This window comes from Streptomyces sp. GL_141 (assembly GCF_057834385.1).
This window is the reverse complement of sequence record NZ_JBYQMI010000002.1, coordinates 56,490-114,160: the sequence shown is the minus strand read 5'-3', so window position 1 is coordinate 114,160 and position 57,671 is coordinate 56,490. Positions and strand designations below refer to the sequence as shown.

General features: G+C 69.2%; 43 protein-coding genes and 2 pseudogenes (1 of these 45 only partly in view). 29 read left to right on the top strand and 16 right to left on the bottom strand.

Going from position 1 to position 57,671, the window contains the following annotated elements:
* The 3 genes in view from AC3IX6_RS39730 to AC3IX6_RS39720 are tightly spaced (each overlapping or abutting the next) and all read left to right on the top strand, a layout consistent with a single transcriptional unit that may run on beyond the window.
* Positions 1-352 carry the 3' end of a type I-E CRISPR-associated protein Cas7/Cse4/CasC gene (locus AC3IX6_RS39730; protein WP_489371762.1) on the top strand. The gene continues 1,022 nt to the left of window position 1, outside the view, so only the last 352 of its 1,374 coding nucleotides appear in the window; its start codon lies beyond the left edge, outside the window; it ends in the stop codon at positions 350-352.
* Complete coding sequence (gene cas5e, locus AC3IX6_RS39725; RefSeq protein ID WP_489371761.1) at positions 349-1,197, top strand: type I-E CRISPR-associated protein Cas5/CasD; 849 nt, start codon at positions 349-351, stop codon at positions 1,195-1,197. Before AC3IX6_RS39730 ends, cas5e begins: the two co-directional genes overlap by 4 nt.
* Positions 1,179-1,931, top strand: a complete 753-nt coding sequence (locus AC3IX6_RS39720; RefSeq protein ID WP_489371760.1) for a type I-E CRISPR-associated protein Cas6/Cse3/CasE — start codon at positions 1,179-1,181, stop codon at positions 1,929-1,931. Before cas5e ends, AC3IX6_RS39720 begins: the two co-directional genes overlap by 19 nt.
* 272 nt (positions 1,932-2,203) lie before the next feature.
* Here the strand turns inward: AC3IX6_RS39720 and AC3IX6_RS39715 are convergent, their stop codons facing one another.
* Entirely contained in the window at positions 2,204-2,395 is a 192-nt protein-coding gene (locus AC3IX6_RS39715; RefSeq protein ID WP_489371759.1) for a hypothetical protein, read from the bottom strand.
* A 136-nt stretch (positions 2,396-2,531) separates the two neighbouring features.
* On the opposite strand from AC3IX6_RS39715, the gene AC3IX6_RS39710 reads away from it, so the two are divergent.
* From AC3IX6_RS39710 to AC3IX6_RS39665, 10 genes and pseudogenes are all read left to right on the top strand, one after another.
* Positions 2,532-6,359 carry a hypothetical protein gene (locus AC3IX6_RS39710; protein WP_489371758.1) on the top strand — a complete coding sequence of 1,276 codons (3,828 nt, stop codon included), beginning with the start codon at positions 2,532-2,534 and terminating at the stop codon, positions 6,357-6,359.
* A 505-nt stretch (positions 6,360-6,864) separates the two neighbouring features.
* Entirely contained in the window at positions 6,865-9,963 is a 3,099-nt protein-coding gene (locus tag AC3IX6_RS39705) for an FG-GAP-like repeat-containing protein (protein ID WP_489371757.1), read from the top strand.
* Between the two features lie 226 nt (positions 9,964-10,189).
* Positions 10,190-12,520: a helix-turn-helix domain-containing protein gene (locus tag AC3IX6_RS39700; RefSeq protein WP_489371756.1), complete on the top strand. Its 2,331-nt coding sequence runs from the start codon at positions 10,190-10,192 to the stop codon at positions 12,518-12,520.
* Between the two features lie 217 nt (positions 12,521-12,737).
* Positions 12,738-13,181, top strand: coding sequence for a WXG100 family type VII secretion target (locus AC3IX6_RS39695; protein WP_489371755.1), 444 nt, complete (start codon positions 12,738-12,740; stop codon positions 13,179-13,181).
* A 34-nt stretch (positions 13,182-13,215) separates the two neighbouring features.
* Positions 13,216-13,521, top strand: coding sequence for a WXG100 family type VII secretion target (locus AC3IX6_RS39690; protein ID WP_489371754.1), 306 nt, complete (start codon positions 13,216-13,218; stop codon positions 13,519-13,521).
* Complete coding sequence (locus tag AC3IX6_RS39685) at positions 13,521-15,224, top strand: RNase A-like domain-containing protein (protein ID WP_489371753.1); 1,704 nt, start codon at positions 13,521-13,523, stop codon at positions 15,222-15,224. Before AC3IX6_RS39690 ends, AC3IX6_RS39685 begins: the two co-directional genes overlap by 1 nt.
* An 11-nt stretch (positions 15,225-15,235) precedes the next feature.
* On the top strand, positions 15,236-15,808 hold the full coding sequence (locus AC3IX6_RS39680) for a hypothetical protein (protein ID WP_489371752.1): 573 nt from the start codon (positions 15,236-15,238) through the stop codon (positions 15,806-15,808).
* Between the two features lie 20 nt (positions 15,809-15,828).
* Complete coding sequence (locus AC3IX6_RS39675) at positions 15,829-16,404, top strand: hypothetical protein (RefSeq protein WP_489371751.1); 576 nt, start codon at positions 15,829-15,831, stop codon at positions 16,402-16,404.
* A 24-nt stretch (positions 16,405-16,428) separates the two neighbouring features.
* Positions 16,429-16,743 (top strand): annotated as a pseudogene (locus AC3IX6_RS39670) (RNase A-like domain-containing protein); the annotation flags it as partial.
* 14 nt (positions 16,744-16,757) lie between these two features.
* Complete coding sequence (locus AC3IX6_RS39665) at positions 16,758-17,432, top strand: contact-dependent growth inhibition system immunity protein (RefSeq protein WP_489371750.1); 675 nt, start codon at positions 16,758-16,760, stop codon at positions 17,430-17,432.
* 418 nt (positions 17,433-17,850) lie between these two features.
* Here AC3IX6_RS39665 and AC3IX6_RS39660 read toward each other — a convergent pair whose 3' ends face one another.
* Positions 17,851-18,624, bottom strand: a complete 774-nt coding sequence (locus AC3IX6_RS39660) for a dienelactone hydrolase family protein (protein WP_489371749.1) — start codon at positions 18,622-18,624, stop codon at positions 17,851-17,853.
* Positions 18,625-19,313: 689 nt separating this feature from the next.
* Between AC3IX6_RS39660 and AC3IX6_RS39655 the strand changes: the two genes are divergently transcribed.
* Complete coding sequence (locus AC3IX6_RS39655; protein WP_489371748.1) at positions 19,314-22,250, top strand: hypothetical protein; 2,937 nt, start codon at positions 19,314-19,316, stop codon at positions 22,248-22,250.
* A 316-nt stretch (positions 22,251-22,566) separates the two neighbouring features.
* Here the strand turns inward: AC3IX6_RS39655 and AC3IX6_RS39650 are convergent, their stop codons facing one another.
* Positions 22,567-22,695: a hypothetical protein gene (locus AC3IX6_RS39650; RefSeq protein ID WP_489371747.1), complete on the bottom strand. Its 129-nt coding sequence runs from the start codon at positions 22,693-22,695 to the stop codon at positions 22,567-22,569.
* Positions 22,696-22,944: 249 nt separating this feature from the next.
* On the opposite strand from AC3IX6_RS39650, the gene AC3IX6_RS39645 reads away from it, so the two are divergent.
* Both AC3IX6_RS39645 and AC3IX6_RS39640 read left to right on the top strand, forming a co-directional pair.
* Positions 22,945-24,360, top strand: a complete 1,416-nt coding sequence (locus AC3IX6_RS39645) for a hypothetical protein (RefSeq protein ID WP_489371746.1) — start codon at positions 22,945-22,947, stop codon at positions 24,358-24,360.
* 145 nt (positions 24,361-24,505) lie between these two features.
* Positions 24,506-25,324 carry a hypothetical protein gene (locus AC3IX6_RS39640; protein WP_489371745.1) on the top strand — a complete coding sequence of 273 codons (819 nt, stop codon included), beginning with the start codon at positions 24,506-24,508 and terminating at the stop codon, positions 25,322-25,324.
* A 153-nt stretch (positions 25,325-25,477) separates the two neighbouring features.
* Here the strand turns inward: AC3IX6_RS39640 and AC3IX6_RS39635 are convergent.
* Positions 25,478-25,771: pseudogene (locus AC3IX6_RS39635) on the bottom strand (integrase core domain-containing protein); the annotation flags it as partial.
* Positions 25,772-25,775: 4 nt separating this feature from the next.
* Entirely contained in the window at positions 25,776-27,194 is a 1,419-nt protein-coding gene (locus AC3IX6_RS39630) for an IS30 family transposase (RefSeq protein WP_489368065.1), read from the bottom strand.
* 116 nt (positions 27,195-27,310) lie between these two features.
* Between AC3IX6_RS39630 and AC3IX6_RS39625 the strand changes: the two genes are divergently transcribed.
* Positions 27,311-27,856: a GIY-YIG nuclease family protein gene (locus AC3IX6_RS39625; RefSeq protein WP_489371744.1), complete on the top strand. Its 546-nt coding sequence runs from the start codon at positions 27,311-27,313 to the stop codon at positions 27,854-27,856.
* Positions 27,857-28,023: 167 nt separating this feature from the next.
* Complete coding sequence (gene mihF, locus AC3IX6_RS39620) at positions 28,024-28,344, top strand: integration host factor, actinobacterial type (protein ID WP_489371743.1); 321 nt, start codon at positions 28,024-28,026, stop codon at positions 28,342-28,344.
* A 19-nt stretch (positions 28,345-28,363) separates the two neighbouring features.
* Here mihF and AC3IX6_RS39615 read toward each other — a convergent pair whose 3' ends face one another.
* The 3 genes from AC3IX6_RS39615 to AC3IX6_RS39605 all read right to left on the bottom strand — a co-directional run bounded on the left by AC3IX6_RS39615 (position 28,364) and on the right by AC3IX6_RS39605 (position 30,100).
* On the bottom strand, positions 28,364-28,774 hold the full coding sequence (locus AC3IX6_RS39615) for a restriction endonuclease (protein WP_489371742.1): 411 nt from the start codon (positions 28,772-28,774) through the stop codon (positions 28,364-28,366).
* A complete protein-coding gene (locus AC3IX6_RS39610) occupies positions 28,771-29,013 on the bottom strand; it encodes a hypothetical protein (protein WP_489371741.1) in 243 nt (80 codons plus the stop codon). The genes AC3IX6_RS39615 and AC3IX6_RS39610 overlap by 4 nt, the downstream gene beginning before the upstream one ends.
* Before the next feature lie 481 nt (positions 29,014-29,494).
* Positions 29,495-30,100: a hypothetical protein gene (locus AC3IX6_RS39605; protein WP_489371740.1), complete on the bottom strand. Its 606-nt coding sequence runs from the start codon at positions 30,098-30,100 to the stop codon at positions 29,495-29,497.
* A 691-nt stretch (positions 30,101-30,791) separates the two neighbouring features.
* Between AC3IX6_RS39605 and AC3IX6_RS39600 the strand changes: the two genes are divergently transcribed.
* The 6 genes from AC3IX6_RS39600 (at position 30,792) to AC3IX6_RS39575 (ending at position 38,085) form a co-directional block, all read left to right on the top strand.
* Entirely contained in the window at positions 30,792-31,325 is a 534-nt protein-coding gene (locus tag AC3IX6_RS39600) for a hypothetical protein (protein WP_489371739.1), read from the top strand.
* 176 nt (positions 31,326-31,501) lie between these two features.
* Complete coding sequence (locus tag AC3IX6_RS39595; RefSeq protein ID WP_489371738.1) at positions 31,502-31,699, top strand: hypothetical protein; 198 nt, start codon at positions 31,502-31,504, stop codon at positions 31,697-31,699.
* Between the two features lie 579 nt (positions 31,700-32,278).
* Positions 32,279-33,541 (top strand): site-specific integrase, encoded by a 1,263-nt coding sequence (locus tag AC3IX6_RS39590; RefSeq protein WP_489371737.1) that lies wholly within the window; start codon positions 32,279-32,281, stop codon positions 33,539-33,541.
* Positions 33,542-33,769: 228 nt separating this feature from the next.
* Positions 33,770-36,796 carry an FG-GAP repeat domain-containing protein gene (locus tag AC3IX6_RS39585; protein WP_489371736.1) on the top strand — a complete coding sequence of 1,009 codons (3,027 nt, stop codon included), beginning with the start codon at positions 33,770-33,772 and terminating at the stop codon, positions 36,794-36,796.
* Between the two features lie 300 nt (positions 36,797-37,096).
* Complete coding sequence (locus AC3IX6_RS39580; RefSeq protein ID WP_489371838.1) at positions 37,097-37,435, top strand: Y-family DNA polymerase; 339 nt, start codon at positions 37,097-37,099, stop codon at positions 37,433-37,435.
* Entirely contained in the window at positions 37,420-38,085 is a 666-nt protein-coding gene (locus AC3IX6_RS39575) for a DNA polymerase Y family protein (protein ID WP_489371837.1), read from the top strand. Before AC3IX6_RS39580 ends, AC3IX6_RS39575 begins: the two co-directional genes overlap by 16 nt.
* Positions 38,086-38,094: 9 nt before the next feature.
* Here AC3IX6_RS39575 and AC3IX6_RS39570 read toward each other — a convergent pair whose 3' ends face one another.
* From AC3IX6_RS39570 to AC3IX6_RS39560, 3 genes are all read right to left on the bottom strand, one after another.
* Positions 38,095-38,622 (bottom strand): hypothetical protein, encoded by a 528-nt coding sequence (locus tag AC3IX6_RS39570; RefSeq protein ID WP_489371735.1) that lies wholly within the window; start codon positions 38,620-38,622, stop codon positions 38,095-38,097.
* A gap of 640 nt (positions 38,623-39,262) precedes the next feature.
* Complete coding sequence (locus AC3IX6_RS39565) at positions 39,263-39,610, bottom strand: hypothetical protein (RefSeq protein WP_489371734.1); 348 nt, start codon at positions 39,608-39,610, stop codon at positions 39,263-39,265.
* 97 nt (positions 39,611-39,707) lie between these two features.
* Positions 39,708-46,616 (bottom strand): polymorphic toxin-type HINT domain-containing protein, encoded by a 6,909-nt coding sequence (locus tag AC3IX6_RS39560; protein WP_489371733.1) that lies wholly within the window; start codon positions 46,614-46,616, stop codon positions 39,708-39,710.
* 271 nt (positions 46,617-46,887) lie between these two features.
* On the opposite strand from AC3IX6_RS39560, the gene AC3IX6_RS39555 reads away from it, so the two are divergent.
* Positions 46,888-50,196 (top strand): FG-GAP repeat domain-containing protein, encoded by a 3,309-nt coding sequence (locus tag AC3IX6_RS39555; RefSeq protein ID WP_489371833.1) that lies wholly within the window; start codon positions 46,888-46,890, stop codon positions 50,194-50,196.
* A 227-nt stretch (positions 50,197-50,423) separates the two neighbouring features.
* On the opposite strand, the gene AC3IX6_RS39550 is transcribed toward AC3IX6_RS39555, so the two are convergent.
* The 3 genes from AC3IX6_RS39550 to AC3IX6_RS39540 all read right to left on the bottom strand — a co-directional run bounded on the left by AC3IX6_RS39550 (position 50,424) and on the right by AC3IX6_RS39540 (position 52,491).
* The gene (locus AC3IX6_RS39550; RefSeq protein WP_489371832.1) at positions 50,424-50,696 is read right to left on the bottom strand and encodes a LexA family protein; all 273 of its coding nucleotides are present in this window, start codon (positions 50,694-50,696) and stop codon (positions 50,424-50,426) included.
* Complete coding sequence (locus AC3IX6_RS39545; protein ID WP_489371831.1) at positions 50,693-50,929, bottom strand: hypothetical protein; 237 nt, start codon at positions 50,927-50,929, stop codon at positions 50,693-50,695. Before AC3IX6_RS39545 ends, AC3IX6_RS39550 begins: the two co-directional genes overlap by 4 nt.
* 239 nt (positions 50,930-51,168) lie before the next feature.
* Positions 51,169-52,491: a HEAT repeat domain-containing protein gene (locus tag AC3IX6_RS39540; RefSeq protein ID WP_489371830.1), complete on the bottom strand. Its 1,323-nt coding sequence runs from the start codon at positions 52,489-52,491 to the stop codon at positions 51,169-51,171.
* 351 nt (positions 52,492-52,842) lie between these two features.
* Here AC3IX6_RS39540 and AC3IX6_RS39535 point away from each other — a divergent pair, with 351 nt between their 5' ends.
* Entirely contained in the window at positions 52,843-53,253 is a 411-nt protein-coding gene (locus AC3IX6_RS39535) for a hypothetical protein (protein ID WP_489371829.1), read from the top strand.
* Positions 53,254-53,404: 151 nt separating this feature from the next.
* Here AC3IX6_RS39535 and AC3IX6_RS39530 read toward each other — a convergent pair whose 3' ends face one another.
* Together AC3IX6_RS39530 and AC3IX6_RS39525 are read right to left on the bottom strand one after the other, a co-directional pair.
* Positions 53,405-53,743, bottom strand: a complete 339-nt coding sequence (locus AC3IX6_RS39530) for a lysine transporter LysE (RefSeq protein WP_489371828.1) — start codon at positions 53,741-53,743, stop codon at positions 53,405-53,407.
* A 346-nt stretch (positions 53,744-54,089) separates the two neighbouring features.
* The gene (locus AC3IX6_RS39525) at positions 54,090-54,737 is read right to left on the bottom strand and encodes a YwqG family protein (RefSeq protein WP_489371827.1); all 648 of its coding nucleotides are present in this window, start codon (positions 54,735-54,737) and stop codon (positions 54,090-54,092) included.
* A gap of 243 nt (positions 54,738-54,980) precedes the next feature.
* Here AC3IX6_RS39525 and AC3IX6_RS39520 point away from each other — a divergent pair, with 243 nt between their 5' ends.
* From AC3IX6_RS39520 to AC3IX6_RS39510, 3 genes are all read left to right on the top strand, one after another.
* Complete coding sequence (locus AC3IX6_RS39520) at positions 54,981-55,391, top strand: hypothetical protein (protein ID WP_489371826.1); 411 nt, start codon at positions 54,981-54,983, stop codon at positions 55,389-55,391.
* A gap of 1 nt (position 55,392) precedes the next feature.
* On the top strand, positions 55,393-57,009 hold the full coding sequence (locus tag AC3IX6_RS39515) for a hypothetical protein (protein ID WP_489371825.1): 1,617 nt from the start codon (positions 55,393-55,395) through the stop codon (positions 57,007-57,009).
* A 136-nt stretch (positions 57,010-57,145) separates the two neighbouring features.
* Positions 57,146-57,301, top strand: coding sequence for a hypothetical protein (locus AC3IX6_RS39510; RefSeq protein ID WP_489371824.1), 156 nt, complete (start codon positions 57,146-57,148; stop codon positions 57,299-57,301).
* The last annotated feature ends 370 nt before the right edge of the window (positions 57,302-57,671 follow it).

Below are 57,671 nucleotides of genomic sequence, written 5' to 3'. Positions count from 1 at the left end.
GTTCGTCACCGCCTTCGTCGACGCGTTCCCCGAGGCGAAGAAGAACTCGACCGCCTCCACCGGCTCGCTGCCCGCCCTCGTCCTCGCCTTCGAGGGCGAACGCCCGTACAACTACGCGGCAGCCTTCCAGGCCCCCATCGACGAGAACCCCCTGGACAAGGGCGGCGAGGGACCGGCCGGGCCGGCCGCGGTCAAGCGGCTGCTGAAGCACCACGCCTTCGTCAGCACGCGCCGCCCCGACATCGCCGCGGGCCGCGTCCTCACCTACGACCCCCAGATCGACGAGCTCCTGGGCACACTGAAATCCCCCGGCGCGGAGCCCGTCACCTCCGCCAAGGGGCTGACGGCGTGACGCACGTCCTACTCGTACGGCTCGCCGCCCCCCTGCAGTCCTGGGGGGCGGTGTCCCGCTTCGCCGCCCACCGCGACACCCACAGCCGGCCCACCAAGTCGGCGGTGATCGGCCTGTGCGCGGCGGCCCTCGGCCGGGACCGCAAGGACCCGGTGGACGACCTCGCCGGGCTCGTCTTCGGCGTGCGCGCCGACCACCCGGGGATCCCGGTACGCGACTACCACTCCGTCGGCGCGGGGAAGTACCCGCTGCGTCCGCGGGACGTCATCACCGACCACCGGCGGGCCGCAGCGGTGGCCAAGAGCATGGAGACCGCCGAAGGGCCCGACTTCGGCCACCATGAACTGGCCGGGTGGTACGGGGCGCCGAAGAAGATCGCCGCCGATCCTGTCTCCGGTGTGCTGGTCTCGGGGGAGCTCTCCCGTACGGCGCTGATCACGGAGCGCTGGTACCTGTCGGACGCGGCCTTCGTCGTGGGGCTCCAGTACGAGGACCGGGCTCTGCTGGAGGAGATCGCGTACGCCCTGGAGCACCCGAAGCAACTGCTCTGGCTCGGCCGGAAGTCCTGCCCGCCCTCCGGCACGCTGGCCGCCGGCATCCTGCCCGGCACGCTCGCCGAGGCCTTCGCGGCCAAGCGGCTGCTGCCGGGCCCGGAGGGCCCCGACACTTCTGGCCGGCGGCCTTGGGCCTGGCTCCAGGCGGCCTCGGGTGCGCGGGGGGCTTCGCAGGTCAACGACCAGCCCGTCAGCTTCGACCCGGCCCGCCGGGCCCATGCCACGCGCTGGGAGACCCGTACGCGCGTCACCATCGCTCCGAACGCCACCGAATGGGACATCATCCCTTGAACACCGCACACTCCGGGACGCGTGCCGCCACGACGGCGCGCTTCGTCGCCACCCACTCCGTCCTGTCCCTCAACGCCCGTCACCCGCTCGTCGCCAAGTCGCTGGTCGACGCCCAGGAGATGCACCGCACCGTGATGAGCGGATTCCGCGGCTGGGTCGAGGACGGCGACCCCGACGCCCGTTCCCAGATGGGCGTCCTGTCGACCTGGTCGGTGGACCTGAAGGCGGCGGCGCTCGTGCTGGTCGTGCAGTCCAGGATCCCGGGGGACTGGGCCCGGATACCACGAGCGGCCTTCACCACGGCGCCGCACATCATCACGGTGGACCGCACCTTCAAGGCGGGCGAGGTCGTGGGCTTCCGTACGGTGGTCAACCCGACCCACAGCCGGCCCCCGGCCAACCCCACGGGGGAGAAGACCCGCGGTGCGCGAACCGCGCACACCACACCGGAACACGTGAAGCGCTGGTTCGTACGCCGCCTCCAGGCCGACGGCGACCCGGCGACGGCGGAGGACGGGGTGGTCCGCATCGGAGCCACCGCCGACCCGGACAGCCTCGGCATCCGCATGCTGCCGACCCTCTCCAGCGCCCACCGCCGCAAGCCGGTCCGCATCGGCCGCGCCGAGATCCGCGGCTCCCTGACGGTCACCGACCCGGAAACCCTGGCCGCAGCCCTCTCCAACGGCCTCGGGCACGCCCGCGCGTACAGCTGCGGGCTGATTCTGACCCGTTGAGGGAGACGCCTTCCGGGGGCCGACTTTTGTCCGCGGACAAAAGTCGGCCCCCGGAAAAGGGTTGAAATGGGGCCAGAAGGCTGCTGTTGCCCCATGGGAACATCCCCGCGCACGCAGGGCCTTGACTGGGTCTGCTCGTAACGAGAGCCATCCCCGCGATCGCGGGGGGAGTACTGCGGATCAGAGGTTAACTCCCGCCGGAGCGGGAGACCAGCACGCGCCACCATGACCGAGATCCAGCCAACTCGGCGGACACGGTTCTTCGAGCGGAGTCACTTCCGCCCGTCCCGCCGCATCAGGATCGTCAGCGTCGCGCGGGCGTCGCGGCGGCGCTGGGGGTTGCGGGAGAGCACGGAGGACGCGGCCACCGTGACGACGGCGCTGGTGAAGGCGAGGCCGGTGGCCGCGGTCAGGGTGGCGGCGTCCTGGAACACGGACTGCAGGGCGGACAGCAGAACGGACATGGGGGATTCCTTCGGCTCGTGCCCGGCAGGTCCTCTGCCCGGCGTGGTTCCACAGGTATCCACCGTCCGAAGGTCTTCCGGCGATGTCCGAAGAGCTTGAGTGAATGCATTCGCGCAGGTCAGGGAGGGGACAAAAATGGTTCCGGAGAAGTCCTCCGCCGAAGGCGGTGAGACCGGTGGCCAGGGGGCCTGCTTCTCGGCGGAGTTGGGGGCGCTCCACGCCGCCGCCGGCGGCGGCAAGACGTTCACGCTCAAAGACCTTGTGGATCTGGGTGCGCGCCATGGCTTCAAGGTGGCTGACTCGACCCTCAACACCTGGTTCACCGGGCCTTCGGTTCCCACCCGGGAGCGTCACGTCCGCTACGTGCTGAACCTGTTGATCCCCTTCCTGGAAAGCCGGGCGGCCCAGCGCGTCAAGGACCACCGGACAACGGGAACGGACACCTGGGGCGCCCGGCTCTCAGCGGCGCAGGCCATCAGGAAGGGCGGGCAGGGCGGCCGGGGCCTTCGTGTCGGCGCCGCATCGCGCGGCCGCCTGTTCGGCATGCCGTCCCAAGCCCTCCAGGACGTCCTGCCGTACGAGTTCGTCGGCCGCGACGCGGAGCTCGACGAGCTGTCGGCCTTCGCCGCGGCCCCCGACGGCGGCCCCGCGTACGGGTGGTGGCAGGCGGACGCCTGGGCGGGGAAGACCGCCCTGCTCGCCTGGTTCGCCACGCGCCGCCTCCCCGCCGGCGTCGATGCCGTGCACCACTTCATCGCCCGTCGTCTGGGCACCAACCACAGGGAAGACTTCCTCCTGGCGGTCGGCGAGCAGCTCGCTTTGGTGGCCGGACGGAAGCTACGGGCCTCGGAGCGCGGCCGGCCGGAGGCCCTGCTCTCCCTCTGCGAAGAGGCTGCGAAGGCCAGTGCCGGCCGCCACCGGCGCCTGCTGCTGATCGTCGACGGCCTCGACGAGGACGCGGACGCCGCCCCGGGCGGGATGAGCATCGCCGCGCTCCTGCCTAAGGGTCCCCCGTACGGGATGCGCGTCCTCGTGTCCGGGCGCGCCCACCCGCAGGTCCCGCAGGACGTGGCCGAAGGCCACCCGCTACGGGATCCCGCCATCGTGCGCCGTCTGACTGCATCGCCCGCCGCCCACGTCATCCGTGACACGGCCCTGCAGGAGCTGGACGCCCTGCTGGAGGACCGGCTCGTCGGCTCACCGCTCCTCGGCCTGCTCGTCGTCGCGCAAGGCGCCCTCACCGGCGCCGACATGGCCGAGCTGGCCGGGGTCAGGCCGCACGACGTGGGGAAGAGGCTCCGCAGCGTCGTCGGCCGCAACATGGCACCCACCGATACCGATGACCTCCTGCTGGGCGCAGCACCGGCTCAGGACGATGCCACCCGGCAGACGTTCGTCCTGGCACACGAGGAGCTGTACCGGGCCGCCGAGGAAGCCCTCGGCAAGAGGGAACTGGCCGAGCAGGAAGCATGCCTGCACGCCTGGGCCGACGACTACCGTGACCGGGGCTGGCCCGAAGACACCCCGAACTACCTGCTCACCGGGTACGCGCGACTCGTACGGCACGGCGCGGATGCCGACCGGCTCGCAGACCTCGTACTCGACCCGCGGCGTCAGGTACGCCTCGTCCAGCGCTCCGGACCCGACGTGGCTCTCGCCGACCTCGCCCTGGTGAGCGCGCCCGATGCCGCTGCCACGCCAACGGGCCTGGTGACCGCGGCGGGGGTGGCCATGTCGCGGGAATGGCTCCTCCCGCACACCCGGCCCCTGCCCCGATCGGTCGCGCGGACGGTCGCCCGGCTCGGTGACGTACGGCGGGCCAGGGCGCTGGCGGCCACGCCCCCACACGCGTCGGCGAAGGCGCTGCACTTCGCCGACATCGCCCGCGTGCTGGCGGTGACGGGACACAAGGAGGCCGGCGATACGGCGCGGGAAGCGGGGGAGTGGGCGCGTACGGCCCTCCGCGCGGCCGGACCCTTCGGATACGCGGGCGGCGAGACGGGATGGGGGACGGAGGCGGAGGCGGCTGCCGGCCAGGCGGCGCTCGCCCTGATGGCCACGGACCAGGTGGAAGCGGGCCTGGGCTTGCTCCGCGCCACCCGCGGATCGAGCACGACTCGGTACGAGACCTGGGCGGAGGCGGCCCGCATGCTTGCACCGGACCACGCGGAGTCCGCGGCGGCACTGCTGGACGAGCTGGAGGAGGAGGCCGCGGACCTGGCGGCCGGGGAGCCGGGGGACGGGAGTGCCGTAGCCGTTCAGATCTGGGAAACGATCGCGGCCGTGGACTCCGACCGGGCGGACCGGCTCCACGCCCGCATCCTGGAGCACGCCCGCGCGGTGTGGGAGGCGGGCCCGACGCTGGAGAACGTCTCCGTACTGGCCGGCGCGGCCTCGGCATTGGCGTGCGACCGGCCGGAGGAGGCCAGGAGCCTCACGGACCTGGCCCACCGGCACGTCGAAGCGGTGCTCCTCGCCCGCACGGAACCGCTTTCGCCGACGGACGCCTTCCACCTGGAGTTCGGCTTCCGTCACACGCTCGCCCGGCTCGCCCGGGCACTTGCCGACACCGGGATGCCCGAGGACCAGGTCGGCCGCTTTCTGGAGCCGCTGGACCAGTCCCTCCCCGGCGGGCCGGGAGACCGCTCCGAACACGCCGACGGCGCGGACGACGGCGTGGACGACGAGGGAGACGACGGGGTGGACGACGCCGAACGGCTGGCCGGCGAGGCCTTCGAGTTGGCGAAGCTCGGCAACGGCCGCGATGCGAAGAGCCGCCTGGACCAGGCCCTCGCCTTGCTGCCGACGGCAGTTCAGGGCAGCACGGGCCGCATCGCACCCCGGTGGGTCCCCGCCCTGGCGGCAGGACTCGTACGGCTCGATGCCGCAGACGACGTCGAGCCCCTGCTCGCCCCGTGGCAGGACCCGGCCGGCCGGGCACGGGCGTACGCCGCCATGTCCCTGGCCTACGCGGACCTCGACCGCATCGGTGATGCGCGGCGGTACGCGCACCGGTCGGCGGCCCAAGCCGCCGACATGCCTGCCCTCGACGGTGCCTGGGCGTACGTCGCGCAGGCCATGGCCTGCGCGGGGGAGGCGGAAGCCGCGGAAGACCTCCTCCGCCGGCACGCCGTTCCCACGGACCGCAGAAGGAAGGCGGAATGGCGGCGGGCGGACCGGCTGGCCCGCATCGCCGTGGCCGCGGGGCTCGCGGACCGCGAGCCGCAGAGGTCGGGCAAGCTGCTCCTCCCGCTCCTCGAGGACTTGTACGCCGGCATGAGGTCGCCCCAGGGGATGTTCACCCTGCTGGGCCGCTTCGCCGACCTCCTTCCGGCCGTGGCTGCGGTCGATGGCGAGCTCCCGTACGGCCCGCTCCTCCACGAGGTGAAGGACGCGGGTCTCGACTACGCGGACCGGAAGGATCCGAGGACCTGGCAGCCCGAAACGGTCCTGGTCCACGCCCTCTTGCGCATCGGCGCGGACGAGGACACCGGCCGGCAGCTGGACTGGCTGGCCCGCGACCTGGCGAACCGTGGACCCGAGCACTTCCCCACGGCCGCCCTCGCGGTGGTCCACGCGGCGCAGGGCGGCGTCGACACTGCTCGCGGGGTGGCCACGCGGCTCAGAGACCCCCTGCACCGTGCGGCCGCGCTCACCGCGGTGGCGGGCCTCCTCGCCCGCGTTCCGGTCCGCCCGCTCCCCGCGGACGACCCCGCCGCGCCACTGGACTCCTTCACCCGGACCATCGAGCACCTGGCCCTGGATGTCACGCCGGACGTACGGGCCGACGAGCAGGCGGCCAGGCGGTTCCTCCACCTGAGCCTGACCACCGCGGGCTGGTACCACGCCCTGCCGATCCTGGCCCAGGTAGAGCCCGAAGCGGTCGCCCGCGCCAGACACGTCGCAGTCGTCCACTCCCGTGCTGTGGGAGGCGTGGAGCAGGGCGGCGGCATACGCCTCTAACCCCACCCGACACGGAGGTCCGCAGCTGAGCCGAGCCCCTATCCGCAGGGGTGGGGGTGTGGTGACTCGCCCTAACGGGAGGTCATCCCCGCACAAGCAGAGAGGAAGGTGCCGGAAGGTAAGGATGCGAACACCTAAGACGGTTCGATCCCGCGACGGTCGTCGTGTGTGCGCCCGGCAGAATTGTCCCGGGCCCTACTTGTGCCGGTGGTCGTGCCTGGTGGCGGAGGCGGCACGGGTGATCCACTCGCCTCAGGAGTGTGCCCTCGGGCGGGCCGCCGCAGAGAGGCGATGCCCACCTGTGTCGAGGGCCCCGCTGAAAGGTCCTTCGTTGCTGCCGGATGCACAACCCATACCCCTGCCGCCCCCTGCCACTTCCCGGGCCAGGGCCCGGGCCGGGGGACGCCGCAGCGTCGTCCTCACCTGTGTCCTCGCGCTCCTCGCGGGCCTGGCCGCCGTCCTCACCGTCGCGTCGCCGGCCACGGCGCTGCCGAATGAGGAACGGATGGCCAGCTGGAACATGCAGCGCAAGCCGCTCAACTGGGACTACGTCAGGACCCTGGCGCGCGGCAACTCCCTCGTCGCCCTCCAAGAGGTGCCCTTCACCCGGCCGAACGGGGTATACGTGCCGCACCCGCCCGGCGGATTCACCCGGACCGGGCGCACCTGGGGCCTGGGCCCCGGCGTCGTCGAGTTCTCCGGGAACATCAACACCGGCGGGGACGCCGACGGCGTGCGCTATCTGTACCTGCGCGAGAGCGTGAACCTCCCCCTCGCCATCATGTCCGCCCGGCGGGCCGACGAGGTGCTGTCGCTCGGTCACCCCGGAACGGGCCGGGAGCCTCTTGTGGCCCGCTTCGACAGTGCGCGCCGCGCGTACGCGTCCGTCCACTCCTATGCCACGGGCGGGGGCGACGGCGCGGAACTGGTGCGCTACGTGGACGCGTACACCCGGCAGTTCGGCGGGAGAACCTGGAACTGGCACGTCCTGGGGGACTTCAACCGGTCCCCCGAATCCCTCCGGCAGGCCCTGCCGCCGGAGGGGTTCACCGTGGTCAGCCAGAACGAGCAGACCCAGACGCCGGGCGGCGGCATCCTCGACTACATGGTCACCTCCTTGGCGCAGCACACGTACGTGCCGGCCCGTGGGCTGCGGGGGATCAGCGACCAGAGCGACCACTGGGCGGTGACCTTCGCCCCTCCGGGAGCGGACGGCACCAACGAAGGCTTCACCTACCGGATCACCGCGGAGGACGACGGGTTGCGGGAGGCCATTAGCGCACCGCCTGCCGGCAGCGGCCGGGACCGGCCCTTCTCGGCGACCCTGGCGCACGACATGAACCAGATCTGGCAGGCGCAGAGGCCCACCTACCACGAGGACGGCGAGCGGTACTGGCAGCTCAGGAACCTGGCCTCCCCCGCCGGGAGCCCCAAGTGCCTGTCCTGGGAGGAGCAGTACGGCATGGTGCTGGTGCGGGACTGCGAGGCCGAGCCCACCATCAGTCAGCTGTGGCGCCACGACGGTGATCTCCTGCTCAACGTGCAGGGCAGGGCACTCTCCGACTCCGGCCACTTCCACCACCTGGGAGTGATATCGATGCCGACCGGCCCGGACAGCACCATCTCCTGGACGATGGAGCCGGTGGACATGCGGTACTGGGACAACTCCGGTTTTCCCTTCGTCGGCGACGCCCACCCGCTGTTCCTGGTCAACCAGACCACCTATCACTCCATCCGCGACGACGCCGCCACGGACGTGGTCGTGGAGGGGCACCTGCGGGATCACTTGGCGGGCCCCGCGGACGAGCAGTGGATCATCAGGCCTTCCGGTGTCGCGGGCGGCATGCAGGTGGTGAACCGGCAGACCGCCGAATGCCTCACGGCGATGTCCCAGGTGTGGCCGGGTCCGGTCGTGGTGCGCACGATGCCGTGTGCGAGCACGGAGATCCGGCAGGCGTGGGAGTACGTCAACGGCCGGATCGCCAACCTGGTCGGGCGGGTGCTGGGGCATGCCCCCAACACCACGGATCCCACCCACGCGCCGCTGACCACCTCCCTCGACAACACCACCCGGTTCACCCTGATCCACGCCGGCGAGGGCGTGCCCGGTAGCAGCAGGCTGTCGGTCATGCCGCTGGGCGACTCGATCACGCTCGGTGTGGGGAGCAGCGCCCGGACGGGCTACCGGCCCGCCCTGGCGAAGATGCTCGCGGCGGACGCTCCGGACGTGCAGTTCGTCGGTTCGATGCAGGACGCGGACGGCACCCGGCACGAGGGTCACTCCGGTTGGCGCATCGACCAGATCTCGGCGAACATCGAGCACTGGATGGAGCAGGGCAAGCCCAACCTGGTGCTCCTGCACATCGGCACCAACGACATGAACCGTGACTACGAGGTGGCCACCGCGCCCCAGCGTCTGGGCCGGCTCATCGACCAGATCCACGGCTCTTCGCCCAACACGGCGATCGTGGTGGCCTCCCTGGTGCCGGCTGCCGACAGAACGGTGCAGGCCCGGGTGGACGCCTACAACCGGGCCATCCCCGGGATCGTCGCCGACCGGGTGGGGCGCGGTTACCGCATCACCCAGATCAGCATGGACACCCTGACGGCCGCAGACCTCGACGACACTCTCCACCCGAACAACAACGGCTACCTGAAGATGGCCGCCGCCTTCCACGGCGGAGTCGTCACCGCCGCCCAGAACAAGTGGATCGACGAGACCGTCACCGTCAAGCCCGCCCCGCCGGGCACCGGCGGGGCCGCCGCAGCCGGCGACTACCGGGTGGACGTCAACGGCGACGGCCGCTCGGACTACCTGGTGGTGGAGGGCAACGGCGCCGTGCGCGCCTGGACCAACGCCACCGGCGCGGAAGGCAAGGTCAAGTGGTCCGACCAGGGCGTCATCGCCTCCGGCTCCGCCCAGTGGACCGGTGACCAGGTGCGCTTCGCCGACGTGGGCGGCGACGCCCGCGCCGACTACCTCGTACTGAGCCAGAACGGCGCGGTGCGGGCGTTCCTCAACGAGGGCGGCGACGGCAAGGGCGGCTGGAAGGACATCGGCACCATCGCCACCGGGTCCACCTCGTGGAGCGCCACCCAGGTGCGCTTCGCCGACGTCGGCGGCGACACCCGGGCCGACTACCTCGTCCTGGACGCCAACGGTGCGGTGCGGGCCCTGCTCAACACCACGGCCGCCGACGGCAAGATCAAGTGGTCCGATCAGGGCGTCATCGCCACCGGCTCGGCCCGCTGGACCGCCGAGGACATCCGGTTCGCCGACATCGGCGGCGACGGCCGCGCCGATTACCTCGTGGTCGAGGACAACGGCGCCGTCCAGGCGTACGTGAACACCACGGCCGCCGACGGCAAGATCAAGTGGTCCGATCAGGGCGTCATCGCCACCGGCTCCACCGGCTGGTCGGGTGCCCAGGTCCGTTTCGGTGACGTCAGCGGCGACGGTCGGGCCGACTACCTCGTCCTGGCGGACAACGGCGCCCTGACCGCGTACGAGAACGCCATCGGCACCGGAACCACCATCGAGTGGAAGAGCCTCGGAGTCGTCGCGACGGGAACCGGCAGTCCCGGCAGCCGCGTCCGCATCTGAAGGGCCGGCAGGATGAGCGGGGCATCACCGTCCGTGGCGCGAAAGGCTCCGCGGACGGCGGCTGCTCGTCCTGCCGACGGTGCATCACCGTTCACCCGATACCAGGGCAACACGGTTAAAGAAGGGTGGATCAGGTGGTTTCACCGGCAGAAGGTGCCTCTTGCATACTTCTGCCGGATGGTTCCGCCGTTCCGGCCGGACCGCACTGACCAGGGGATTCACGGGCATGGGCACCGGGACAGCGGCCACCGGCGGATTCGGTGAGCGCCTGCACGACCTGCGCACGGGCGCCGGGCTCAGCCAGGAGGAGCTGGCCAGCACCGCCGGCGTGAGCGTACGGGCGCTGTCGAACATGGAACGCGGCCGGTCCCGCGGGCCGCAACGCCGCACCGTGCAGGCTCTGGCCGAGGCACTGCGCCTGGACGCCGCCGGCACTGCGGAACTGGAACGGGCCGCGAGCCTGGGCCGCCCCCGCCCCAGTTCGGCGGCCGGGCGGAGTACGGGGCCGGACGTGAAGCCGTCCCCGCACCACACGCTCGCGCTGCCCCGCGACCTGTACGACTTCACCGCCCGCGGCCCCGCCCTGGCCCGGCTGCTGGCGCTGGCCGAGGACCCTTCTCCTGCCCGACCGCCGGTAGCCGTCGTCTGCGGTCAGCCCGGTCTGGGCAAGACCGCCTTCGCCGTGCACGCCGCCCACGCCCTCGCGCCGTCCTTCCCCGATGGGCAGTTCGCCGTCGACCTGAGCGGCATGGACCCGCAGCCGACCCTCCCGCGTGACGCCCTCGCCCGGCTGCTGCGCGCTCTCGGAGTGGCCGACAGCGCCGTACCGGCCGACACCGACGACCGGTCCGGTCTGCTCCGCTCCATACTCCGTGACCGGCGGGTCCTGCTCCTCCTGGACAACGCGGCGGACGAGGACCAGGTTCGCCCGCTGCTGCCCGGAGACGGCTCCTCGCTCACCCTCGTCACCAGCCGCCACACCCTCGCAGGCCTCGAAGACGTCCACCACACCGAACTGGCACTGCTGCGCCGCGAGGAAGCCGTCGAACTGCTCACCCGCATCATCGGCCCCGAACGGGTCACGCAGGAGAGCCAGGCGGCCCGCGACCTCGCGGAGCTGTGCGGGTACCTCCCCCTGGCCGTACGCATCGTCGGCCAGCGCCTCGCCTCCAGGCCCGGCGAGCGCCTCGCCAAACTCGTCACGCAACTCGCCGAACAGGAAAGCCGCCTGGACACGCTGCGCGCCGGTTCCCTCGAGGTCCGGACCGCCTTCGCCCTGTCCTACCGGCAACTGAGCCCCCGGGCCCGCACCGTCTTCCGCCGCGCCTCACTCGCCGACGGCCCCGACTTCAGCCCCGAGACGGCGGCCCTGCTCGCCGGTCTGCCGGTCCGTCAGGCCGCGCGATGCGCGCAGGACCTCACCGACGCCGGGCTGCTCCAACCGCACCCCAACGCCGACCGGTACCGCTTCCACGACCTCCTCGCGCTGTTCGCCGCCGAACAGCTGGCCGAGGAGGACCAGCCCGCGGACGTCTTCGCGGCCCGGGACCGGGCCGACCGATGGACCCTTCGCCGGGCAACCGCCGCCGCCCTGCGCTTCGACGTCGATCACCAGGGCTCGCCCGACAGCGACCTGGACCCGGACCCGGCCACTGCGCCCGTCGACAACGAGCGGGCCCAGGTCTGGCTGGAGGCCGAGCGGGCCCAGTGGCTCGCGGCCCTTGAGCGGGCGCAGGCGGCCGGCCGCCACCAGGAGGTCATCGACGCCGCCGAGGCGATGCACTGGTTCTCCGACCGCACCCTGCACTGGGAGCTGTGGACGGACGTTTTCGGGCGGGCCGTCGAATCCGCCCGCGCCCTGGGCAGCAGGCGCGACGAGGCCGTCCACCTGAACTACCTCGCCTGGGCCTACAACCAATGCGTCCACGACCACACCGCCGCGCTGACGACCGCACGAGCCGCTCTGGGCGTGGCGCGCGAGGTGGGCGACCAGCTCCAAGTGGGCTGGGCGCTGGGCTACGAGGCCGGAGCGCTCCACCGCCTCGGTCGCACCGAGGAATCCATCGCCCGGCTCCGTGAATCGGCCTCCCACCTTGCCGACCTGACCGATGCACCCGGACGCCTCGCCGAACTCACCATTCTGAACGGGCTGGGACATCAACTGGTCCAGGGCGGCCGCGCAGACGAGGCCCTGACCATCCACCGCCGCAGCGAAACCATCTGCCTCGTCGGCATACCGGGCGCGCCCCGCGAACTGATCGGCCTCTACCTGGCCTCGGCCCGCCAGCACATCGGCAACACGCTGGCGGCCCTGCAGCGGTGGAGCGAGGCGGAGGCCCCCCTGCGCTACGCACTGGCCCACTTCGAGGCGGCACGGATGCCCGCCTGGAGCGAACCCTGCCGGCTCGACCTGGGTCTCGTCCTGCGCCACCTCGCCCGCCACGACGAGGCGCACGAGACGCTGACGGCCGCCCACGACGCCCTGGTCCGCCTGAACAGCCCCCGCCAGATCCAAGCCGCCACCGCACTGGAGGCCCTCCACGGGCCCACCACGTAGGCTCCCGCCCCCGGCACGATCGTTGTCGATGGTGGGGGAGATGAGGGGCGCCCGGCAGAGTCGATGGGCGGGCGGTGCCGTGCCCCTGCCCCACGTGGGGAAAGCGGTTCCCCTGGCGAGGGCGGTTATGAGCCGGTGAGGCGGTCCCGCTCCTTTCGGCGTTTGCTACGGTCGAACAAATGACCATGCGATCGCACTCCCGGACGGAGGGGACACCGTGAATGCAGCTTCTGATGCTGCGGGTTCGGGCGGTGCGGCCGGCGCCGCCGCGGCGGATCTCGCCGTCCAGGGCGACAAGCTCAAGACGCTCGCGGGCGACCTCGACACGATGCAGGAAGTCCTGAAGAAGCAGCTCCTGCGCATGGACGAGATCGTGGACGGCATCGAAGCCGGCTGGCGCGGACCGGCCTCGGAGGCGTACCGGGCCAAGCACCGGGCCGCTGCCGAGGACGCCGCCCGCATCCGGCAGACCATGAAGCTCCTGGCCAGTGCGGTTCGCATGAGCAAGGGCGGGTTCACGGCGCAGGAGCTCGAGATCCTGGACGGTTTCAGGCGCGTCCGGTCCGAGGCGGACATCCAGGCGGAGACCGACGAGCTCTCCACGCCCGGCGCGTTGCCCGCGCCGCAGACAGGACCGGGCAGCCGCCTGGACGCCCTGTAGGACAGGGCCACAGCCACCACACCCGGGGGGACTCATGTCGTCGAGCGACGACTGTATATCGGTCGACTTCGCGACGCTCCAGCGCGCGGCCGGGGACCTCGAGGAGATCCTCAAGACGCTCAACGAACAGCTCGACGCGCTCTACCGGCGCGTCGAGAAGGCCGTTCTGACCTGGGACGGTGAGGCCCGGCAGGCCTTCATCGACCAGCTCGACATCTGGGACCGCTCCGCTCAGGACCTTGCAGCCACCCAGGCCTGGCTGCACGACATCGTCGTCAACGGGCACCTCACCTACGCCTCCGCCCACCGGGCCGTACTGCGCGGCTGGGGAGCCGCCTGATGGCCACCCCTCCCTCTCCCTCCGCCAACGGGGGCTTCGACGTCCAGCCAGTACACGTCCACCACGCGGCCGACCTGGTGAAAGGGGCCCAGTTCGCGCATGCCGAGCGGGCGGCCGTCCTCGTAGACGTCCTGAACAAGTACAACCAGTCCGCCGGGACCGGCCGGGGCGCGGACGCGTTCGCGGACGCCTACGCGGAACTAGCCGCGAAGTTCCTCGAAGCGTGGGGTCGCAGCGTGGTCAGCGCCGGCGGCGCGGCCGTCGGCCTCAACCACACCGCCAACCACTACGTACTCGCCGAATGGGAAGCCGGCGGCCGCAAGGGGGCGACGCCGGCCCACAAGCCCGAGCCGGTGGTCATCAACAAGCCGCCGCGCTACGGACCCGTCAACCCCGTCAAATGGACGGGCACCGGCGAGGACGTCGACTCCTGGTGGATCTCCGGCGTCCTGGGCGAGTTCCCCGACCTCCTCGCGGACGTCATCCGGCCCGCCATCGAACACGGCCTGCGCCTCGGCAAGGTCCACGAGATCACCCCGCGCGTCAAGGTGGACGAGGTCCGGGACATGGCCAAGGCCTGGCGGACGCTCGCGTCGGAGGCCGTGAAGGCTTCGGACGAGTTCAACGACGCCATCTCCGGGATCACCAACCCGAGGGACAGGGGCGACTGGCAGGCGGCGATGCGGACCTTCGGGCAGACCATCTGGGGCACCACGGCGTGGGGCCGGCAACTGGACTCGACCGGGGAACGGAGCCAGACGGGCCGCCAATGGCGGACCACGAAGGACCTCCCGCCGTCGGGACGGCGCCCCATCATCGACGTCCTGAAGGAGACGGCGGACGAGGTCGCGGGCGTCCTGGAGCACCTCTGCGACGTCGGGGAGAAGACCGGCAAGTTCACCAGCCAAGCCGGCATCAACGCGGCCAAAGCCACGGCCTCCGACCTCACCGACCTGAGCGTGATGAACCTGACCAAGCTTGCGGTCGGAGGAATCGTCGGCCGGATCGTGCTCATGTTCCGCAGCCACATGGACAAGCAGGGCTGCAACGCTGTCGTCGAGACCTACCACCAGGAATTCACCGACGCGGGAGTCAAGCTCAAGGCCCTCCTTCCCGAGCTCGACATCGCGGTCCGAAGCGCCCCGACCTACCAGGCGGAGATAGCCCGCGCCCAGGGCTTCGGAGCGCGCTCCCTCAACGAGTTCAAGAAAGAACACCGGTGGCAGATCGGCGGGGAGAGCCCTTCCCCGTACATGTACTCGCTGGACCTGGCGACGAACGAGGGGCTGAACGGCGCCCACACCATCGACAAGCACGTCGGTAAGACCGACGAGCAGCTGCTGCAGCGGATCCGGGACGAGCAGCGCGCAAACGGAAACTTCAACATCCTGTCCGCCTCGTCCTTCTCCGATCTGGAATCGGCGCAGAAATACACTCAGTACTGCATCCGACAGAACACTTCCAAGATCCAGGACTGGCTGGAGAATCCGCCGCCGGACCCGCCCACCCAGGCGTTCTTCGTGTCCAAGGTCCCTGCCGAGGGCCCGCTCACGGCAAACGCCACGACCGGCCGCACCGTCGCGGTCGGCTCCGACGGCAGCACGATCGGAGACGCCCAGGATGCGTACGGAGTGAGGACGCGCCTGAAGTACGACCCCAACCTCAACCCGCCGTTCGTCGTCCTCACATCGACGCCCGAGTAGTGGAACGGATCATGGAACCCCTCACCTCGGAAACCTGGGCGGACGCGCTCGACCTGTACGCGTCGAGCTACACCTTCGTCGCCGTCGGACCCCGCCTCCACACGGAGTGGTGGTTCGACTTCGCCTCGATCGTCCGCCTCGAGGCCCACGACCCGCGCGGGTGGCGGTCGATCGACCCTGACGAGGAGGAGTTCGACCTCCGGGTGGATCCGATCTACCCGTGGCTGCAGCCCCCCGCCACCGCCCAACAGGCCGAGGGTTTCCAAGGACGGGTGAAGGAACTTCCCCGGTCCTCGGTACGGTCACTGGTCGTGCTGCTCGGCATCCTCGGCATGGACGTGGCGAAGGCGCCGAACTGGGAACAACGCCGACCCGGGATGGAGCACCGGGCCGATGTGATCCTGTCGCGCTTCCCGAACGGCACGCGCTTCTATTCGAATCTCGGCTGGAAGGGTGACCATCCGGATTTCTACGAGCAGCCCGTGACGGGGATGGACTCCTTCAGCCAGTACGGCTGGGATGCGGGGCTCATCGCCGTGAACGACGACGAAGTCGGCGTGTTCTGGGCCTTTGAGCCCATCTGATCCGGGCGGAGCGGAAGCTGATGAGGCAAGAAGCGACCAGGGAAGGATGGTCCGACGCGCTCAAGCTGTACGAGTGGCTCTGCACGTTCGTTGCCGTCTCTCCACGTGAGCACGACGAATGGTGGCTCGACGTGGGGGCGATCATGCGTCTGGAGACGCGCGATCCCCGGGGTTGGGAGTCCATCGACCCCTACGAGGGCGAGGATGAGCGGCGGGAAGACCCGCTGTTCCCGTGGTTGGAGACGCCGTCGACCCTTGCTGATGCCGAACGCTTCCGCCCAAGGGTGAGGGAGCTTCCCCGGTCCTCGGTGAGCTCGTTGGTCGTCCTGCTCGGAGTCCTTGGCCTTGATATCGGCAAGACCCCGCGCTGGGAGGAACGGCAGACCGCAGATGGAGCGCCGGGCCGACGTGCTTCTTCCGCGGTTCCCGGACGGCACCCGCTTCTACTCCAACGTCGTCTGGAAGGCGACCGGCCCGATTTCTACGAGCAGGGGGTCCGGGGTCTTGACCCTTTCAGCCACTACGGCTGGGACGCCGGGCTGATCATGGTGAACGACGAGGAAGTCGCCGTGATCTGGAACTTCCTGTCCATCTGACCTGCCCCCGACCTCGCCGACCGGAAGGACGAGTGCTCAGTGCTCACCAGATCCGCCACCTACCCCGACCGGGAAACCGCCCAGTGGGCTACCCAGCAGGTCGTCACCCGCAACGAGCAGGCCGTCCACCGCTGGCTCGCCCAGAACACCCGCCCCCGCCTGACCATCGAAGCCGCGTGGCCCTCGCGTGAGGAACCCGTCGGCCGCGTCCTGCTCCAGGCCATGGCCCTCGCCGGCCGCGGTGCCGTGGACGTACGGGCAGCACGGGTGGTGCTCCGTCGGGATCCCACGAGCCCGCTGGGCTTCGCCGTGCACGCCACCTTTCCGGTCTACCTGTAGAGGCACTGCCACCCATGTCCATGAAGCCCCTGGAGTTCGACCGCCGTTACGGCGAGCTCGACCAGGTGATCAGCGCGTACGCCGGCCTGACGGCTGACGACACTGCCGAGCGGCCCGGGCGGGCCCTCAACGCCTACCTGCGCCACACCTGGCACACCCGCCCCTGGGCCCTGTCGGTGGCCGAGCAGCAGCTACGCACCTACGCCCAGAACCCGCCCGGCCGACTGCGACAGCGTCTCGGCGAGTTCTACCCAGTACCCGACATCGGCCTGCCCGAGAACGAAATCCAGCAGTGGCTGCTGCTGGCCGCCGACCACATCAAGCGCAGCGTCGAGGAGGGCCTGGTCCCACCCCCGTCCGCGGTACCCGAAACGCACTGGGAGTGGCACGCGCGCTTCCCCGAGCTCGGCCAGTTCCTGGGCGGCTGGTTCTCGCAGGACATGCCCGAGGACCTCGAGGACCACGAGGCCGCGGTCCTCGACTACGCGGCTTCGGCCGCCCCGACCGTCGTGGCGCGACTGGTAGGTGAGGTGCGCGAGCTGCTCGCCCTCGGCCTGGAGGAGGCCGACTACGCGGTCGGCGTCGCCGAGCTGGGCATGGAGATCGACCCGCCGGCCCCTTACACGGCGGGCGCTTGGCTAGCCGTGGTGGCCGATCGTCTGTCGGGGCCCCGGGCGGAGTACACGTGATTCTGCCCGGGTGACATCCCGTCGCCCGCGGCGGGGCGGGGCGGCCGGCTGCACGAACCTAACGGCGCAGTTGCAGAGCGGTGACTGGATTTCGGTGTGGGTGGCTAGCGAGCTCCCTGCCAGGGGGACCGCTGGCTTCCCACACACCGACGCCAGCGGCAGGACTTCGCAGGAGTGGCGGCCGCGCTCACCGCGAACGACCCCGCACGCATTTGGACCCCTTTACCCGCAGCATCGAGTACCTGGCCCCTGGACGTCACGCCTGATGGACGGGCCAACGAGCGGGGGCCACCGGGGTCCTCCACCCGAGCCTGCCACCGCGGGTTGGTCCCACGTGCCGGTCCTGGCCCCGGTCGAGCCCGGGCAGCCGGTAGCCCGTCCTTGTACGCCGCGCGGTCTTCGCCCGTGACCTGCGACATCACAAGATCCCCGACGGGCCGAATTGCGTGACAGTCGACAGCCCCAGATCCTCCGTCACGGGCAGGCACTCGGTGAGCAGGTCGACGACGTCGCGCCAGGCTCGCTGCGCGTGATGTGGGTGGTAGCCGACTCCGGGGACCGTGGGGTGGTCGACCGGCGGGTGGTGGAAGGCGTGCAAGGCGCCGCCGTAGACCGTGAGGCGCCAGTCGACGCCCGCGGCCTGCATCTCGGCGGTGAACGCGTTTCGTTGCGCGGGGGGCATGATCGGGTCTTCCGACCCGACCCCGGCCCATACCGGGCAGCGAATGCGCGCCGCCTCGCCCGGTCGGCCTGTGGTGGTTGCGTTGACGGTTCCGATCGCGCGCAGGCCGACGCCGTCGCGCCCGAGTTCCAGCGCGATGGCGCCCCCGGTGCCGTAGCCGATGGCGGCGATCCGGTCGGGGTCGGTCCGGGGCTCGGTGCGCAGCATGTCGAGCGCAGCATGGCCGATGTCCCGCATCCGGTCGGGATCAGCGAGTAGGGGCAGGCAGCGGGCCAGCATCTCCTCGGGGTCGCCCAGGTAGCGCCCGCCGTGAAGGTCGAAGGCCAGCGCTACGTATCCCAGTTCTGCGAGGGCATCGGCCCGACGGCGTTCGACGTCGCTGAGGCCCATGCCCTCGGGTCCGAGCAGCACCGCGGGCCGGCGGTCGACACCGGCCGGGAGCGCGAGGTGACCGATCATCGTCAGACCGTCGGCCGGGTACTCGACCGTGCGCGTCGTAATCGTCGTCATGGGACTGGACGGTAGTGATCCTCGAGCCGGGCCCGGCTGCTCTTCTGCCGCTGGCAGAACAGCGCGAGTACCTCTGAAATACGGCGAGGGCTTACGAGAACGGTCACGAACCCCGTTCCCGCCGGTCATCTCAGAGGACGACTGCCCGAGCTGCTGGGGTGCGTCCCCGGCCGGACGCCGGTTCGTCCGGCCTTCGGCGTTCCGCCTGGTCAACAGGGGCGGCCGTGACGGGCCTGTCCGCGGCTGACCGTACAGTGTGACGCCCATGTGGACGTCCACATGGGCGACATCGCTTTGGGGGGAACAAAGTGCTCAACTCCGCGCGTTCGCGCGCAAGCTCCAGATCCGCGAGACGGCTGCTGATACCCGCTCTGCTGGCGGCCCTGCTGGCACCCGCCATCCCGGCCGGGAACGCGTTCGCCGCGACCCCGTCGGTCACCGCTCCCACGAGCGCGGCACCCGCACCCATACCCGCACCTGCAACCCCACGCGCCTCGCAGGCCGAACCGGTGCAGCAGCGTCCGGCGAGCCCGGTCCGCGCGGACAAGGCCGCCGAGCAGGGGCCGGCCGCGGCAGGTGCTGCCGCTGAACCCTGCACGCCGCTTGCTCTCGCACCCTTCGGGGATCCAGGTAGCGCGGTCGGCAAGGCGACGATCGCGGCTCAGAGCAGTGCCTGTTTCACGGTCGTCGTGACGAAGCCAGGACTGCACCGGCTCGTTCTGTCCGAACAGCAAGCCGTCCCTTCGCTCACTTCAGGCGGGGAGCCGGTCGGCTGCGGGGACCCCTGGAATGCCACCTGGTGCGAGCTCGGGGCCGGAACGTACACGCTGTCGGTCTACAACAGCAGCACTGCCACCTTCACGAACCGGGTCACCGTGGTCCCGCTCATGGCCGCCGATTCCGCGTGTCCGGCAGTCGCCGGCACCCGTTACGACTCCGCCCCGACCACGGGACGCGCCGCGGACAACCTGCGCATCCTCTGCTACACGTTCGACGCCACCGCCGGTGATCGGATCACCTCCGATCTCCGGCCGACCGCGGGGTACGGAGAATTCTGGCACTGGATCACGGACGGCAGCGGCAAGCGCATCTGTGCGAGCGCTGAATGCGTCCTGCCCGCAGGGGCGGGCGGCTACCGCATCCTCGCCGAGGTCCGCCGCGGAGACTTTCCTGTCGCTTACGCCCTGAAGGTCAGGCGTCTGTCGAACCCCGAGGGCTGCGTGCCCGTCACCGCGACCACGTACGGCTCCGCGCCCGTGCAGGCCGCCCCGCAGACCGGCTGCAGGACGTTCACCCCGGCCGCGACCGGCCCCTACGAAATCGTCGGCATCGACGCTCAGGGCGGGGCCTCCAACATCGAGGTGTACGCACCGGACGGCTCCGCCGTCTGCGTGAACGGTGAGATCTGCCCGCTCGCCGCCGGCACCCCGTACACGCTGCTCACCGACGTCGCCGTACGCATCCTGTCCCGTACGTCGACGGAGGGCTGTCAGAGCGGGGTCACCCTCGCGCGCGATTACAAGGGCACGTTCACCGTCCCCGGTGAGGTCGACTGTCTGCACCTGCCGCTGCCCCGAGGTGCCCACGTCGCCGTCCTGTCCGACGGCGTCGCAGGAATCACCGTCGTCGACGCCAAGGGGGCGACCTTCTGCGCGGACGGGCTGGAGGACGGCACGTGCGTCCTGGGCGGTACCGCCCCGTACCGTGCCCTCGTCTCCAAGAGCGACCCGTACGGCAAGGACGCCGTCTACCGTCTCGTCGTGCACCGCACCGACGCGCCGAGTGCCTGCCGCACCTTCCTGCCTGGCGACTTCACCGGGAAGCCGGCCCGGATGAGTGTGAAGACCAGCACGGAGGTCTTCACCGGCTGCCTGAGCATTGCGGCCAACGACCACTCCGCCCGCGAGCTCTTCCAGATCCAGCGGGTCTCGGGCGACTCGGACGCCCGAGCCACCGTCCTCGACGAAAAGGGCAAGCTGGTCTGTTCCATCAGCGTGTCCTACGGCTCCTTCTCCACCTGCGACCTGACGGCCAACGCCGCGCACACCGTCCTCGTTCGGGGCCGGAACGCGCCGGCCGAGTTCGCCTTGACCCGCCTCGATGTCACCGCCACCGCACGCGGCTGCGTCCAGACCGCGACCACAGCGGTAGGCGGCCCGTCCACCGGAGGCGTACCGGCCAAGCCCGGCACGTTCCTGTGCCACCAGGTGAGCACGGCCGACGCTGCGGACACCCTGCACCTGAACGCCCGTGACGCGCAGGGCTCCGCCCGGCTCCTGGTGTACGGGGCGAACGGCGCCGTCGCCTGCGACTACTTCACCGCGGGCTGCGCCGCCACCGGCTCCGCCCGCTACCAGGTCCTCGTCCAGGTCCCGGAGGGCAAGACCGCGGCACCCGCCTACCGGCTGGACGCACTGCGCATCGCCACGGCGGCCGGGCCCGCCCCCGAGTGCATCAAGGTCCCGAACGTCAGCTACGGGTTCGGGCCGCTGACCGCCACCCTCAGCGAGCAGAAGACGGCGATCTGCGCCGTGCTCCCGACGGCAACGGGCGACAGGTTCGACCTGCGGTTCACGCCGGCCGGGACCTTCGAGCAGACGCCGACACCCTGGATGTACGACCGGTCGACCCTGAAGAACGGTTGCTGGGGGTCTTACAGCAGTGAGGGACAGACCTACGACTGCTCCGCTCCGAGCGGCTACCCGAAGGCCTACCGGCCGACCACCCTCGTGATCGGTCTGCCGGAGAAGCCCGCACAGGCCTCCACGGCGGTACGGGTCGAGGCGACGTGCTCCGACGTCGTCTGCGGCCCCCAAGGGCGGACCGTCGGTACCGTGGGTCCGTCCACGGTCGGACAGGGCAAGGTCGTCATGACCGTCACGGGTACCGCACTGCGCGAGGACACCGCGGTCGAGGTGCGCAACGGAAGCTTCAAGGCCCGCTCGACGGCCCTCGCGCTCACTCCGGACCGGCGCCGCCTGACGGTCGTCCTGGACCTCACCAACGCCCCGCTCGGTCCGCTGTCCGTGAGCGTGTTCGCGTTCGGCGCGGAGTACTCCAAGGGCTCGGTCACCGTCGTCGCTCCGATCCGTTCCACCGCCGCCCCCACCGTCACCGGCACCGCGGTCGTCGGTGGCACGGTGGCGGCAACGGCCGGCACCTGGTCGCCGGTCGCCGACTCCTACGCCTACCAGTGGCTGGCGGACGGGAAAGCGATCGCGGGTGCCACGACAGCCGCGTACACGCTGCCGGCGGCGCTCCAGGGCAAGCAGCTCACAGTGGTCGTGATCGCCCGCAAGGCCGGGCACCCGCCGGCGAAGGCCACCAGCGCGGCCGTGCTGGTCAAGGGAGCCGCCCCCAAGGCGACGAAGGCCCCGGCCATCACGGGAACGGCCAAGGTCGGCAGTGTGCTCACCGCGAGCCGCGGAACGTGGACCCCGGCACCGACCTCGTACGCCTACCGGTGGTACGCGGACGGGAAGCTGATCACCGGTGCGACCGGGACCACGTTCACCTTGACCGGTGACCAGCTCGGGAAGCGGATCACCCTGAGGGTGACGGCCTACCGGACCGGTCACCTGTCCGGCACCGCGACGAGCCTCGCCACGGGGGCGGTCGCAGGCTGACTCGCCCGCTCGCTCGACGGAAAGCCCCTGGGGCGGCCTGATGGCCGAACCGGGGGCTTTCCGTCGAGACATTCTCAGGCCGCCACCCCCGCGGCCCGGATGGAGCGCGGAGCTCGGCCGCCGTTCTACGCTCGCCGGCCTGCGCCGAGAGGGAGGAGATGCGTGATGACCGGGATCGCGACACCACCGGAGGCGGCCCCGCCGGACAAGTCGGTTCCCCCTCCCGCCCTCCCGCCCTCCCGCCCTCCCGGGCGGAGGCCGCGGTCTACCGCGACGACGTGGCCTCACCGAAGCAGAGCAGGCGTCCGCTGCTGGGTTAGGCGGCTGCGGTGAACCAGGCCAGCGGGCGCTTCAGGACAAGGGTCTCCGCCGGGTCGGCCTCGGCGGCCAGGGCCGCGCGCAGGGCGCCCTCGGCGCAGGTGTGTCCGACCGTCCTGTCATTCAAATAACAGCAAACAGCCAAACCCGCAGGTTCCCCCTGGCCGAGGTGAGGCAGCGCGTGCCCCGAAGGCATGAGGACCGCACTGTCCATATCGGGACGGCACGTCCGAGTCGGTTCGACACGAGCCGAAACGATGGGCCAGCTGGAGGACCGGGCGGCGTGATCGCTAGCTACTTACTGTTATTTAAGTGCCACGGCGGTCGGACAGACCTTACGGTGGAAGCTTGCCGGCCCATCGAAGGAAGTCTGCCCGTGACCGACCCCCATCTCCCTCCCCCCGACGTCCGCTGGGATCCGTACGTCTCCGGCAACCGCGTACCCACTGTCGACGCGAGCGTGCACTACATGCGACTGCTGGGCGAGCACTGCCCGCCACTCGCCGTATACGGCAGCATGCACCCGGCCGTGCCCTTCGCCGCCCACCTGACCCCGTCGGACCCCAGCTTCGACAGCACCCTGTGGGTCCGCTCGGGCATCACCGACCGCTTCCGGGACTCCAAGAACGACCACGACCTGCACGTCGCCGTCGCAGGACCCGGCGCCGAGGCCGACACCCCCCGCTGGACGGACATCGTCCAAACCACCTCTGCCGCATTCGCCACCGCCGCCCCCATGGACCACCACTGGACCGCCGTGCTCGGCCCCGTACCTGAGCAGGGCGCACACGCCAGGCACGGTGGCGGCCTGCTCTGGTCCGACCATCTGTCCGAACCGGCCCACGTAGGACCGCTGGAGCTCGCCTCGCTCAACTCCTACGTCGTCCAGACCCACTCCCACCCACACGACCGCTCCGTGCCCTACCCCGTCGGCTTCTGGCCGCTGCGCATCAACGGCACCGCCGTCACCTACACGACAGCAGGCGCCCTCCAGGCCGCCGCCATCGACCTCGACCTGCTGTGCCAGCTGCTCTCCCTGGCCACGGAGCGCCGCTGGGAGCACTGGCTCCACCCCGTCCTCGGCACCGCCGAAGAGCTCGATCAGGAAGTCGCCCGATGGATCGAGGACATGGCCCGGTGGCCGCAGCTACCCGGACTACCCGAACCCGCCACCACAGATCTCCAGCTCGACAGCTGGCTGACCAGCACCTGGGACAGGCTGCGCCAGGACTTCACCACACCCGAAGCCCAGGCCGAAGCCGAAGCACTGACCGCCTTCGACTCGGCGTTGGGACACCGCACTGAAGGGCGCGTCTCGGACGCCGGAGCCCGCTACATGGTCATCATCGAGAGCTTCCGAGCCGACCTGCCCGAACAGAACCAGGTACCGCAGCGGAGCAAGAGCGGGAAAGCGAGGAAGGGCAGCAGCGACACCAAGCGCCGCACCGAGGACGGACTCCGGTACAGCGCCGTCAAACTCTTCGACAAGCCCGCGGCCGAGCTCACCCAGGCCGAGATGACCATCGCGGACGAGATCGCCATGACCGGCCGGCGCGGCGGCACCGTGCACCACGCCATGCGCTTCGGCAGCGACCAGCGCCGCAACCTGCCCGGCCTCATGGCCTCCATCGACAACGACCCGGCCACCACGTACGAAGCACGCGTCCACAACCTTCACCAGTTGTGCCGCGCCCTCCTGCTGGACCGCTTTGCCGGCGCTCCCGTCGACGGCCGCCCGATCCTCGAACTCCACCAGCACCTCAAGGAGGGCGTGCTGGTCATGCTCTCGTAGCAGCCCCGTCACCCCTGCCGAACGAAAAGCCCCCAAGGAATGCCATGCCCGGAACCAACCCTTCTCCTCAGGCTCCAGGAGCCGCAGGAGCAGTGCCTGCGCGCAGCGCCTCATGATGGCCCCCTCAACCCGGGGCAGCACCGCTGTGGCAAACTTCCTCGCCACGCTCAAGGCGGAGTCGACCCGGCGCCAGCGCCGCGCCTTCCTCGACGAGTACCTCGCCTGGGTCGTCGGCTCCCGCCAGTGCGGCATCTCGAAGGTGACCACGAAGGACCTCCTCGACGAGGAGAACGCCCTCGCCTGGCTCGCCGCCGCACAGCGCGGCGCCACCCGGCGCCGCCCCGGGCTGGCCGGCCCCACCACCCCGGCCTCCACCAACTCCATGGCCGCTCGAACCTCGAGCGTCAACGTCTTCTCCCGTTGGTGCGGCCATCCCCTCGACCTGGTCCCGCCAGCACCGGAGTTCGCCGCCCGGCTCACCCCCACCGAGGCCCACCGCACCCTGCGCCTCCTCTCCGGCCACCACCCCGCAGGCATGACCGAAGCCGCCTGGGAGCGCTCCGTCGCCCTGGTCGCGCTCGCCGTCTGCTCCGGGCACGGGATAGCCGCTCTGCACCCGGTGCGCCTGGCCGACCTCGACCTGGAACGCGCGCTGCCCCGGGCCCGGGTCTCCGGCGAGTGGTACCCCGTGGACGCCGTCTCCCGGAGCGTCCTGACCCGCTGGCGCGCCACCCAGCAGGCCCTGACCACCGGGCACCTCAAGGTCCTACAGGGCGGCGCCGTCGAAGAGCTGTGGGTCACCACCGCCCCCGGCCGTCCCCGAGGCGGCCGCGCGGCCCCGCCCGCCGGGCTGCCCGCCGCCGTGCGTACCCTGGAGGCCGCCCACCGCAAGCTGACCAGCCTCGCGCTCGGCGCCCCGCTGCTCATCGAGCAGTTCTGCCCCGTCCTCGAGGACGCCGCCTGACGGAACACGGTCGGCGAGTGGGGGCCGACGGGCTCCAAGCAACGAGACCCCCACTCTGTAATCGACCAAGCAGCCCCTGGCGAAGCCGAGGACCACTCGTGGCTAGCGCCCGAAAGCACCGGGGGCTGATGCAGCGTTGGGTGACAGGTTCAGTCACGCGGCCTGAAGAGCCGACGTGGTCATGACGGTCTCGTATTCGACGGGGGTCAGCCGGCCGAGGGCGGCTTGTCTGCGGCGTCGGTGGTAGGTCCGTTCGATCCAGGTCACGATCGCGATCCGCAATTCCTCGCGGGTGGACCAGGTGCGTCGGTCGAGGACGTTCTTCTGCAGCAGGCTGAAGAAGGACTCCATGGCCGCGTTGTCGCCGGCCGCCCCGACTCTTCCTATCGAGCCGACCATCTGGTGGTGGCCGAGGGCCCGGACGAGTTTCCGGGAGCGAAATTGGGCGAGTTCAACCAGTCGTTGCAACACCGGCTTCTTGGATCGAGAGTAGCTGCTCACCGAAGACCTCGGCGGGAGTCTTCCAGCCGAGAACTTTGCGGGGTCGATTGTTGATCGCCAGGGCGACGGCCTCGAGGTCCTCGGCAGACCATCTGGCCAGGTCGGTTCCCTTGGGGAAGTACTGGCGCAGTAGCCCGTTCGTGTTCTCGTTCGTCGGTCGCTGCCAGGGCGAGTGCGGATCGGCGAAGAACACTTTCGTCCCGGTGTCGAGAGCGAACTGGGCATGACCGGAGAGTTCCTTCCCCCGGTCCCAGGTGAGGGTCTTGCGCAGCTGCTCGGGCAACTGCGTCATCGACGTGGTGAGTGCCGTGTTCATCGCGATCGCGCCGTAGCCCCCGAGCGAGGGGCCGCTCTTCACGGGCGGATTCTCGCCCCAGCCCTCGAGCCGGGGCAGGTGCACCAGGAGCGTGGAGCGGCTGCTGCGCTCGACGAGCGTGCCGATCGCGGAGCGGCCCGTCCCGATGATCAAGTCGCCCTCCCAGTGTCCCGGGGCCGCACGGTCCCCGGCCTCGGCGGGGCGTTCGCTGAGGACGACGTCTGCGGTGACATGCCCCCGCGGCTTGTTCTGCGACCGCGCTCGGGGAGCCCGCAGCGCCCGGCCAGTGCGCAGGCACGTGACCAGTTCCCGCTTGAGCGCGCCACGGCCCTCGATGAACAGTGCCTGGTAGATCGCCTCATGACTGATACGCATGGACTCATCCTCGGGGAAGTCGACAGGGAGCCGGTGCGAGATCTGTTCCGGGCTCCATGCCATCGCCCATCGTCTGTCCTGCCGGTGCGGCTTGTTCAGCCCTTTCCACTCAGGTGCCTGCGGCCCCGCGACGACTGTCCCGTCAGGCCGGCGGACGTTCCCGGCCAGCCGCTCCTGCACGTACTCACGCAACGGGTCGTTGCCCAGGAGCTTCGCGCTCTTCGGACGTTTGGCCGCCTGCTGGGCCTTCCACTGCGCGACCGTCGCGCGGTACTCCTGCTTGCCGGCGCGCGTGGCGGCGTTGCGGCGCAGTTCCCGAGAGATCGTCCCCGGGTCACGCCCCAGAGCGCGGGCGATCTCGCGCACGCCCTTGTCCGTCGCCCTGAGGATCGCGATCTCCTCGCGCTCCTCGAACGTCAGGTAGCGGCCCGAGGGCTCGGCCAACGTGATCGGAGGCATGCCGCCAGCGTGACGAAACCACCTCGCACCCACCGGCCATGACACGCCGACCGCCAGCGACGCCTCCACCGTCGTGACCCCCGTGGCGATCAGCCGCCAAAACTGGCGCTGCACGACCCGAGAGGGATCAGGCCGCCCCGGTGAACGCATCGCCGGCCGCAACGCACGGTCAGCACGCCACTGCCGACGCCTCCCCTCCGGAACATCGCTGGTCTTCAAACTCCATTCCGCCGTAGCCACGCCGCACACCTCCGAGATCAGGGTGTTGCGACGACCAATTGAATCCGCCTTCTCCGGTCGGGGGCTTTGTCGGTGGTCCTTCCTACAATCCCGTCATGGACAACGCCCGGCCAACCGCGCTGTACCGCCTCTTCGCCGCCAGCGGGACCCTGTTGTACGTCGGCATCGCGGCTGATCTGAAGGACCGGTTCAGGCGCCACCGCAAGATGAAAGCGTGGTGGCCCGAGGTCGCTGAGGAGAGCGTCGAGTGGTTCCCCACCCGGCCCGAGGCCAGGGCCGCCGAGACGTTCGCCATCGTCACCGAGCGCCCGCAGTACAACGACGCCATGAACACCGATCAGCTACGGAGTGGGTACCTGCAAGGCTGGCTGTGGGCCCGGATCAAGAGCGACTCGGGCCGTGTGCTCGTCGCGCACTCCGTAACGTCCCGCGCCTGGTTCTGCGCAAGGCTTTCGATTTCCGGACTAATCAGCATGACCCGGCACCACCGCAACGCGTGCGTCAGATGCGGCGAGCCGTACCCCTGCACCCCCGTACGCGGCCTCGCAGCCCAGTTCGCTGACGATCCCCAGTACGCGGCACTGTGGACCCCCTACACAGGGGCGAGCAGTACCTCGACGCCGAGGCCTTCGAGGCCCTGATGGTCTGCGCGGACGAGGCCCACGCCGACTTCAAGGAAGCTCGCGCCCGAACATCGAGGCTCCAGGACGCAATCGCCCAGCTGCGATCGCAGAGCTGACTCTATATCCGGGTGCCGGGGGAGAGTTGTGGGACATGATGGGCGGCCCACCGGCGACGAAGGAGCACGATGCCCGCCCCCATACCCCCTCTCACTCCCGAGCAGCGCGCCGAGGCCCTCGCGAAGGCCGCCCGGGTCCGCAAGGAGCGCGCCGAGATGCTCGCCGCGCTGAAGGCCGGCCGCGTCTCGCTCCTCGACGTCCTCGACTGCGGCGACGAGACCGCCCGCCAGACCCGCGTCCTGAGCCTGCTGCAGGCCATCCCCGGCATCGGCGCGGTCCGCGCCCGCCGCCACCTCATCGACCTGAGCATCTCCGAAACGCGCAAGATTGGCGGCCTGGGCAACCGGCAACGCGAGCGTCTGATCAAGCTGTTTCCGCTCCAGGGCTGACCCGCAGCACCACGGGCCGTCAGACGCGGGACGGGGCCTCGGCCTTCCCCGTTCCCGGCTGCTCGAGCCGGTCCAGCCGCTCGTACAGCTCCCGGACGATCCGGGCCCGGTCCTGGGCGCAGCGCACGGTGGCCTCCACGGGCGTCGCCAGGCCCTTCTTCGCCTCGCCCAGGACCACTTCGGCCAGCGCCCGCCGGCCGTCGGCGAGCGGCAGCTCCGCAGCGCACCGCCGTACGTCGTCGGCCACCGCGCGGGCGTGCCCGGTCAGCTCCAGGGCGATGAGGTGGCAATCCCGCAGCTCGAGGGCTTCGCCCGGGTCCGTCCAGGCCAGTACAGCCTTGACGAGGAGTTTGTGGGGCGTGCGGTCCAACGGGAGGTCCGCCTCGACCACCCCTTCGGGGTCGTCCAGCACGGTGTGGGAACTGCTCACGGGGCGACCGCCCTTCTCCGGTCGGCCACCAGGTCCTCCAGCCGTGCGGCGAGCCGACCCGCAGGGACCAGGGGCGGCTCCGTCGCGCGCGGGGGCGAGACCCAGTGGGCGGACGGGGTGCCGTGGTCCGTGCACGGCATCAGCAGCTCATCACCCGTCGTCGGTGCCCGCACCCCGGGCACCGCTGCGGTGAGGGCACCGTCCCCGGCGGGCACCATGACGTAGAGGACGCCGCGCACCCTTCGGCGAGCACCGAGTAGCCCGAGCGGACACCATCGCCGCCGCACTTCGCGCGAACACGGACGTGTTGTGGAGGGTCGAGGCGACCGGGTTCCCCGTGCCCTCAGGAAAGGAACGGCAGGCCCTCCCGCGCGGCGGCGGCGTGGGCGGCGACGTTTACGTTGCACTGATCAGCACGTTCCTGGAGCGGTTGGTCACGCCGGTGGCCGACGGGCCCCAAGCAAACCGCGCCCTAGTCCGTGGCGAGGGGCTCTGGGGCGGTTTCGGAACCCGGTCGCCCTGCGGACCGCTTCGGTGACGAACGGAGAAGCCGCCCGCCGCCACCGTACGCAGCGGAGCCTCCTGCAGTGCCCGTCCCCGCACCCGCCGGCTTGATGCTCCCGGACGACGCCGCGCCCCGACATGCCCCCACGTGGCCGCGTCCCGCCAGTGGGCAACGGATGGGGACTGCAGGAGTCCTTCACCGCCGGGAGGGGCACGCTACGGCTCCTGTAACTCCGCAGCGGGGACCCTACCCAGCACGCCCACCAGTTGGCCCGCGGACACCGACCCCGCTTCGGGAAGCCCGGCGTCGGCCCAGGCTCGGCGTGCGGCGTCCTTGTCACCCTCGGCCACAGCCAGGAGGTTGTCCTTCGCACTGTTCACCGAGACGGGGTCGGTGTCGGGGCCGTGGTCGGCGAGGTGGACGACGGTGCGGACCTGATTCTTGGCGTTGGAGGCCATCTGCTCGTTGAGGCGGTAGACCCGCAGGCGGTGGCCGACCAGCGAGCGGGCCCGTTCGATCATCGCCCGGCCGGCGTCGGTATCGCCCCGGTCGGTGCGCAGGTGCTCGAGGTCGCCGGAGGTGTTGCGCAGCAGGAGCTTGCCGCGGGTGCTGGTGGCCTCCACGGTCACGGCCAGCAGCGTGGCGGTGAACTGCTTCGCCTGGTCGAGGCGGGCGAGGTCCTGGCCGACGGTGTCGGCCAGGGTGTAGAGGGTGACCGCCCTCGCACGGACCTGCTCGGTCCAGGTGGCTTCCTCCCCCGGCGGGCAGGAGCCGACGGCGCGGGCGGCGGCGAGCGTGAGTTCGAGGTCGCGAGGGTTCACCGGCCCATCATCCCCCAGTGCTCGGACCACCTCGTACGATGCGGAGAACTGTCGCTTCGGTGAGGAGGTCTGTGTGCCGAGCGGTCGTCGAGTCACTGAAGCCGAGGCCCTGGACATAGTTCGAGCTGCAGACCTGGAGCCCCTAGAACCGTACCCGGGGAAGGTGTTGGTGCCGTGGAACTGCAGATGTCGTCGGTGTCAAGCCGTCGTCTCACCTGCTCTCCACAGCCTACGCAAGGGTAATGGGGGGTGCCGTCACTGTGGCCAGTCCAGTCGGGCTGCCCGTGTCATTCGCGATGGGGAAGCCCAGGCAGTAGCAGACATGGTGGCTGCAGGCCTGGAACCTCTGGAGGCCTACCCAGGGACCCACACCCAGTGGTCCAGTCGATGCAGAGCCTGCGGGACCACCGTCACACCCTCGCTTTCCAACATCCGCAACGGGTGGGGTGGATGCAGGACCTGCAGATATCGGGCAATCTCGGCCGCGCGTCGCACACCTGAGGCGGTGGCAGTCGCCGATATGCAAGCCGCAGGGCTGGAGCCGCAAGAACCGTACCCCGGCGTGGCCGAGCACTGGCTCTGCCGATGCACTCGATGTGGTCAGCTAGTACGGACTCTACTCAACACGATCCGCACTGGTCACAGCGGTTGCCTGACATGTAGCCGGGCTGCCGCAAGGCTGTCGCAACGGATGCCGGAGGACGAGGCCAGGGCCAACATGCTCAAGGCCGGCTTCGAACCGTTGGAGGCATACGTGAACTCGGCGGTGCCCTGGAAGTCGCTCTGCAGCTCGTGCAATACCGTCGTGGCGCCTCGACTGAGCGACGTACGCCAGGGGAGCGGGTGCCGAAACTGCGCGGGCCGCGGTCCGAACCCCACGATTCCCACCTTCATCTACCTGATCACCCACGCGGAGAAGCGCGCCCACAAAGTTGGGGTGACAGGTGTCGGCATCAGGTCAGACCGCCTGGCGGAGCATGCGCGGAGAGGGTGGCACATCGAGCACACGATCATGCTGCCCACCGGACGCCTGGCCCAGACCGCAGAGCAGCGGGTGCTGCGTCGACTGAAGTCCGAGTTTGGCCTGTACCCATTCCTGACGCTCAGGGATATGCCGCAGTCCGGCTGGCGCGAGACTGTACAGGCCAGCAAGATCACCCTCGAAACCCTGAAGAATCTGATCGAGCAGGAGGTTGCAGCAGTGATCCAGTGCGCACCGGAGTAGGCCCTGTCCTCCCGAAGCTTCCGCCTCCTCTGGGCGCCTCGCGCGGAAGTTATGTGGCGCCAGCGTCTGCAGCAGCCCGCCCGCGAGCACGGCGAGCGTTCCACGGGATCCCCGCGCGCAGCGCCGTGCGGGTCCTACCCTGGTGCCCACGTACGTCCCGCTCTGGAAGGACCCCGATGCAAGACACAGACCGACTGCAGGCGCCCAGCAGCGCCCAGATGCTTCTCCTCAGCACCGGAGTGATCATCGCGCTCGCCGCGTCGTCGGCGGTCCTGTACGGGACCCCGGAGCAGAGCGAGCGGGGGCTGAAGCTCCTGAACTGGGTGGGGTCCCTTCGCGACTGGGTCCGCCCGGCCGCGGAGCCGGACTCGTAGCCCGAGCCATGGGGGCAGAGCAGGGAGGGTCATCAGGTGAGGTGGGCGGCGAGGGTGCCAGCTACGACGGCGGCGCGGGTGATCACTGCGGCGAAGGTGGTGGCATCGCGGGTGAGGGCTGTGGGGTAGCTGGCGTGGTCCATGCGGGCGCGCTTGCCCGCGCCGGCGGCGCCACCAGCGCGACGGAGTCCGCTGGCACAACCGGAATGGTTCGCGGGTAGGTTCACCACCTGTCCCCAACCACCCTGCTCTTGCTCTGGTTCATGAACTGGGCCGTTGTCTCGGCAGTCACCGTTCTCTTCCTGAGAAGCACGCCAGAAAGCGCGGGTCGTTCTCGGCTCGGCCTGGAAGGCCTGGAGGGAAACCTGCCCGGCCTCATGGCCTGGCTGTTGCTGGCCTGGCCCCTCGCACTATTTCGGCTAGTGCCGGCCGTCATCCCAGCCGCTCACCGGTGAGTGGGAGTCTGGTCCAGTCCTGCGACGCGGCATCGCTGTGGGTCGGATGCCTGAGTCACCACCCTCGTATAAATTCCCTTATACAAGGGTGATTGCCCAGGAAGGATCGTCAGGGGAGGGGCCCATGAGCGAGCATCAGCAGCCGTCGGCAGCGGACGACTGGGACAGCGACGAGATCGTCGAGGCGGAGCTGGTCGCGGAAGGCGAGCTGCTACCCGTACCCACGGCCCACCCGTCACACAGTCCTGGGCGCCTGGTCGACCAGCACACGATCCTCTACCCGGGGGAGGCCGTTCCCACGGAGGCGGACGCGCCGACGTATACCCGTACGGACTTCGAGGTGTCCGCGGGCACGGCGCAGCGTCTGCGCGACAAGTCCGCGCCCGCCAATACGAGCCGCAACTACACCAGTCAGCGCAGGAAGTTCGTGGAGTGGTGCGAGGAGATGGGCCGGGTGGCGCGCCCCTGCACGACGGCCACGTACGTGGAGTGGGTCGCGGGCCTGATCGCCCGCGAGATGGCGCCGAACACCATCCGTACGTACATGTCGGGCGTCCGCATGTGGATGCCCGAGGACCGTCGCCCCGGGACGACCGAGGCGCGGGGCATGCTGGCGGAGTACCGCAAGGAGTGGGGCAAGCGGAACAGGGTCCGCAAGGCGCCGGCCATCACCGAGGCGATGCTGCACGCCATGGTCGACACCTGCGACCTCTCGTCACCCGCCGGGCTACGGGACCGCTGCGTGCTGCTGGTGGGCCGGGGCGCGCTGAACCGCCGCATCGAACTGGCCGACCTCGACATCGACAGCGTCGAAGTCGAAGACGGCGGAGTCGACCTGTGGATCGCCCACTCGAAGACCGACCAGGAGGGAAGGGGCGAGAGCACCTTCATCCCCGCCGACCCCTCATCCCCCCGCTACGACCCGGTCGCAGCCGTCCGGGACTGGCTGAACTGCCTGCACCGCATGGGAGTCCGCGAAGGCCCTCTGCTACGCGCCCTCACCTCAAAGGGCCGGCTCCAGAACCGCTCAGCGGCCACCGCACGCGGCAACTACGTCACCGGCGACGCCCTCAACGACTGGATCCGCCACCGCGCCTACCTGGCCGGCCTCCCCGCCTGGCACCTGGTCACCTCCCACGGCCTACGCCGCGGCGGAGCCCAGCAAATCGCAGACGCCGGCGCTGACCCGACGAAGCAGGGCCGCTGGAAACCGGGCTCGGCTACGGTAAAACGCGAATACCTCGACCGCGCCCAGTCCCGCGCCCAAAACCCCTGGCACCAGGTACAGGCCAACCGCCGCAGCACCGAGACGTACGCCCCGCGAGTTGTGGCTGGCTCACCTTCAGATACCTCTCACCGAGAGACTCCCAGTCGGAACGGCGCTTAGGTCCGGTCCCAGCCGCTCACGGCCGTGTTCCAGTGCCCCTCCGGGACGACCCACAAGCCCCACCTCTGTGCAGCCAGACGCCAAGGAAATCCTGGAGGACTTCAAGGCCGCTTCAACCGCGATCCGCAGTCCCGCAGTCCCGCAGGAAAATCTTCTAAACGGACTGCGAAGCCCCCCAGCTCACTGGACGCCTGAGCCACCAAATACCCTCCCTTCAGCGACAACCAAGTGGTCGCATCGGGGATCGGGGATCTGTTGATAAGTGCAAGCACCTCCAAAGCGGGTAGAAGGCGCACGGCCGCTGCCATCGTCTTCGCTGCTGCCCTGGGTACCGCAGCTCTGCCGACCGTCACGCTCGGGTCGGCGGCGGCCGCCGAGAGCCCGGTGACGCTTGCCGAGTACGTGATTCCCGGTCGGAAGGTCGCTGATCTGGGAGTGCATGCCTATCTGGCGACGCAGTCCGGCTTCCTGATGCAGGGGGCGACTTCGGAGTCGTTCGTCTGGCGCGCGTACGGGAGCACCCAAGCCACGGAGTTCTCGGTGATACCCGGCAGGCGTCCGTTCGAGGCGGGACCGAACACCATCGCCGTGACCCAGTGGGATCTCGGCGGCCAGGACGTGGTCTTCCGCGACATGCGGGACGGCTCGACCAAGACCATCACTCTTCCGGAATCCCACTCGCTGAAGGCAGTGGTCGGCAACGCACTGCTCACGATGAGCTCCACCGGGAGTCCCGGCTGGCACTGGTTGACCCTGGAGAACGGACAACTGGTCGACCGGCTCATCGCCGGAGTGCCGGCCGATGCGTACGTGGACACCAGCAGTGCTGCAGGCGCCGTGCTTCTGTCCTGGGCTGGCGGTGAGAAACGCACTTGGCTGGCCCCAGGCAAGGACGCCCGACCCGCCCCGGTCGGAGCCCGGATCAAGGGCGACTGGCTGCTCAGACAAAATGTCTCGCAGTTGCCCACCACGATCGAAGCGAAGGTTTGGGACACCAACGGGGCCCTGGCCGAGTCGGACGGCAAGTCCTTGACATGGGGAAGCGAGTCGAACTCTGACTCGGGACCCAGCGTGGAGGGGGTGGTGGCGGATGAGCTGCTGGTACGCGAGTCCGGAGGCCTGTCCACTCGTCCCTTGGACGGGGGACCCGCACGGAAACTCCTGAGTAGGGCAGGTTCGTGGCAGTTCCCGGTCATGGGTGACCGCCTCGTCGTCGACGGCGGGAACACGAGCCTGAAGCAGACCATCTACGCCGTCCAGCCGGGCCAGGACGGCAAGGCCGTAGCCGTGCCGCAGTGGGACGTTCCTCCGCTCAAAGTGACGTTGTCGACCATGAGCATGGAGAACGGACGCCTCCACACTGTCGACCACACACCCTGGAAGCCGTCCTGGCTCCTCGAATACGCCATGCCCGCCGCCGGCGCACCACGGGCGGGCGCCTGGCGTCGCCACCCGAAGGGTGGCCTCGAGTCCAGCCTCGCCGCCCACCAAGTGATCGCCACGGGAGCAGGCGGCGCGGTGATGGCGACCAACCAGTCGGTCGATCACTTCACCGCGGATGGGAAGCGGTCGACGGACAGCATGGCGACCAACCCATATTCCCTCCAGGCGTCCGGCCGCTTCGCGGCGTACGTGCTCGGGTCGGGGCTGAACCCGCGTCCGGTGGAGGTTGTCGACCTGGACCAGCTAAAGCACGTCGGACCCGTTCCGGTGCCTGACGGTGTCTTCTCGCTGTCCGGGTACTGGCTGTGGCGGGAGAAGACCAACGGCATCGTTGAAGCGGTGGATGTGCGGACCGGCTCCGTGGTACGTACTCACACGGTCGCAAACTGCGACATCAAGGCCCTCGAGGCGTGGGGCAGTTCCGTGTACTGGAAATGCGACGCGAAGGCGGGCGTCTACGACACCGCCTCGCGAGCCCAGGTGCCGCTCCCGGCACACAACGACGCCCGTCTGGGCAACGGCTTCGTCGCATGGGAGAAGAACGGCATCCTGAACTCCACCGACCTGCGGGGAACCACGGGAACGCGTGCGATCGGAACACCGGTCCACGCGCAGGCCGGCAGTGGCTGGACGGTGGACAAGCAGAGCGGCCGGATCGCCTACGCCGATGCCGACTACGCGGTGCACGTGGTGGACGCCGGGGTGCCGAACGGGAATTTGGCGGCGATCGACCGGGCAACTGCGGGGGCCTTTGACGCGGCGGGTGGGACGAAGTCCTGGCCGGGGGCCTGGTTCCTGAACCGGACGGCGTCGTCGTGGACGCTGACCATCCGGGCCAAGGCAGGAGGCGCGGTGATCCGTACGATCACCGGTGGTGAGGCACGGGGCGTGATCCGAACGAGATGGGACGGCAAGGACGCCCTGGGCCGCCTGGTCACAAACGGCGGTTACGAGTGGGCGCTGACCGGCAAGCCGGCCGACGGGACCGGGCCGGAGCTGAGGTCCACCGGAACGGTGCAGCTGACCGGTGGCAGCGCGGCGTACCGTGACCTGGCGGGGAAGGACGGGTTCGGGGACCTGGCGACGCTGGACTCCGCAGGTGTGCTCGCCTTCCACGGGGGTGACGGAAAGGGCGGCCTGACCAGGACGAAGGTGACCGGTGCGGGATGGCCGGCCACGTCGACGGTGGTGCCGTTCGGGGACATGAACGGCGACCGGTGCAACGACGTCCTGGTACGGAACTCCGCCGGCAGCCTGCGGCTGTACCAGCCCATGTGCGGGGCGGGCGTCCCGGCGTCGATGGCCTCGAAGTCGCTGGGCACGGGCTTCAACGCATACGACGTCCTGACCTCGGCCGGTGACATCACCGGTGACGGGCGGGCGGACCTGCTCGCACGAGAGACCACTACCGGATACCTCTACCTTTTCGCGCAGGACACGGGTGCGGTGTTCAAGCCGCGGGTCAAGCTTCCCGGGGGCTGGAAGGCGTACAAGCAGGTCGTCGGGGCCGGTGACCTCAACGGCGACGGCAACGGGGATCTGCTGACCGTGGACGCGGCGAACACCCTGTGGCGGCTCGACGGGGCCGGCAACGGAACGTTCAAGGCGCGGGTACAGGTCAACGGGGCCGGCTGGGCCAACGGCCGGGTGCAGTTGATCGGCGTCGGTGACATCAACGGAGACGGCAAGGCCGACGTCGTGTCGCGGAACACGGCGGGCGAGCTGCTGCGCGACAGCGGTGACGGCAAGGGCGGCCTGCTGTCCACGACGAAGATCGCCACCGGCTTCGGCAGCTACAAGGGCATCTTCTAGCGGAGGCCCAGGCTCGCACGGCCGCAGACTCGTCCGTCATCGCCCTCCGCCGGACCCAGGTCCTCGTCCTCATGGAAGGCATGACCTCCGGCACGCGCAAGGCGATCTCCTCCATCCGCTCCACCCTCGCGGTCTACCGGCGCTGCCGCGTCCCGGGCGCCGCCGATCTCGCCGAACCCTGACCGACGGAACTGCTGGGGCTCGCCTTCACGCGTTCGCTGATCTCCAGCCCGCGGGGACCAGGGCGGCAGATCTGCGGCGTCTCGGCCACCGGAGCCCGGGATCGGCGGGGTGATCACGATGACCGTGGACCGGGGCATCCTCCACATCCACCTGCACGGCCTCACCCCCGCCGACACCGACCGCTACGAGCAGGTCCTCACCTTGCTGCGCGACATCACCCCCGCCGTGCAGGCCCTGCCGCCCGACGCCGTCGTCATCGACATCACCGGCGCCCGCCGCTACTTCGGCCAGAACGCCGAAGGCCTCGCCCACCTCGTCCGCCTACGGATCACCGCCCACACGGGACTCCACACCACGATCGAAGCAGGCCCCAACCGCGCCCTGGCCTCGATGGCCGCCGCCGTCACCCCACCCGGAGAGCTGCGCACGATCCCGCCGCGATCCGCGCCTTCCTGAGGCCCCGCCCCGTAGGACTCCTCCACGGCGTCGGGCCGGCCACCGCCAAAACCCTCGCCCTCCACGGCCTGCACGCCATCGGCAACCTCGCCGACGTCCCCCCGCTCACGCTCCAACGACTCCTCGGAGTCGCCCTCGGACGTGCCCTCCACGAAGCCGCCCACGGCCACGACCACCGGCCCGTCCTCGCCGAACCGATCGCCCAGTCCATCAGCGCCGAGCACCGCTTCACCACCGACGAACTCGACCCCGTCGAGCACCACCGCGCCCTCCTCACGCTGACCGGGCACCTCGGCGCCATCCTGCGCGCCGACCGCAAGGCCGCGTCAGCCGTGGCCCTGACCGTGCGCTACGCGGACGGCTCCACCACCACCCGCAGCCGAACCCTCCCGGAAGCCACCGCCCACACCTTCCTCCTCACCCGCACCGCCTACGACCTGTACGCCACGCTCGCCCTGCAACGCGCACGAGTACGAGCGATCTCCTTGCGAGCCCAGGGCTTGCGTGCGGCCGACGAGGCGCCGCGCCAGCTCACCTTCGATCCCGACGTCGACAAGTTGCTGGCCATCGAGGCCGTCGCGGACCGGGCCCGAAACCGCTACGGGGATGGCGCAATCAAGCCCGCTAGCCTGGCTCACGCTGCGCGCTGAACCTCTTGGTCACCTGTATGTGCCGTGGCAGAGCTGGGTGATGGCCGGACTCGTGACCCCGTGCGAGGAGCGGCACAGTTCGGCCATGGAGACACGACCCGGCGCCGGGACCGCAGCCGGGCGGGAGCGCTGAGGAACCGTGGGCTTCGACGTCCGCACCTTGCGCGGCTTCGCCTTCCCTTTGGCCTTCACCTTGGATTTCGAGGTCGGGCGCTGCGGGCTGGACTGCTTCGGCTTCCGTACCGTCCGCACCCCCGAGCCCGATCCGTCGGCCTTCGTCGTGCGGGGCTGTTCCCGGCGAGGGGGCACGGCCGACGGGCTCCCTTCGGGCGCGATCACCATGGCAGGAGCGGGTGGCCGGCTGTCGGGCAGCGACGTCAGCGGCAGCGCCTCTCCCGCCTCGCGGGCGGGTGCGGGGGCCGGGACCGAGGCCTTCGTGTGGTCCTGTGGGGGCTTGTTGTCGGCGGGGGCGACGGAGACGCATCCCGCCGTTGCAAGGAGGACGGCGAGGAGCAGGGGGAGGGTCCGGCGGTTCACATGATCACTGTCGCGCACACCGGACGCGGTACCGCCGAAGGCACGCCCGGACCCGCCCCCTACGACGGCCGCCAACAGCGGCACATCGGCACCATGCCCGTGAACCGACTGCCCGTTCAGGCGGTGGCCCGGGTGGGCAGTGCGATGACGGCGGCGGCGGCGGACGCCCGGTCGAGGGCGGTGGAGAAGGTCTTCGCGACGATGGCGGCTTCCGTGCTCATGGCCTCGATCTCCGCGACGGCCAGAGCGTCGGCCGCGGTACGGGCGAGGAGGTCGAGTGCCTCGTCGTTGCCTTCGACCAGGCGTTGGATCTGCTGGAGCTCCTGATAGCGCAGGTCGGCCCTTCCGGCCTACGCCTGGGTGAAGGCGGAACCCATGATGGGTAAGAGAAACGCTGGGTTCAGGACCTTAAAGCTGGATCAGGCCAGGCCGCCCCTCGTTTGTCTGCCTTGGAGGCCGGAAAAATGCGCTGGCCGTCTCACTCGCGGACGCCGTCGACTTCGTGAAAGTGGGTAGGGTGAAGGGTGCCACGCCAAATTTGGCATCCAGCGTGACACCCTTCCTCTCTGTCCGCAGCTCAGAAATAGGCTCGGCTATCGACCTCTTGGCCTTTGGGTTCTGAAATAGATGCGGGAAAGAACTATCTGAGTGTCTTCATTTGAGGGTCAAGGCAGATCAGTTCGAGATCATTTGCAACCTCCGCCACATATGCGGAGGCTGCATCTGCGCTGCCCCATGCCAACGTGAGGTAGACGTATGGACCGCTCGCCCCTCTATGGAGTGGCGTGGAGGCCCATGGCGTGTCTTCGCCCGCATTCCTGTCGGGCCAGCGATCGATGAGAGCATCTAGGAACTCTGCAATCTTAGGAACGATCGGTGATGGTTCGTCGCTCTCAAGGTAGATCTCAAATAGACGATCATTTTCCCTAACGGCTTGCCGGTAGGTTGCTGGAACATCGCCCTGCCAAACTGCTAGGTCGTAGCTCATTCCCAGTTTCCTCATCTCAATGATCGCTGCTGTATGTCTTACTTGTTTTCGTGTTGAATGGTTGGATTTTCGTAGGGTGCGCAGCTTCGGGCCGGTCTCACCAAGCTTTCGCCCCGCCGTAAAGTATTATGTTCACGTCGTTCTGTGGGAGTAGATCTCCAGGCTTAAGGCCCCAGGGTATCAACTGAGGGGATCGCAGAATTACGCCTCCTTCGTTCGAGAGCTGTCCGTACACTGCCCTCTGCTGAGGGCTCAGTTTTGCGGATCTTCCATTCTTCACCTCGAAGAAGTGAGGCGCACCCAAACTGGGTCCTGGTCTGGTTGCGACAATATCGACGAAGGAATTGTCCCCCTTCTTGCCTTCGAGTTCGACATGTTGTCCCATGATCACATACCCTCGATCCAACAGTTCCTGGACCGCCCTGGCTTCTCCTGCCTTCCCCTTCGCCATACTGCACACGTTGTGTACCAGGATTGGCGTGTCGCCCGCGAGTGCATAATACGTGTGGAGTTCGGCGACGGTGAAGTTGTAGGTCTTGACGTTCTCGGTGAATGCGCGATTGTTTGTTACGCGAACGGTCTTACCTTCACTGGTAAGGAGTGTGAATCCTGGCTCTATGTCGCCTGCGCCAATCCACTCCTTCTGTGAGGGGGACCAGAATGGGTGATCCTTGGTCGCCGTGAGCTTTTCAATTCCAGTGGCCGTCTCGATGGATATCTCGTTAAGGTGCTTTTCGCCTTCCGATCGGGAAAGCTCGGTTACCTTCCGGGCTCCTGTCTTGCCTGATTCCGGATCTGTGGCAACAACTTGATCGCCTACTGCGATGTCTTCAATCTTTTTTGTCGAACCGTCGGCCATGAGTATGAGGGTGCCGGCGAGGAAGCATTGACTTTCGGCCGTGGGCATTCCACCGAAACCTCTAGCGCCGCGTAGAGATCCACCCCCAGCCTTGAAGTGCAAAAGCATCGAGCCAACAAAGCTCGGTACTGTGTACCAGTCAGATGACGTGTTGACGCCATTCTCCAACTTGTCCTGTTCGAATGTCGCTCCGTAGTTGCAGCCACGGTTGTCGAGACCGCCATTTCGGCAATCCTCGTCCCAGATGCTTCCAAAGAGAGAGGCGGTGCTGTAAGCGTTTCCAAGAAGACCGTAGAGGAGTTCCACGACGGGGTCTGAATTGTGTACGTCATAGCTGATGGCATCTTCAGTGGGCGGCTTGCTGTAGCCCGTCCTACATTCAGGATCATTGCCGCATTCGTTGCCGCCGTTGGTGCCCCGGTCGCCGTCCTTGTTGTCGCTGCCGTCGGTGTTGAATTCGTCGGGATGGCAGGAGTTTCCGGAGGCGCCACACATTTCGCGCATTCCGGTGGGGTCGTATGAGGTGATGGGGCTGTTGTTGGCGTAGTTGTAGCCGTTGAGGGATTGGGGGAGGTCGGTGCTCAGGATGGGGTCGACGCTGATGAATTGGCCGGTGGTGGGGTCGTATTCGCGGGCGCCGATGTGGGTGAAGCCGGTGGTGGTGTCGGTGTCGCCGCCGATGAATCCCTTCTGGCCGGGCCAGAAGCCCGGGGCGGTACCACGCTGGGCTCCGTAGGGGAGGGATTTACGCCGGTCGTAGGTGAGGGTGGCGCCGCTGATGGCGAGGGTGTTGGTGCCGTGGTGATCGGCGATGAGGAAGCGGACGCGGCCGTCGGTGCTGGAGCGGATCGCGCTGCCGCCGGGGAGGGTGTAGTAGCGGTTGCCGGTGACCGCGTTGGTGGCCTTGGCGAGGATGAGTTCCTGGCCGCCGGGGAGGTAGAGCGTGGTCGTGGTCGGCTCACGCTTGAGGATCCGGGTGCCGGCGGTGTCGTAGAGGAAGGAAGTGGTCTTCCCCGAGACGGTGGAGGTGGCGAGTTTGCCTTCCTCGTTCCAGGTCAGGGTCTGCGCGGCGGTGGCTGCGGTGTCCTTGGTGGTGAGGTTGCCGGTGGTGTCGTAGGTGTAGGTGTCCGTCCCGGTGGTTCCGCCGGTGGTGGTGACCTTCTGGAGTTCGTGACCTGCGGTCGTGCCGGTGGGGTAGGTGTGGGTGCGCAGGGTGTCGGCGGTTATGGGGCCGGCCTTGTGCTGCTTCTCGGTGGCGCGCTGACCGGTGTCGGTGAAGGTCCAGCTCGTCCAGTACGGGTCGACAGTTCCCAGGTTGGGCGTCCCGGTGCCGTTGACGGGTTTGGTGGTGCAGTTGTCACCCGAGGTCCAGGCCTCGGTCATGCGGCGTGCCCAGTCGTAGGTGAAGCACTGGTTGTCGGTGACTGTGGCGTCGTCTTGCTTGTCGGTGATCCGGGTGATGTTTCCGGCCGGATCGTAGGTGTAGTTGATCTGCGACAAGGTGGACGGGCCAGCGAGGTCGCGGCGGGCTAGGGACTCCGCGACCCGCCGGGTCGCCGGGTCGTACTTGAGGGTGGTGCCGACGATTTTGGCGAGGTTTCCGAAGGTCATGGCCTCGGGTTCACCGAAGGCGGTGTACCAGATGCCTTGCAGGTAAGTCTGGGACAGGTCACCGCTAACGCTCGCCAGCTGGTCCCGCTCGTCGTAGTCGTTGAAAACCGTTTCGGCGGGGAGAGCGGTGGTGGCCTTGCTGTTGCTGGTGCTGTAGGCGGTGGTCAGGGGCAGCCCGTTGACCGGGCTGGTGGTGCTGGTGACGGTGTAGGTGCCGGCGAGTTCTTCTTCGCCGGTGACGGTGGGGACGGTGACCTTGGTGCCGGTGGGCCGGCCGCCGGTGTCGTAGCCGATGACGGTGCTGGTGTAGGGGGCGGTGCCGTCGTAGCGGGTGGTGGTGGCGGGCATGCCCTTGCCGCCGGTGGCGGTGTCGTAGGCCCAGGCGGCGAGCTTGGTCCCGGTGAGCGTGTCCTTGCGCAGGCTGGTCGGGCGGCCGAGCTCGTCGTAGGTGGTGGCAAGCGTGATGCCGCGGGCGTCGGTGACGCTCTCGGCGCGGCCGTCGGCGCCGTATGCGGTGGTGCTTTTGCCCTTGTCGGGGTCGGTGCTCTGGGTCTGGCGGCCGCGGAGGTCGTAGCCGTAGGTCCAGGTGTTGCGCCCGGAGTTGTCCGTGATCTTCGAGAGCAGGCCGGCGCGGTTGTAGGTGTAGGTGTGCTTCTCGTACAAGGTGGCCGCGTCCCCGATGCCAGGGGTGCGGTCCTTGTAGTCACGCCGCTCGATGACGCGCCCACGGGCGTCGCTGACGGCCAGGGTCGCGGTTCCGCCCTGCGGCGGGACGACGGCCTGCCAGTCGGGCCCGTAGGTGGTGCTGGTGCGCCACTGCTCGATGTTCTTGCTCAGCAGGACCGAGGCGGTGGCGCGGCTGCGGTCGTCGTAGAGGGTTTCGGTGGCGCTGGGGATGTCGGCGGCGGCAGTCGTGTTCAGCGCTGTGCTGACCGGCTTGTCGTCCTGGTGGTAGGGGGCGTTGGTCCGGCGGACGCGCCCGTATGCGTCGTAGAAGGTGTCGGTGACGACCCGCCCAGGAGCGCCGACGGCTTCGGTCTGGGTCTGGCGGGGGCGCATCAGGGCGTCGTAGAAGCTGACCGAGGTGCCCCAGGAGCCGTCTTCGTGAAGCTTCTTCGCCGTGACCGTGGAGGAACCCGTCGTGGAGAGCCTGTAGGTGTAGGTGACGTTGGGCTGCTCGCTGGTGGCACGGCCGGCGGCCCAGCCCTTGACGATGCGCCCGAGGGAGTCGTACTGCGAGGTGACGGTTCGGCTGTTCGCGTCGGTGGCAGTCAGGGCCAGACCGCGCAGGCCGTCGAGGGTGCTGGTGGCGATGTGGCCCTTGGGGTTGGTGACGGTGATCTTGGTCGGCTGTGCGCCGGTTGCCGGTGTGTAGGCCGTCTTGGTGACCTCGCCGTCCTGGCCCGTGGCGGTCAGGGCGCGCCCGTACTGGTCGTGTGTGCCCTGTCCGATGGTCTCCCAGACGAGCTGGCTGTTTGCGTCCAGCTTGGAGGCCTGCTCGGTCTTGGTGGCGTTGGCCAGACCGGGTTTGGGGGCCGTGCCGACGGCTTGGCCGTCGTAGGAGGTTCGGACGGCGCCGGTCACGGCCGTGGCGGAGATGGTTTCCGAGCACGGGTTGGCGGTGGTGGAGATGACCTGCTTCGGGTAGGAGATCAGCCAGTTGACCGTATCGGGGGCCGCGTACTGGGTGACCTTGCAGGTGGCCTCGGTCGTGCCTGCTCCGTCGTTGCCTTCGGTCTCCAGCAGCCCGTAGGCCGTGTCGTAGCCGCGGGTGGTGATGGAATCCTGCCAGGTGCCGTCAGCGAGGAGCTTGCTGGCGACGCTGGTCTTGGTTCCGGAGAACCGGGCGACCTTGGAAGCCAGGGTGGGTGCGGGGAGGACGTCGTCGGTATTTGGGTCCGAGTCCGGGTCCGGGTCCGTGATGCCCTTGACCGCCTGCGAGGCGTTGAGGGGCGATATCCACGGGGTGTGGGTTGTCTTCTCCACCACGGGGCCGGCTTCGCCGTCGAGGGTGCGGCTCTCGGAGACCGTGCCTGCGAAGTCACGCCGGTCGGTGATCCCGTTGATCGTTGCGCCCGTGCCGAGGTAGTAGTCGTTTTCGGTGCGGAGCCGGTTGGGTGCGGTGCCGGTCAGGGTGCGGACGGTGCGGTAGCCGCGGAAGTCGTTCCAGGTGCGCTGTTTGTCGAGGGTGAACTCGCCTTCGTCGCGCGCCCAGGTCGGGGCGCCGACGTGGACGTACTTGGTGGTTTTGGTGGGGGCAGCAGCGCTGGGGGTGATGTCCGATTCATCGACGGTGAGGACGAGGTACTTGTGGAAGTAGTCCTTGACCGGATCTTGGCCGCCGTCGCGGGTCCACCAGGACGGGTAGCAGCGCCTGGTGTTGGTGTTGTCGGCAGTGGGCAGGCTGGTCGGCGTGCAGTCCTTGTCGGTGTAGGTGACATGGGTGTTGCCACCGGTCTCGTTGACGACATCGGTGAGGCGCTTCTTGAAGATCGGCGGCCGGCCTTCGGCCGAGTCGACCCGGTTGGGCATGAGGGAACCGGTGAAGGTGGTCGTGAGCGGTGTGCTGTCCCCCAGCGCGCCGGCCTTGCCGGTGCGGGTGACGGAGTCCAGCCACAGGGCGGGCTTGGTCTCGTCGCCGGTGGGCGGGTAGGACTGGTTCAGCGTCCAGGTGTCCACGGGCACGTGGGCGCCGCCGGAAAGGGCGACGGTGTCGATGGACGTCAGGCGCTTGGTCGACCAGAACGACGGGGCCCCTTGCAGGCACTGCGTGTCGACCTTGCAGTTCAGGTAGACGGGCACGTCGGGCCAGTCGAGAGCGTGAGCCTCGTCGAACGTACAGGTCGCCGCCTCGCAGCGGTTGCCGACGGTGAAGTTGACCTGTGCAGGGGCGAGGGCCGGGGTGTAGACCTGGCCGGCGCGCAGGCCGTAGGAGATCTTCTTCAGGGTGCTGTCACGGGTGTAGGTGACAGGGTCGTCGATCTTGCCGTTCTTCGCGTAGTAGGCGCCGTACTTGGTGTAGTAGAGGGCCATGGCGTTGTTGTGCGGGTCGACGACGTAGTCGAGGTTCCAGCGCCAGCCCTGGTTGACGGCGGAGGATGCGAAGTCCGTGGCGTGGCCCTCCTCGTCGGCGTGGTTGCCGAAGACGGGGACCCAGTTGACGGAGTTGGTGATCTCGTCGCCGGTAACCCAGCCGGGCAGGCGGTTCTTGCCGAACCAGTACTGGGTGCCGTCACCGGTGGTGACCTTCCAGTACTCGGAGTCGCTGTCCCCGGAGCCGTTGCCCGGCGAGTCGTAGATCCGCTCGACGAGGGAGCCGTCGTCGTTCGACAGCTTCCACACCTTCTTGACGGCGTCATAGAGCAGCTCGGAGCTGGAGCCGTTCAGCGACATCGTCGCGTTCTCCGACTTCCAGCACAGGTCGCCGCTCTTGATGGCGCTGTTGTTGCCGCCCTGCTTGTCGTTCTCACACGAGGCGTACTTGCGTTCGATGAAGCCGGGGTTGTACTCCCAGCCTTCACCGACCCACGAAGCCTGGTTGTTGGTGGAGCCGGTACGGCCGTCCACGGAGGACGAGCTGTAGTTCAGGGCCACCTTCGGCGCGAGCCCACCGGGCGCCGGAGGCACGCCTATGGGGATGTTCCAAGCGAACGAGCCGGAGTTCCCGCCGGCCGACCAGGAGCCGGACGAGGCGAGGGACGTGGCCTTGAACGATCCTTCGGAGCTGTCCGGAGCGGCATCCGCGAGCAGCACCGCCATACCGCCCGCAGGCGCGGCCAGCGTACCCGGCCCCGACTTCAGCAGGAAGCTCGGTGCCGCCGTCGCCGGCAGATCCACCGAGGCGCTCAACGTCGAGGACTTCGTGTCGTTGTGCGAGGGCAGCGGTGTGCGCTGCAGGCACTCGGGCTTCGACGGCGTCGTCAGCGCGCAGTCGGGCACCAGGCTGAGCCGCAGCGAGGAGCCCCAGGCCGCACCGAACGCGTCCTTGATCTTCGTGTAGTCGACTTCGACTTGGGCGGCCGCGGCCGCGGCGGATCCGTCGGTGCGCTTGACGGACAGAAGCAGGCCGTTGATCCCGGCCTGCTGGGTGGTCTTGTGGTCGGCGACGGTGACCCTCACCCGCGACGGGCCGGCAGCGGCACTCTTGCCTGAAGCACCGGATACGGCGCCCGCGGCCTGGGCGGACTGTGCGACGCGGACGGGCAGGGAGCCGGCCTTCACCGGAGGGCCGGGATTTGCCTTCGCCGACGGCAAGGTTGCGGGCAGCGCGACTTCGGCGCTGCCGGCGGCGGGCCAGCTGACAGGAGCAGGCTTCCACTTCGGCGCCTTGGCCGGAGTCTTGACCGGGCTGGGCTTGACGTCCTTGCCCGGGACGGACTCGTTCTTCTGCACGGGGCGCGGCTTGACGCCGGCCGGGCCGGCCCAGGCCGGCCCGGCGAGCAGCGAAACGGTCAGAGCTGCCGATGTCGCCCCGACAATACCCACCCTGAGTGATCGTTTTCTCTGAAAACGATCACCTCCGAACAATTCGGGCATCACGCTTATCTTTCTGAGCACAGCAAACCCCCCACGGGAATTAAGAGACAGATAAACCCGCAGCCAACACGCCCTGAACGCACGACGCAAGCCTCATCTTGACCGCCGTTGACCTGCTAAAACGCGCCGATCTGTACGGAAGTGGATCATTCCGCATCGGCGGGGTGATGTGAGTTCTGATTCATACTCAGGTCTTGCTATGCCAATGCGAATCACTTCGCCTACTCTGCGGTGATCCATGCCTGGCGTTCTCAGAAAGACTGAAATCTTCATGAACCGACGAAGAGCCGGCGCGCACCTGCCCCGCTCACTCGCAGCCCTCGTGGCCCTCGTCCTCCCGCTCACCGCGGCCGACCTGCTTGCCGAGCCCGCAACGGCCACGGCTGCCGAAGCGGCCCCGGCCGACAGCCCCACTGGCTCTGGCGATGACCACAAGTCCGCATCGGAGGTGAAGGCCTTCGGCCTGGCCCGCGAATCCGGCGAGCCGGTCGAGATCATCGACCGCCGCACGGAGACGACCGAGACGTACGCGAAGCCGGACGGGAGCCTGACGCAGAAGCAGTACACGCTGCCCGTCTGGACCCGCTACGACGCGATGTGGCGGCGGACCGATGACACCGTCATCAAGCGCGAGGACGGCACGATCGGCCCGACGGCCGCGTTCGGCATCACGTTCTCCTCCGGCGGGGACGGGCCGATGGTCGAGATGGACAACCAGGGCAAAAGTCTGGCTCTGACCTGGCCCGGCACGCTCCCCGAGCCGGTGCTGGGGGAGAACACCGCGCTCTACGAGTCCGTGCTTCCCGGAGTCGACCTCAAACTGATCGCGAACGTCAACGGCTTCGCCCAGCACCTCGTCGTCAAAACCCCCGAAGCCGCCGCCAACCCGGCACTGAAGGCCATCAAGCTCGGCATCACCGCGGTGGGTGTCACCCTCGACGACACCGCGGGCGATGAGCTGCTGGCCAAGGACGCGGGTGGCCAGATCGTCTTCAGCGCGCCGAAGCCCACCATGTGGCAGCAGCCCGCCGACGAGAGCCCGGCTCCCCTCGCCAAGTCCGCCACCCAGCCCAAGAGCGTCCTGCTCATGCAGGCAACGGAGCCCGCGGCTCCTCAGCAGGCCGACGTCGGCGCGGACGTCAACGCGAACACCCTCACGCTCACCCCTGACCCCGTACTCCTGGCCTCGGCCACCCGATTCCCCCTGATCATCGACCCGCCCTTCACCGGCGGCAAGACGGGCATCTGGGCGACCGTGTACTCCGCTACCCCCTACTCCGCGTACAAGTGGGGCTCGGGCTGGCAGTCCGACAACCCGGCGGACGAGCCCCGCGTCGGCTACAACGGCACCGGAGACACCCAGGCCTTCTTCTCCATGAAGATGGACGGCCTCCACGGAGCCAACATCCGCGACGCTTCCTTCGCCGTCGTGCAGACCCACTCCTGGGGCTGCGATCCCGCCGCGGCAGGCCCCACCGAACTGTGGGCGTCGAGGAGCATCGAGAGCACCACTCCCACCTGGGCGACGCGCAACAACTTCTGGACCTACAAACTCGACGAACGCAAGTTCGCCCACGGCAACCCCACCTACTGCCCCGGCGAGGAGGGCGCCGACTTCTACTCCCCGGCCCTGACCGCCTACATCCAGGAATCCGCGAACACCAGCGGCAACCCGGTCGCCCTGGGCCTGCGCGTCCCGAACGCCTACCTCGGCAACCACAACAGCTACAAGCGCCTGCGGAACAACCCCGTGCTCCAGGTCGACTACAACTTCGCCCCCGAGGTCCTCGCCACCGGAGCATTCGAAGGCAACTTTGAACCTGAGGGCGACGGCAACAAGCCGGTTCCCTGCGGCGGCATCATCCGCAACAGCGGCCTGGCCCTGACCGCCACCATGCGCGACCGCGACGGCGGGACCGTCACCCCCGGCTTCGAGGTTATGAACACGGCGACCGGCCAGTACATCCCGGTCAACGACGTCAACTCCGTCGGCTACGGCGGCACAGGAACCGCCATGGTCTACGGCAAAGACCTCCCCAGCGGTAGATACAAATGGCGGGCCCTGGCCAAGGACGAAGAGGCTTCGTACAGCCCCTGGACCAACTTCTGCGACTTCACCGTCGACGCCGTCGGACCCAAGTACCCCGTCACCGTCACCCAGCCGAACGGCATCGCCCTCGTCCCCAGCCAGGCACGCGAACCGCTGAAGCTCAAGCTCAAGAACCCGGCCACCGACCTCGCCGGTTTTTGCTGGAGGATGGACCGGCCCATCTCCGTCTCCAGCACCACCTGCGCCGGAGCCAACTGGGTTCCCGTCACCACCGGCGTGAACGAAGCCGTCATCACGGTCGTCCCCCTCGGCTGGCCGCAGAGCACCCTGTACGTCACCGCCTTTGACAAGGCAGGCAATCACTCACCGTCCGACGGCGCGGCCGACACCATCAGCCTGGTGACGACACGGGCACAGTTCGTCTACCCGCCCGGCGAGAGCCCAGAGACCAACACTCCGGCGCCCGTCAGCGACCTGAACGGTGACCTCAACGGTGACGGCTACACCGACATGCTCGCCACCGAACCCGACGGTGGCCTACGCAGCTACACCGGCGACGGAGCCGGACACGTCCAGGGCACCGTCATCGGAGCCTCCGGATGGGACGGTGCGCTGATCGCCCACGGCGGGGACTTCACCAACTTCAGGAGCTCCACCGGCCCTCCGGACGGCTACGAGGATGCCATCGTCCGCCTGAAGACAGGCGAGATGTGGCTCTACCCCGGCGATGGCCAAGGGGCGCTCTTCGGCGCGAACCGCCGCCCGCTGAAGGCGCCGTCCCGGGTGGGCGACGGAGGATGGGCAGTATTCCAGCAGATCGTCACTCCCGGAGACGTGAACAACCGCACCGACTCCGGTTACAAGCAAGGCAACGACCTCCTCGCCCTTGAGTGCACCCACTACACCGGAAGCGTCTGCACGAGCGTCGGCATGCGCCTGTACTCCGGCCAGACCAAGCCCGGCGACAGCAGCCCGGAACAGGCCGAACCCCTCAACCTCCAGGAGATGCCCACCGACATCCCAGGCCCTACCGGAGGCTGGATCAACCACAGCATCGTCATGGTCGCCGACCTGAACGACGATGGCATCAAGGACATCGTCACCCGCAGCAGCGAAAACGTCGCCCTCTACCTTCACCGTGGTCGGATCGCCAATGGTGTCTACAGCGTCGACAGCGCCGGCAAACAACCAGCCACCTACGCCAGTACCGCCTGGGGGCCCAACTCCCGGATCCTGGCCACCAGCCACGGAAATGCTCAGGGAACCGTGGTCACCAAGACCATTCAGGACGGCAGCGCCCAGATCGAGTACAAGGTGTTCCAGCCCACGGCCGGCGACGAACTCGGCGACGTGTGGGCGACCACCCCCGCGGACCCCAACTACAGAGTCAGGTACGTCGGCGACGACGGAACCGGCAAGCTCTGCCCCACCGGCTGCCTCCTTCTCTACCCAGGCGGCACCACAAGCATCGAAGCCGCCCGCCTGGTCGGAGAGAGCGGATGGTCCACCAGCATCAAGGGACTCTTCTGACACTCCCCCCAACCAACCTCTGTGGCCCCCGGCATGCCGGGGGCCACAGCCCTGTTCCGAGGTGTCTGACGGCCTCGCCGGGGGACGTAGCTGGATGACCGCGGCGGGCTGGCTCCCGTACAACCCGAGCCATCGCCGGTAGGTACGCCGTGCGGTTTCCTCGACTGCCCACTCGCCCATGGTCGCGGGGCCGCCCTCAGCGTGCTGGAGGACGACCAGGAACATGGTCACCCCGTCACCGTCGGCGTAGCCGTGGCGCTCTGCGCGGCGGCGAGCCGGCGCCGCGCAGAGCCGGTCAGCTCCACGCTGCTCCAGGACCGGGTCCCCCGTACCAGCAGTCCGGCCGCCTCCAGCTGGGCCAGTTGATACGCGACGGAGGAGCTGCTCGACAGCCCGGCCATCACCCCGATCTCCCGGACCGTCGGGCCCGTGCCGTGCACCGTGATGTAGCTGGAGATCGACTCAAGGATCCGGATCCTGCAGGACGTCAGCCGGATCATGCCACCGCCTCCCAGCCGGACGCGCGGGCCCGGCGCACCAGCTCGGCGCGCCTCGCGGAGGAGTACCCGGGGGTAGCCCAGTACGGGTGGGACGCCAGCGCCCCGGACAGGCCGATGAGCCGGCGGCGCAGCTCGGTGGAGCCCTGCGTGGGGGTGAGCCGGGCGAGTGCCTCGTAGGTGCGGATCCACTCGTACTGGAGGCGGATCAGGTCGTGGGGGAAAAGCGGAGCCATCCCCTCAGTAGCTCACATGTTCGATTTCCGAGGCAAGGCGACACCTCGGGCCGGATCGGGTGTCAGCGTCGAGGTTGGCCGCAGCGTAGCGGTTGCGGCACTTTTGGTGATGCTTGCGTGCCAGTGGGGCGGGACCTGCAGCGTGGCCATGGCGGTGACTCGGCGGTTTTACGGTTCGAGTGGCTCAGCTGTGCCTGCTTGCGCCGGACTGCCTGGGCGGGGTGGAGCGGCGACGATGATCAGGAAGCGGCGTCGGCCAGGATCGCGCGACGGGCGTCGATCGCGGCAGCAAGCAGGCGTTCGTCCAGCATCATCTCGCCGTCCCTTGTGGAGTCGTTGACCGGTATCCGGGTACGCCGGTCGATCAGTGCCGTCAGGGACGGCAGTGCGGGCACCGCTCGCCGGCCCATTCGTGCGAGGCCTTCCGAGTAGTACTCGCCCATCCCGTAATCACCCAGGTGCGGTGTCATGAGAGCGAGAAGGCGGGGAAGAGCCGTGGGACCGGCGTGCCGCAGCCATAGCGGAGCGCATGCCGCCTGAATGCGGCCAGGCCGTTTGAAGGTGAGGTTGTACAGCTGGGCAGCCTGCCGGAACGTCAGCGGGCCCGCGTCCAGCAGGGCCGAGAAGATCTCGGGGGCACGTTGAAGTCGCCCGGTATCCACGGGCTTGGCTTGAAGGACCGCCGCGGCCGCGGCGCAGTCGTACGACGGCGGCGGGCTGCCGGAAGGGCGATGGGCCTTGGGATACGGAGTGAAGGGGACCGCGGCGATCAGTGCGCGGTGTGTCCGCATGGCAGCCTCCGAGATGGAGGCGGTGGTAAGGGCTTTGGCCATGGCAGGGCTGATCCCCTTTCCGCAATGACGGACCAGCAGAGGCAGGAGTTCGACCGGGGCCGCCCGCCAGTGATGACAGGCTTCCCGAGCCAAGCCGGCGCCGATGTCCCGGGTGGCGGGATCACCGACGAGTCGCGCCACCAGGGCGTAGACGTGATGCTCGCGCCCCAGCCTGTACAGGACCCAACCCCAGCGCCGCCCGACTCCGTCCAGGTGGCGCGACGCCTCCCAGGCATCGGTGAGCAGAGCCCTGTCGAGCAGCGGCCACTGCCGCGGAGGGGCGTCGCTCAGGGTCTGCAGTCGGGCAAGGAAGCGGACGGAGGCCAAGGGGTCGTCTTGCAGGTGCGCGACGGAGCCTCGGAGCCAATCGGCGAGGGCAGTACGCACCACGGGCTCGGTGAGTTCACCGAGAGCCCGGAGCGCGATATCGCGGCTTCCGGCGTGCACGACGAGATACGCGGCCCGGCGCCGTACCTCTTCATCAGGGTCGGTGAGTCGAGCGAGCGCGGCCTCGACGGCCTCGGGCCAGGGGCGCCTGTCCCCGGCGGATGACAGGAGTTCCGTGGCCTCACGACGTACGAACGCATCGTCGGACCGTGAGAGCTGAAGCAGTCGGACGGCTACAGGGCCGGCGCGATCGGCCCGTATCGCGTCGATGATCGCGATGCGGGCAGGGTGGGCGGCGGTCGTGGCGTGTCCGGCGGACACGGCCTCGTCCAGCCATTTCATCGGACGGGGCGGTGGCCGCCCTTCCGCACAGAAAATTCGATCATGCGGCTGATCATTCCACGCACAGCAACTGCCGGGCCACGATTTTTGTCCCCTACAGGCAGGGATGCTCGCTTGCTGTGCATGGCCGTCTGGGCAAGTACACGCTCACGAGCTCTGCGGACGGGCTGTCGTAGGGCGCCCTTAACGACCCCTACGCGGCGGCGCCCGTCATTCATTGGCGGGACGTCCGTCCAGTTGGGGAGGAATCCGGGTTCCTGGCCCGTGACGCCTGACCGCGACCGTCCGCGTTGGGAGTGGGCGCCGCTGGAGCGGGTGGGGCCGCTTCGGTTTGGGATGAGCCCGGTCCAGGTGGCGACCGCCCTCGACGGCGAGATACCGGCAGGCCGGCTTGGCAACTTCCCCCATTGGAGCTTCCGCAGAGACGGACAGTGGAATCTCAGCGAGGACCGACTCGAGAAGGCCGGGGTGAGCGCGCACTACTGGACACATCCAGACGGCGTCCCGCGGCTTGGTGGCGTGACCGCGTACGGCCGTACCGGACCTCAGGTTCTCTACACGGGCATCCCGCTGGTCGGTGTGACGCCCACCGTCCTCGACGCGGCGGTGATCCAGCATGTCGAGAAGCATGACCTGGGCATGCGGTTCAGTCCGGAGGGTGCGGTCGCCCCGGACGGGCTCAATCTGGCCTTGGGCATGGCGAGGGTCGGGGACACCGCGGTCAGCGAGGCCACGTTCTACGGGGAGCACTGGGAGATGTAGGTGCGTGCGCCGGCCTGGCCCGCCGCACGCAGTTCATGCGCACCGATTTGAGCACGGAGTTGGCCAGGAGCGCGATAATCGGCCAGCCTGAGCAGCGGCATCTGTGCAGGTCAGGCCCCGTGGCCGACGATGCTGGGGGAGGGAACCTCTTTCACAGGCAGCCGCATCCTGTGCCATAGAGCAAGAGGAACGCACCTGTCGCGGCGGTCAGCGTGAAGCCAACCGTTGTCGCGGCGGCGAGGCCCCGCCGGCGGCGGCCCTTTGCGGTATCGCGGAAGGCCTTCCAGGCGCCATGGGCGAGGAACAGACTGAGCAGTCCGGCGCCTGCCACAGTCAAGTTCGGGCTGAAGGACCAGCTCAGGTAGACGATCAGAGCCAGGCAAGCGAGCAGGGCGCAGGCGAGCAGGGTGAGGATCAGCTCGGCGACGGCTTCCCCAGCCGTCTCCCTCAGGAACCCGCTGATTCCCTTCGCTGCCCGTCGGACTCCCACGGCTTTCCCCGTCCTCGACACCACGTGGCCCGCCCGGGACCCGATATGGAGGACCTATGCGGGGCCGGAATGGTTGCAGGGACACCGTGGCCCACCGTCGGTGAGACCCACATACTCGACTGGCCGACTACGACGCTCACTCACAGCTGCTGTGACTGCTGTCCTGTGCCATCGAACCTCGATCGATGGCCAAGGCTTCGGTGCCAGAGCCCGTTCTCGCGAACAATGCCACCCCACCCCTCTGGCACAACGCCGCGCGCAGGCGACACCGCCTCGGTAGCAGAGGCGCCTGCGGCGTCTCGAACCGGCGACAGCGTCACCGTCAGCACTCCCTCGCAGGTGGCCCTCAGTTCGTGAGGAAGGCTCCCTCGCGACAAGGGCGGCAGACGAAGACGTAGCCCAGCTGACCGCCGAGGTTCATCGCGGTCTCCCGGGTTATCCCCTCCTCCAGGTGTGCCGCGAACTCCATGGTGCCGGTACAGGAGGGACACACGGGCAGGCGGTCGTCCTCAAGGTAGGAGGGGCTGCCTCCGAGTGACCCAAGCACTTCGCGCTGCTTCCCGAATCGTTCTTCGGGTTCCCGCTTCCATCCCGAGCGGGCAAGGTCGTAGGCGTCAGCCTCGATCCCTTCCTCGTCGCAGGCATCTTCGGGGTCGATCGTCACGACGTGGGTGCGGATGGCCGAGGTGGCGGGCAGCAGCGTCAGTCCCGCCTCGGGCACGGCTACCGGCCGCAGTTCCTCCCGGGGAAACAGATGGACCCTGTTCGCGCTGGAGCTCGCGTCCCAGAACTCACACGCCCCGGGGTCGTTCTGACACAGGAACACCGACAGGACACCGTCCTCGACGGGGAGATGAGCGAAGAACTGAAGCGGTCCCCCGCATCCGCACAGGGGCCAGACGAATCCGGCCGGAGCCAGCGGCACGCCCCCGGTACGCGGGACGTCGGAGTCGGCCGGTGCGGAGCCGTCGTAGATCATCAGCGCTGTCTGCATGGCGAGAGGCTACTGGCCACCTGTGACAGGCGGGCCGGGGGGATAGGGCCGCCGCAGGCCCTGTGCGCGCCCGCTGGCGGCGATGCTGAAGTGCGCCCTCACGAGCCGAGACGGTTCAGCTCTGCGAGCCCCTGTGAACGGGAGGGGAGTCTCCACAGCCGCAGGCTTATCCACAGGCCGACTCGCCACGTGCGCGCGGGATGGGACGATCATCCCCATTCCGACATGAAGGAGGGGCTGTTGATGTCTACATCGGCGCTACCGGAACTGGACCGGCGGCTGGACTCCGAGGACTCGGCCGCGGTGCTGGCGGCGGCTTGGGATGTCTTCGGCATGATCGCCAAGCTCGCGCACGGCATCACCTTCGACGAAGGCAGTGACGAGCTGCAGGCGATGATCGTCTCGCAACAGTGCTCGGAAGGGCGCGACCGCCTTCCGCTGCCCGGAACGAGCCTGCCGGTCTCGGCGCCGCCCCTGGAACCGGAGGCCGCCGGCCTCGCTCCGTACGTACGGCTGCTGGAGCACGTCAGCGTCTCGCTGACGCGCCTGTCGGCCGGCGAGGTGGCGGACGAGGCATCGGCCCGGGCGCTGGTCGAGGTCGGGGAACTGGCGTCCGGTGCGGCCGTGGCCCTGTCCTTCGTTCGGGGGAAGTGAGATGGCGACTCTCGGGGAGCTGTTCGACGTCGCGATCGTGCACCTGCGGGAGGTGGCACAGACCCCTCTTGCCTCCGTCGCCTCCGATGAGCGCGCCGCTCTGGCCGACGAAGTCGACGGGCTGCTGTTACAGATGCAGAAGGGTCTTGGTCCCAGGGCGTACGCCCCTGCCCCGGCAGCCAACGAAGACCAGCGGCGCCGACGGGACCTGACTCAGGCGGAGCAGAACTTGGAGGACGGCCTGGTCGACGCACGGAAATCGCTGGGCACCGCTCGCCGGTACCTGGCCCCGCAGGCAGGGGAGGGCGGGCCGGCCGGCGAACGGATCGGCTTGGCGGCGCAGGCCGTGGGCGCCGTGCGCGACACGATCAGCAGCCATCTCGGTCCCGACCGGGCCCCGCTGACGCCGTACGCCTACCTCCTGCGGCACCAGAAGGCCTTCGACTACCTAGCCCGGCGGTACTCCGAGGTCGCTTGGGAGGCGGGCCACGTTGTACACCGGCTCTCCCAGGGTGCCGAGCATCCCGGCGCGGTCGACGCCTTCCAACAGGCCAAGACATCCCTCGACCACGCTTCCGTCTACGCGCGGGCGGCGACCCGCGACGCCGATCACGACCTGGCCTCCTTCCCTGCGGCGCTGCCCGTCGAACCCGTCCAAGCGGCGGCGACGGACGAAACCAGCGCCATCACCACCCGCCTCGCAGAGGACAGCGAGCGCCTCTCCCGCGCCGCGTACACCGCCCTGCACGACAGCGCGGAGCAGCGGCTCAGCGGCTCGGACCTCAAGCAGATCTCCTCCTGGAACGCGATGAGCCGGCTCATCGCGGGACGGACCCTGATGCATGTCGCCGGGGAAATGACGGACGGCACCGTAAAGGACGGTCTGAAGAGCGCTGCCATGGCGCTGCGGGAATCCTCGAAGGCCTGGGACAAGGCCGCCGCCGCCTGGGGAAACGTCGTCGATACGGGCGATCCCCGGGAACACCCACCGCTCCGGCCGCCGGGCTACGCCCAGGTCCGCCAGGGCCAGGCAGTGAAGATGCCGTCGACCGACCCCCATCCCGCGGTGGTGATCTCCCGTACCAGCACGGTGCGCCTGGGCCAGCTGCTGTTCGGCCCGCAGTGGACGCCCAAGCAGCCGCCGGGAGCACCCAGGCCGGCCGGCGACATCGTCGCCGACGCCGGAGGAGCGGGAGCCCTCGCCGCGACCGCCTACCGGCTCTCGGCCACCGGCTGGCAGATGGCGGGGGCCGCCCCTTGGGTAGTCCGGCGCGCCGAGGCCGGCCTGGTGACCAACTCCGATGAGCACCGGACCCGGACTCTCGACAAGAACCGCGCCTTCTACCCCGTCCACGCGCGACAGGTCGAGTCGCTGGCCGGGGCCTACGCAGCTGCGATGGGCGCGGAGCAGAAGAGCGCCGCCGCGCTCCTGTCCGCCGCGCAGAGCGCGGGCACGCCCGTGCCGCGGGCGATGCTGGACGCTGCTGCCCATCAGTCGATCGCACAGGAACAGAAGTGGGCCCCCACACAGCCGGTGCAGGCTCGGCAGCGGGTGCTGCCCCGGGCGTACGTCCCCACCGACCTGGCGATCGGGCGCCACCCGGGACTGCGGCAGTGAGCCCGTCCGATCGCGCTCGTGGGCAGTTTGGTGTCCGGACCGCGAGAATCACCTTGTGAGTACACCAACACAGTCCCCTCGGCTCGTCGGACGCGGCGTCAGCACCCTTATCCCGCAGAGCGCTACTGATCAGGCCATGGCCGCGCTCACCGGACTGGAGACCGTGCCCGTGCACATCGGGCTCCTCCAGGCGGCCGCCCTGCTGTTGGAGGACGCCGCGCGGACCGCTGCCGACGAGTCGACGAAGGCCGCCATGGCCAAGACGGCCGGCATGCTGCGGGCCGCCATGTAGCTGACGGTCGCTTGGTCCACGGCAACCATGACGGCTCAGGGGTCCCGCCTCCCCGGAGCATCAGATTGACGAGCCTGCGGTCCTCGAGGTCGTGTGAGACATCCCCGCGTGCGGGGAGCAGTGAGCTTGCTGCGCGGCCCCATGTACGCAGGTGGGGTCATCCCCGCGTGCGCGAGGAGCAGCCCGCACTGCCGGCGCCCATGATGTACAGCTCGGGTTGATCCCCGCGTGCGCGGGGAGCGGCGGAGCCCAGGCGTCTTGGACGGCTGGGGAAAGCCTCCACCCCTCTGGAGGTACGGAGGCTGTCCCGTGGCCGACCGACCAGCAAATTCGGACCCGATCGGTTCAGAATCAGCCGCACGCAATCGTT

Bases quoted from the DNA above. Each gene is read 5' to 3' on its own strand.
- AC3IX6_RS39625 (WP_489371744.1), top strand. From the start codon at position 27,311: ATGGACAACGCCCGGCCAACCGCGCTGTACCGCCTCTTCGCCGCCAGC.
- AC3IX6_RS39685 (WP_489371753.1), top strand. From the start codon at position 13,521: ATGGCCACCCCTCCCTCTCCCTCCGCCAACGGGGGCTTCGACGTCCAG.
- AC3IX6_RS39715 (WP_489371759.1), bottom strand. From the start codon at position 2,395: ATGTCCGTTCTGCTGTCCGCCCTGCAGTCCGTGTTCCAGGACGCCGCC.
- AC3IX6_RS39600 (WP_489371739.1), top strand. From the start codon at position 30,792: ATGCCGGAGGACGAGGCCAGGGCCAACATGCTCAAGGCCGGCTTCGAA.
- AC3IX6_RS39545 (WP_489371831.1), bottom strand. From the start codon at position 50,929: ATGGCTCCGCTTTTCCCCCACGACCTGATCCGCCTCCAGTACGAGTGG.
- AC3IX6_RS39590 (WP_489371737.1), top strand. From the start codon at position 32,279: ATGAGCGAGCATCAGCAGCCGTCGGCAGCGGACGACTGGGACAGCGAC.
- AC3IX6_RS39540 (WP_489371830.1), bottom strand. From the start codon at position 52,491: ATGAAATGGCTGGACGAGGCCGTGTCCGCCGGACACGCCACGACCGCC.
- AC3IX6_RS39550 (WP_489371832.1), bottom strand. From the start codon at position 50,696: ATGATCCGGCTGACGTCCTGCAGGATCCGGATCCTTGAGTCGATCTCC.
- AC3IX6_RS39675 (WP_489371751.1), top strand. From the start codon at position 15,829: ATGAGGCAAGAAGCGACCAGGGAAGGATGGTCCGACGCGCTCAAGCTG.
- AC3IX6_RS39510 (WP_489371824.1), top strand. From the start codon at position 57,146: ATGGCCGCGCTCACCGGACTGGAGACCGTGCCCGTGCACATCGGGCTC.
- AC3IX6_RS39705 (WP_489371757.1), top strand. From the start codon at position 6,865: ATGGCCAGCTGGAACATGCAGCGCAAGCCGCTCAACTGGGACTACGTC.
- AC3IX6_RS39560 (WP_489371733.1), bottom strand. From the start codon at position 46,616: ATGCCCGAATTGTTCGGAGGTGATCGTTTTCAGAGAAAACGATCACTC.
- AC3IX6_RS39565 (WP_489371734.1), bottom strand. From the start codon at position 39,610: ATGAGCTACGACCTAGCAGTTTGGCAGGGCGATGTTCCAGCAACCTAC.
- AC3IX6_RS39700 (WP_489371756.1), top strand. From the start codon at position 10,190: ATGGGCACCGGGACAGCGGCCACCGGCGGATTCGGTGAGCGCCTGCAC.
- AC3IX6_RS39520 (WP_489371826.1), top strand. From the start codon at position 54,981: ATGTCTACATCGGCGCTACCGGAACTGGACCGGCGGCTGGACTCCGAG.
- AC3IX6_RS39515 (WP_489371825.1), top strand. From the start codon at position 55,393: ATGGCGACTCTCGGGGAGCTGTTCGACGTCGCGATCGTGCACCTGCGG.
- AC3IX6_RS39580 (WP_489371838.1), top strand. From the start codon at position 37,097: ATGACCGTGGACCGGGGCATCCTCCACATCCACCTGCACGGCCTCACC.
- AC3IX6_RS39690 (WP_489371754.1), top strand. From the start codon at position 13,216: ATGTCGTCGAGCGACGACTGTATATCGGTCGACTTCGCGACGCTCCAG.
- AC3IX6_RS39680 (WP_489371752.1), top strand. From the start codon at position 15,236: ATGGAACCCCTCACCTCGGAAACCTGGGCGGACGCGCTCGACCTGTAC.
- AC3IX6_RS39525 (WP_489371827.1), bottom strand. From the start codon at position 54,737: ATGCAGACAGCGCTGATGATCTACGACGGCTCCGCACCGGCCGACTCC.
- AC3IX6_RS39555 (WP_489371833.1), top strand. From the start codon at position 46,888: ATGAACCGACGAAGAGCCGGCGCGCACCTGCCCCGCTCACTCGCAGCC.
- AC3IX6_RS39665 (WP_489371750.1), top strand. From the start codon at position 16,758: ATGTCCATGAAGCCCCTGGAGTTCGACCGCCGTTACGGCGAGCTCGAC.
- AC3IX6_RS39660 (WP_489371749.1), bottom strand. From the start codon at position 18,624: ATGACGACGATTACGACGCGCACGGTCGAGTACCCGGCCGACGGTCTG.
- AC3IX6_RS39720 (WP_489371760.1), top strand. From the start codon at position 1,179: ATGGGACATCATCCCTTGAACACCGCACACTCCGGGACGCGTGCCGCC.
- AC3IX6_RS39710 (WP_489371758.1), top strand. From the start codon at position 2,532: ATGGTTCCGGAGAAGTCCTCCGCCGAAGGCGGTGAGACCGGTGGCCAG.
- AC3IX6_RS39595 (WP_489371738.1), top strand. From the start codon at position 31,502: ATGCAAGACACAGACCGACTGCAGGCGCCCAGCAGCGCCCAGATGCTT.
- mihF (WP_489371743.1), top strand. From the start codon at position 28,024: ATGCCCGCCCCCATACCCCCTCTCACTCCCGAGCAGCGCGCCGAGGCC.